This is a genomic window from Candidatus Equadaptatus faecalis, from assembly GCA_018065065.1.
Taxonomy (GTDB): Bacteria; Synergistota; Synergistia; order Synergistales; family Synergistaceae; genus Equadaptatus; species Equadaptatus faecalis.
The window spans coordinates 1-57,671 of record JAGHTZ010000023.1 but is presented as its reverse complement, the minus strand read 5'-3'; the positions used below and the strand labels follow the sequence as shown (position 1 = coordinate 57,671).

General features: G+C 45.3%; 54 protein-coding genes and 1 pseudogene (1 of these 55 running past the window's edge). 5 read left to right on the top strand and 50 right to left on the bottom strand.

The window, feature by feature from the left end; translation table 11 throughout:
• From kdsB to lpxI, 9 genes are all read right to left on the bottom strand, one after another.
• Positions 1-617, bottom strand: partial view of a 3-deoxy-manno-octulosonate cytidylyltransferase gene (kdsB, locus tag KBS54_01870; protein MBQ0054878.1) — the 5' portion only. The gene continues 118 nt to the left of window position 1, outside the view; the window shows 617 of its 735 coding nt (coding positions 1-617); it begins with the start codon at positions 615-617; its stop codon lies off the left edge, out of view.
• Positions 610-1,830: a hypothetical protein gene (locus KBS54_01865; GenBank protein MBQ0054877.1), complete on the bottom strand. Its 1,221-nt coding sequence runs from the start codon at positions 1,828-1,830 to the stop codon at positions 610-612. The genes kdsB and KBS54_01865 overlap by 8 nt, the downstream gene beginning before the upstream one ends.
• A gap of 31 nt (positions 1,831-1,861) precedes the next feature.
• Positions 1,862-3,022 carry a 3-deoxy-D-manno-octulosonic acid transferase gene (locus KBS54_01860; protein MBQ0054876.1) on the bottom strand — a complete coding sequence of 387 codons (1,161 nt, stop codon included), beginning with the start codon at positions 3,020-3,022 and terminating at the stop codon, positions 1,862-1,864.
• 108 nt (positions 3,023-3,130) lie between these two features.
• Complete coding sequence (locus tag KBS54_01855) at positions 3,131-4,138, bottom strand: KpsF/GutQ family sugar-phosphate isomerase (protein ID MBQ0054875.1); 1,008 nt, start codon at positions 4,136-4,138, stop codon at positions 3,131-3,133.
• Between the two features lie 3 nt (positions 4,139-4,141).
• Positions 4,142-4,990 (bottom strand): 3-deoxy-8-phosphooctulonate synthase, encoded by an 849-nt coding sequence (gene kdsA, locus KBS54_01850; GenBank protein ID MBQ0054874.1) that lies wholly within the window; start codon positions 4,988-4,990, stop codon positions 4,142-4,144.
• An 11-nt stretch (positions 4,991-5,001) separates the two neighbouring features.
• Complete coding sequence (gene lpxK, locus KBS54_01845) at positions 5,002-7,281, bottom strand: tetraacyldisaccharide 4'-kinase (GenBank protein MBQ0054873.1); 2,280 nt, start codon at positions 7,279-7,281, stop codon at positions 5,002-5,004.
• A complete protein-coding gene (locus KBS54_01840; protein MBQ0054872.1) occupies positions 7,269-9,038 on the bottom strand; it encodes an ABC transporter ATP-binding protein in 1,770 nt (589 codons plus the stop codon). Before KBS54_01840 ends, lpxK begins: the two co-directional genes overlap by 13 nt.
• Positions 9,032-10,174 (bottom strand): lipid-A-disaccharide synthase, encoded by a 1,143-nt coding sequence (locus tag KBS54_01835; GenBank protein MBQ0054871.1) that lies wholly within the window; start codon positions 10,172-10,174, stop codon positions 9,032-9,034. Before KBS54_01835 ends, KBS54_01840 begins: the two co-directional genes overlap by 7 nt.
• Positions 10,171-10,938, bottom strand: a complete 768-nt coding sequence (lpxI, locus tag KBS54_01830) for a UDP-2,3-diacylglucosamine diphosphatase LpxI (GenBank protein ID MBQ0054870.1) — start codon at positions 10,936-10,938, stop codon at positions 10,171-10,173. The genes KBS54_01835 and lpxI overlap by 4 nt, the downstream gene beginning before the upstream one ends.
• Positions 10,939-11,208: 270 nt before the next feature.
• On the opposite strand from lpxI, the gene alr reads away from it, so the two are divergent.
• On the top strand, positions 11,209-12,294 hold the full coding sequence (gene alr / locus KBS54_01825) for an alanine racemase (GenBank protein MBQ0054869.1): 1,086 nt from the start codon (positions 11,209-11,211) through the stop codon (positions 12,292-12,294).
• A gap of 410 nt (positions 12,295-12,704) precedes the next feature.
• On the opposite strand, the gene KBS54_01820 is transcribed toward alr, so the two are convergent.
• From KBS54_01820 to KBS54_01785, 8 genes are all read right to left on the bottom strand, one after another.
• Positions 12,705-14,063 (bottom strand): sodium-dependent transporter, encoded by a 1,359-nt coding sequence (locus KBS54_01820; GenBank protein ID MBQ0054868.1) that lies wholly within the window; start codon positions 14,061-14,063, stop codon positions 12,705-12,707.
• A 315-nt stretch (positions 14,064-14,378) separates the two neighbouring features.
• Positions 14,379-15,161, bottom strand: a complete 783-nt coding sequence (locus KBS54_01815) for a TIGR00282 family metallophosphoesterase (GenBank protein MBQ0054867.1) — start codon at positions 15,159-15,161, stop codon at positions 14,379-14,381.
• Positions 15,162-15,170: 9 nt separating this feature from the next.
• The gene (gene rny, locus KBS54_01810; GenBank protein ID MBQ0054866.1) at positions 15,171-16,700 is read right to left on the bottom strand and encodes a ribonuclease Y; all 1,530 of its coding nucleotides are present in this window, start codon (positions 16,698-16,700) and stop codon (positions 15,171-15,173) included.
• Positions 16,701-16,837: 137 nt separating this feature from the next.
• Positions 16,838-18,910: an ATP-dependent DNA helicase RecG gene (gene recG / locus KBS54_01805; protein MBQ0054865.1), complete on the bottom strand. Its 2,073-nt coding sequence runs from the start codon at positions 18,908-18,910 to the stop codon at positions 16,838-16,840.
• On the bottom strand, positions 18,911-19,804 hold the full coding sequence (locus tag KBS54_01800) for a DivIVA domain-containing protein (protein MBQ0054864.1): 894 nt from the start codon (positions 19,802-19,804) through the stop codon (positions 18,911-18,913).
• 108 nt (positions 19,805-19,912) lie between these two features.
• Positions 19,913-20,608 (bottom strand): YggS family pyridoxal phosphate-dependent enzyme, encoded by a 696-nt coding sequence (locus tag KBS54_01795; GenBank protein MBQ0054863.1) that lies wholly within the window; start codon positions 20,606-20,608, stop codon positions 19,913-19,915.
• Entirely contained in the window at positions 20,602-21,552 is a 951-nt protein-coding gene (locus tag KBS54_01790; protein ID MBQ0054862.1) for a hypothetical protein, read from the bottom strand. The genes KBS54_01795 and KBS54_01790 overlap by 7 nt, the downstream gene beginning before the upstream one ends.
• 36 nt (positions 21,553-21,588) lie before the next feature.
• Positions 21,589-22,227 (bottom strand): HAD-IA family hydrolase, encoded by a 639-nt coding sequence (locus KBS54_01785; protein MBQ0054861.1) that lies wholly within the window; start codon positions 22,225-22,227, stop codon positions 21,589-21,591.
• A gap of 319 nt (positions 22,228-22,546) precedes the next feature.
• Here KBS54_01785 and queD point away from each other — a divergent pair, with 319 nt between their 5' ends.
• Both queD and KBS54_01775 read left to right on the top strand, forming a co-directional pair.
• Positions 22,547-22,912 carry a 6-carboxytetrahydropterin synthase QueD gene (gene queD, locus KBS54_01780; GenBank protein MBQ0054860.1) on the top strand — a complete coding sequence of 122 codons (366 nt, stop codon included), beginning with the start codon at positions 22,547-22,549 and terminating at the stop codon, positions 22,910-22,912.
• Positions 22,909-23,679: a GTP cyclohydrolase I FolE2 gene (locus KBS54_01775; protein MBQ0054859.1), complete on the top strand. Its 771-nt coding sequence runs from the start codon at positions 22,909-22,911 to the stop codon at positions 23,677-23,679. The genes queD and KBS54_01775 overlap by 4 nt, the downstream gene beginning before the upstream one ends.
• A gap of 39 nt (positions 23,680-23,718) precedes the next feature.
• On the opposite strand, the gene KBS54_01770 is transcribed toward KBS54_01775, so the two are convergent.
• On the bottom strand, positions 23,719-24,600 hold the full coding sequence (locus tag KBS54_01770) for a hypothetical protein (GenBank protein ID MBQ0054858.1): 882 nt from the start codon (positions 24,598-24,600) through the stop codon (positions 23,719-23,721).
• Positions 24,601-24,750: 150 nt separating this feature from the next.
• Positions 24,751-25,017, bottom strand: a complete 267-nt coding sequence (locus KBS54_01765; protein MBQ0054857.1) for a type II toxin-antitoxin system RelB/DinJ family antitoxin — start codon at positions 25,015-25,017, stop codon at positions 24,751-24,753.
• Between the two features lie 364 nt (positions 25,018-25,381).
• Here KBS54_01765 and KBS54_01760 point away from each other — a divergent pair.
• Positions 25,382-25,522, top strand: a pseudogene (locus KBS54_01760) (glucose-1-phosphate thymidylyltransferase).
• A 175-nt stretch (positions 25,523-25,697) separates the two neighbouring features.
• Positions 25,698-26,528 carry a KilA-N domain-containing protein gene (locus KBS54_01755; protein ID MBQ0054856.1) on the top strand — a complete coding sequence of 277 codons (831 nt, stop codon included), beginning with the start codon at positions 25,698-25,700 and terminating at the stop codon, positions 26,526-26,528.
• Between the two features lie 33 nt (positions 26,529-26,561).
• Here KBS54_01755 and KBS54_01750 read toward each other — a convergent pair whose 3' ends face one another.
• From KBS54_01750 to KBS54_01600, 31 genes are all read right to left on the bottom strand, one after another.
• The gene (locus KBS54_01750; GenBank protein MBQ0054855.1) at positions 26,562-26,768 is read right to left on the bottom strand and encodes a virulence RhuM family protein; all 207 of its coding nucleotides are present in this window, start codon (positions 26,766-26,768) and stop codon (positions 26,562-26,564) included.
• A 180-nt stretch (positions 26,769-26,948) separates the two neighbouring features.
• A complete protein-coding gene (gene rfbB / locus KBS54_01745) occupies positions 26,949-27,968 on the bottom strand; it encodes a dTDP-glucose 4,6-dehydratase (protein MBQ0054854.1) in 1,020 nt (339 codons plus the stop codon).
• Between the two features lie 4 nt (positions 27,969-27,972).
• Positions 27,973-28,839: a glucose-1-phosphate thymidylyltransferase RfbA gene (rfbA, locus tag KBS54_01740; GenBank protein ID MBQ0054853.1), complete on the bottom strand. Its 867-nt coding sequence runs from the start codon at positions 28,837-28,839 to the stop codon at positions 27,973-27,975.
• 15 nt (positions 28,840-28,854) lie between these two features.
• Positions 28,855-29,958, bottom strand: a complete 1,104-nt coding sequence (locus KBS54_01735) for a DegT/DnrJ/EryC1/StrS family aminotransferase (protein MBQ0054852.1) — start codon at positions 29,956-29,958, stop codon at positions 28,855-28,857.
• Positions 29,951-30,526, bottom strand: coding sequence for an acyltransferase (locus KBS54_01730; GenBank protein MBQ0054851.1), 576 nt, complete (start codon positions 30,524-30,526; stop codon positions 29,951-29,953). The genes KBS54_01735 and KBS54_01730 overlap by 8 nt, the downstream gene beginning before the upstream one ends.
• Positions 30,523-31,965 (bottom strand): lipopolysaccharide biosynthesis protein, encoded by a 1,443-nt coding sequence (locus KBS54_01725; protein MBQ0054850.1) that lies wholly within the window; start codon positions 31,963-31,965, stop codon positions 30,523-30,525. Before KBS54_01725 ends, KBS54_01730 begins: the two co-directional genes overlap by 4 nt.
• A gap of 1 nt (position 31,966) precedes the next feature.
• Positions 31,967-33,148 carry a TDP-N-acetylfucosamine:lipid II N-acetylfucosaminyltransferase gene (locus tag KBS54_01720; GenBank protein MBQ0054849.1) on the bottom strand — a complete coding sequence of 394 codons (1,182 nt, stop codon included), beginning with the start codon at positions 33,146-33,148 and terminating at the stop codon, positions 31,967-31,969.
• 9 nt (positions 33,149-33,157) lie between these two features.
• Positions 33,158-34,531, bottom strand: coding sequence for a hypothetical protein (locus KBS54_01715; protein ID MBQ0054848.1), 1,374 nt, complete (start codon positions 34,529-34,531; stop codon positions 33,158-33,160).
• Positions 34,518-34,817, bottom strand: a complete 300-nt coding sequence (locus KBS54_01710) for a hypothetical protein (GenBank protein MBQ0054847.1) — start codon at positions 34,815-34,817, stop codon at positions 34,518-34,520. The genes KBS54_01715 and KBS54_01710 overlap by 14 nt, the downstream gene beginning before the upstream one ends.
• 4 nt (positions 34,818-34,821) lie before the next feature.
• Positions 34,822-35,832, bottom strand: a complete 1,011-nt coding sequence (locus KBS54_01705; GenBank protein MBQ0054846.1) for a glycosyltransferase — start codon at positions 35,830-35,832, stop codon at positions 34,822-34,824.
• 104 nt (positions 35,833-35,936) lie between these two features.
• Positions 35,937-37,010: a Gfo/Idh/MocA family oxidoreductase gene (locus KBS54_01700; GenBank protein ID MBQ0054845.1), complete on the bottom strand. Its 1,074-nt coding sequence runs from the start codon at positions 37,008-37,010 to the stop codon at positions 35,937-35,939.
• Positions 37,011-37,046: 36 nt separating this feature from the next.
• Positions 37,047-37,607 carry a hypothetical protein gene (locus KBS54_01695; protein ID MBQ0054844.1) on the bottom strand — a complete coding sequence of 187 codons (561 nt, stop codon included), beginning with the start codon at positions 37,605-37,607 and terminating at the stop codon, positions 37,047-37,049.
• On the bottom strand, positions 37,591-37,917 hold the full coding sequence (locus KBS54_01690; protein ID MBQ0054843.1) for an STAS-like domain-containing protein: 327 nt from the start codon (positions 37,915-37,917) through the stop codon (positions 37,591-37,593). The genes KBS54_01695 and KBS54_01690 overlap by 17 nt, the downstream gene beginning before the upstream one ends.
• 14 nt (positions 37,918-37,931) lie before the next feature.
• Positions 37,932-39,008, bottom strand: a complete 1,077-nt coding sequence (locus tag KBS54_01685; GenBank protein ID MBQ0054842.1) for a hypothetical protein — start codon at positions 39,006-39,008, stop codon at positions 37,932-37,934.
• Positions 39,009-39,046: 38 nt separating this feature from the next.
• Positions 39,047-39,673, bottom strand: a complete 627-nt coding sequence (locus KBS54_01680; protein MBQ0054841.1) for a hypothetical protein — start codon at positions 39,671-39,673, stop codon at positions 39,047-39,049.
• A 72-nt stretch (positions 39,674-39,745) separates the two neighbouring features.
• Positions 39,746-40,639 carry a hypothetical protein gene (locus KBS54_01675; protein ID MBQ0054840.1) on the bottom strand — a complete coding sequence of 298 codons (894 nt, stop codon included), beginning with the start codon at positions 40,637-40,639 and terminating at the stop codon, positions 39,746-39,748.
• A 58-nt stretch (positions 40,640-40,697) separates the two neighbouring features.
• Positions 40,698-41,246 carry an N-acetyltransferase gene (locus KBS54_01670; protein MBQ0054839.1) on the bottom strand — a complete coding sequence of 183 codons (549 nt, stop codon included), beginning with the start codon at positions 41,244-41,246 and terminating at the stop codon, positions 40,698-40,700.
• Between the two features lie 18 nt (positions 41,247-41,264).
• A complete protein-coding gene (locus tag KBS54_01665; GenBank protein MBQ0054838.1) occupies positions 41,265-42,398 on the bottom strand; it encodes a DegT/DnrJ/EryC1/StrS family aminotransferase in 1,134 nt (377 codons plus the stop codon).
• A gap of 4 nt (positions 42,399-42,402) precedes the next feature.
• Positions 42,403-43,485 carry a UDP-N-acetylglucosamine 2-epimerase (non-hydrolyzing) gene (gene wecB / locus KBS54_01660; protein ID MBQ0054837.1) on the bottom strand — a complete coding sequence of 361 codons (1,083 nt, stop codon included), beginning with the start codon at positions 43,483-43,485 and terminating at the stop codon, positions 42,403-42,405.
• Between the two features lie 19 nt (positions 43,486-43,504).
• Entirely contained in the window at positions 43,505-44,827 is a 1,323-nt protein-coding gene (locus KBS54_01655) for a nucleotide sugar dehydrogenase (protein ID MBQ0054836.1), read from the bottom strand.
• 17 nt (positions 44,828-44,844) lie between these two features.
• Positions 44,845-45,633 carry a glycosyltransferase family 2 protein gene (locus KBS54_01650; protein MBQ0054835.1) on the bottom strand — a complete coding sequence of 263 codons (789 nt, stop codon included), beginning with the start codon at positions 45,631-45,633 and terminating at the stop codon, positions 44,845-44,847.
• A gap of 1 nt (position 45,634) precedes the next feature.
• A complete protein-coding gene (locus KBS54_01645; GenBank protein ID MBQ0054834.1) occupies positions 45,635-46,348 on the bottom strand; it encodes a sugar transferase in 714 nt (237 codons plus the stop codon).
• 64 nt (positions 46,349-46,412) lie between these two features.
• A complete protein-coding gene (locus tag KBS54_01640; protein MBQ0054833.1) occupies positions 46,413-47,270 on the bottom strand; it encodes an RES family NAD+ phosphorylase in 858 nt (285 codons plus the stop codon).
• A gap of 38 nt (positions 47,271-47,308) precedes the next feature.
• Positions 47,309-48,217: a DNA adenine methylase gene (locus KBS54_01635; protein ID MBQ0054832.1), complete on the bottom strand. Its 909-nt coding sequence runs from the start codon at positions 48,215-48,217 to the stop codon at positions 47,309-47,311.
• Positions 48,214-49,842 carry an AAA family ATPase gene (locus tag KBS54_01630; protein MBQ0054831.1) on the bottom strand — a complete coding sequence of 543 codons (1,629 nt, stop codon included), beginning with the start codon at positions 49,840-49,842 and terminating at the stop codon, positions 48,214-48,216. Before KBS54_01630 ends, KBS54_01635 begins: the two co-directional genes overlap by 4 nt.
• Before the next feature lie 404 nt (positions 49,843-50,246).
• Entirely contained in the window at positions 50,247-51,629 is a 1,383-nt protein-coding gene (locus tag KBS54_01625) for a hypothetical protein (protein MBQ0054830.1), read from the bottom strand.
• Between the two features lie 60 nt (positions 51,630-51,689).
• Complete coding sequence (locus KBS54_01620) at positions 51,690-52,193, bottom strand: hypothetical protein (GenBank protein MBQ0054829.1); 504 nt, start codon at positions 52,191-52,193, stop codon at positions 51,690-51,692.
• Positions 52,190-53,215 (bottom strand): ATP-binding protein, encoded by a 1,026-nt coding sequence (locus KBS54_01615; GenBank protein MBQ0054828.1) that lies wholly within the window; start codon positions 53,213-53,215, stop codon positions 52,190-52,192. The genes KBS54_01620 and KBS54_01615 overlap by 4 nt, the downstream gene beginning before the upstream one ends.
• Before the next feature lie 107 nt (positions 53,216-53,322).
• Positions 53,323-54,570, bottom strand: a complete 1,248-nt coding sequence (locus KBS54_01610) for a DegT/DnrJ/EryC1/StrS family aminotransferase (protein MBQ0054827.1) — start codon at positions 54,568-54,570, stop codon at positions 53,323-53,325.
• Between the two features lie 84 nt (positions 54,571-54,654).
• Complete coding sequence (locus KBS54_01605; protein MBQ0054826.1) at positions 54,655-56,619, bottom strand: polysaccharide biosynthesis protein; 1,965 nt, start codon at positions 56,617-56,619, stop codon at positions 54,655-54,657.
• A 383-nt stretch (positions 56,620-57,002) separates the two neighbouring features.
• Positions 57,003-57,485 (bottom strand): hypothetical protein, encoded by a 483-nt coding sequence (locus tag KBS54_01600; protein ID MBQ0054825.1) that lies wholly within the window; start codon positions 57,483-57,485, stop codon positions 57,003-57,005.
• Positions 57,486-57,671: the final 186 nt, after the last annotated feature.

The following is a 57,671-nucleotide window of genomic DNA, read 5'->3' as shown; positions in this document are numbered from 1 at the left end:
TTGAGCTGTTCAAGGCTTTCCGTCTGCTGCAGAGGTGTGTCGGGCAGCGTTATGAGTTTCATCAGAAAGTCTTTCTTGTAGGCGTAGATTCCTATGTGTTCGTATATTTTGCAGCCTGTTGCTTCGCGCCTGTAGGGCAGCGGCGAGCGGCTGAAGTAGAGCGCCCTGCCGTTGAGCGCACGGGCAACCTTTACGATGTTCGGGTTGTTTATGTCTTCTTCGTCCGTAATTTCCATGCAGGCAGTAGCAGAGTCTGCGCTTTCGTCAGCAGCTATGCCGTCGGCAAGCTCGCGAAGAAGACGGGGGTCAAGCATAGGTTCGTCTCCCTGAATGTTGATTACGTAGTCGGTGTCTATCGCCGAGGCTATTTCCGCCGCGCGGCTGGTGCCGTTCGGATGGTCTTCGCGCGTCATTGCGGCTTCCGCACCGAATTTTTCAGCCGCTTCGTATATGCGTTTGTCGTCGGTGGCAATTATTATACGAAAGAAAACGTCTGATATCAGGGCACGGCGGTACACATGTTCAAGCATCGTTTTTCCGTTTATGTCCGCCAGAGGTTTGCCGGGCAGTCTTGACGACGCGTAACGCGCCGGAATTATTCCGAGAAATTTAGGCATTGCTTACTTTTCCTTTCCATTTTGAGAACTTTTCGAGCATTTTGTTACGGTCAAGCGGTCTGACGTTTTCAACTATCCATTCACGCATTGCTTTGCCGTCTTCCGTTTCCTGTTTATAGCTCATGAAGTCAAGCGTTATGCCGAGTTCATCGGCAACCTTGAGCGCAAATACCGGCCATATCATTCCAATGTCGCCGATTACCGGAAGACTCCCCTCGTGTCGCGCAAAAGCAGACATTTCCATGCGGAACGGTATTTTGGATATTTTTGTTTTAGGAAGTCCTTTGCTTATCGCTTCCTGTATCATCGCGCTGTTTTTCTGCAGATCCTGTGCTTTGCGCAGATTTTCGTCGAGATCGAAACGGATGAGCGTTTTTTCACGCAGGCTGTAGACAGATTCCTTCTGCCACCAGCTCCATATCCCGTGTCCCGTATAGGTTTCAAAGGGACCATCGTGGATTTCCTGCGTTAAAGCAACTGCGGATTCGATTATGATGTCGGAGTCGCGAAGCATTGAGGCTATGCGACGCGAGCGTTCGGCAACGGGAATACTGTCGCCGACTGCCATTCCTACGTGTCCTCCGCCTACAAGCTGCGGTATTGTGACAAGCACGGGAACGTTGTTTTCGGCACCTGCACCGAGCATCGTGCGTTTGTCGCAGCCCCAGCCTGCCACCTGTTCAAAAGGAAGTCCGCACTGGCGGCAGAGCGAATGGATTTCTTCCGCAAGCATTTCCGTGCGAAGTCCCATCGGATACGCCATGTTTGCCGCTGCTTTCGTTACGAAATGACCTTCCGCGTCATGCCGTTTTGCAAGCAGTTCACGGTCAAGCAGCATTTCTTTTCCGAGTTCGTCAAGCTGTTCGTCAGTCATGTCGGTAAATTCAAATACGTTGCCCCGCGGCATGACTTTTTCGTCAAAGCCGAGCTGGGCAGCGCCGCACATTTTGACTCTGTCAAGCACTCCGCCCATCTCATGGTTGATAACGGCAGAGCTTGTGGTTACGCCGTCAACTATGCCTTTGCTGATGAGTTCGGCGACAAGCGTTGTGACGCCTTCGTGAAGATTGGGGCCTGAACCTGTTACGACTGCGATTTTGCCGCCGCGTTTTTTTGCTTCAACTGCTTTTTTTACGGAAGCGTCGAGCGTTTCTTTTGAACGTTCGTCAAGTTCGTCGTAAAATTTTCCGATGAGTTCCCTGTTTATGTTCATAAATGCAGCCTCCCTGCTGTTTTTTGCCCTTTTATTCCATGCTTTTGGCAGCAGCGTCGCATATTTTGCAGGCAGCGCCCGCCTTTTCGGCAAAGTATTGCCTGCATTGCCCACGCACCGCTTCAACATCTGTTTTTCCTTCCGCTATTGCGCACCACGTTTCAGCAAGCTCTTCCGCGCTGTTCAGCTGAGATGAGATTCCGCGCGACAGAAATTCCTGCGACGCCTCCGCAAAGTCTTCCATGTGAGGTCCGTACTGCACCGGAGTTCCCCAGGCAACAGGCTCCAGTATGTTTTGTCCGCCGTTGTCCGTAAAGCTGCCGCCTATGAATGCCGCTTCGGAAACGCCGTAAAACTCGAAAAGTACGCCTATTTTGTCTATTACAACTATTTCAAAATCTTCCGTCAGCTCCGAGAGTCTGCAGATTTTGAAGCTGTTCTTAAACTGCGTGCAGAGCGCTTCCGCGCGTTCGGGATGACGCGGGGCAAGGATAAGCCTTGCATTCGGCGACGTTTCCTTAAGCTTTTCAAACGCGGACACAACGATTTCGTCTTCACCGGTGTGTGTGCTGCCAGCAACGTAAAGCTGCCCTTTTTCCGCGTGAAGCAACGTCTGCCACTTTTCTTTTGCCTCGGGCTGAATTCTGTTCAGCAGGGCGTCGATTTTCAGGTCGCCGGTGACTTTTATTTTTTCTTCGGATATGCCGAGCGCGCGCAGTCTGTCAAAATCCAGCTGCTCCCTGAGGAATATTCCGTCAAAGATGCCGAACAGCTCACTGAAAAGTTTTTTCGCAACGGGATATTTTTGTATATTTTTCCAGGTTCTTTCCGATATTCTGCCGTTTGCGAGAAACGCCGGTATCTTTCTCGCCTGCAGCTCCCAAAGCATGTTCGGCCATATTTCGGTTTCAAGCACAATGAACGCCGCAGGGTTTATCCTGTCAAGCGCCGAACGTATGTATTTTCTGTTGTCCCACGGATAATAGACGTGAAGGTCAAAAAGACCTTCCGAAAGGCGCATCGCCATTGCCTTTCCCGTTTCCGTGGTTGTGGAGAGCACTATCTGACGGCTGAAGCCGCGCGTCCTGATCTCTTTGATAAGCGCCGAAGCCGCCTGCACTTCGCCGACAGACACCGCGTGTATCCAAAGCGGCCGTCCTTTAAGCACGGACAACTTTTCCGCCTGCGGCATTCCCATTCTTTCGTCAATGCCTTCAGTGTACCGGCGGCTGTTTTTTTTCAGCGTTATACGGAATACAAGGTCTGCAAGAGGCCCGTATATCGTTTTGAGAAGAGACGTTTACGCCACCCCTGCTTTCAGAATGTCGTGCACGTGAAGCATGCCGACAGGTTTGTTTTCGTCGTTCACCACAAGCAGCGCCGAAATTTCAAATTTTTCAACAAGGTTGAGAGCTGCGGTAACGTGGTCATTTTCGCGCACAACCTTGGGATTTCTTGTCATGCCTTCGGTAACGGAGCATTTCAGCGCTCCGTCGCCCTTTTTCTCCATTAGGCGGCGTAGGTCGCCGTCCGTAAAAATACCTTCCGTAACGCCGTTTTTGTCAACAACGGCTGTCGCGCCGAAGCCTTTGCTCGTGATTTCAAACAGAGCGTCCGAAACAAGAGCGCTCTCGCTGACTACCGGAAGTTCCGCGTCTTTCGCCATAAGATTGCCGACACGGAGCAGCAGTTTCTTCCCGAGAGAACCGCCAGGATGGAAACGCGCGAAATCTTCCTTTTCAAGTCCGAGCAGAAGCGTCGTCATTCCGGCAACCGCATCCCCCATTGCCATTTGCAGCGTTGTGCTGCTTGTAGGCGCAAGCCCGAGAGGGTCTGCTTCAGCTTCAACGTGAGTGTTGAGAAGGAAATCAGCGTCTTTTGCAAGTGTGGATTCAGGATTGCCGGTAACCGCTATGACAGGAGCTCCTATGCGTTTGAAGTGCGGCAGAAGGTCTATGAGCTCTTTTGTTTCGCCGCTGTTGCTTATGAAATAGCCTACGTCTTCGCGGCAGACCATGCCCAAATCGCCGTGCCACGCTTCCGCAGAGTGCAGGAAGAATGCAGGAACACCGAGAGATGCAAAGGTTGCTGCCGTTTTTCTGCCAACATGTCCCGATTTTCCAAGCCCTGACACTACAAGTCTGCCTTTGCAGCGACTGATTACGCGCGCCGCTTCAACAACGTCTGCGTCTATTTTTTCCGCCGCTTTCTCCAGCTCTTCCGCTTCCTTGGCAAGAATGCCTTTTGCGGTGGCAAGCAGCAGAGAGTCAGGCAGATTTTTCTCTTTGCGTTCGTACGGAAGACTCATTTTTTACACCTCCGCCCAGTCCAGCTGCGCAAAACCTGTCCTGCGCGCTGCTGAATCAAATTCTTTTATCTGCGACAGTACAAAATCCATTTTTTCAAGAGGAATCATGTTTGGTCCGTCGCTTTTGGCGTTTGCGGGGTCAGGATGCACTTCCGCAAACAGCGCGTCTATGCCTATCGCTAGGGCAGCGCGTATCAGCGGTAGGACAAAGCGCCTGTCCCCACCGCTCGAATTTCCGCTTCCGCCTGGTTTCTGAACGCTGTGCGTTGCGTCGAAGCAGACCGGGCAGCCGAAGCTTCTCATAACGGCAAGCGAACGCATGTCAACGGAAAGCTCATGATAGCCGAACTCAGTACCGCGTTCGCAGAGCATTACGTCAGCGTTTCCCGACTCACGGCATTTTTCCGCAACGGATTTCATGTCTTCGGGAGCCATGAACTGCGCCTTTTTTATATTCAGCGCTCTGCCTGTTTTTGCGGCAGAGACAAGCAGGTCTGTCTGCCTGCAGAGAAAGGCTGGTATCTGAAGCAGATCCGCGACTTCGGCAGCCGGCATCGCCTGCCAGGGCTCATGTATGTCGGTTACAACGGGAACACAAAGCTTTTCCTTTATTTCGGCAAGCTGTTCAAGACCTTTGGAAAGCCCCGGGCCCCTGTAGCTTTTTATCGACGTGCGGTTTGCCTTGTCAAAAGAGGCCTTGAATACGTAGCCGAAGCCGTATTTTTCGCAGAGCCGTTTCATTTCGGCGCCGATCTCAAGTCCCAGTTCAAGGCTTTCAAGCGCACATGGACCTGCAAGAACCGCAAGCTTTCCGTTTCCGATTTCAACGTTTCCGGCGTTAATTTTCCTAATTTCCGTCAATTTTATTCGCCCCTTCCAGTTTCAGATGACGCGTCAATGTAATTTCTGAATTTTTCGTAGACTGAGCAGCGATTGTCCCAGCCAAGTTCCGAAGCACAGTACTGCACAACGCTGTCAAGCGCACCCTGTCCGCCGAGATGTCTTATTCCGGCTTCGCTCATGGATTTCCACAGCTCAGGGTCTTCAAGTATTTTCTGCGCGGCGTCGGCAAGAGCGGCAGGATTTGCGTCAACAAGCACTTCCGCTTCCTGAAGCAGTTTTTTCTGACGCAGCTTTCCTGTTTCCATTATTGAAACGACAGGAAGTCCAAGCCCTGCGCAAAGCTGGTTTGCAGTACCTCCGAGCCCTATGAGCAGGTCAGCTCCGGTCGCGGCGGCTGTTACCTGACCGTGCGTGTGGATATATATCGAGGTTTCTTTGCAGGAAAGCTCTGTTCCGTCCGCCGAAAGCGTCCAGCCTTCAAGGCTTCCTGCCATTTTTGTCCAGTTGGTTGTAGGCGCGGGAACCATTACAAACTGGCACTGAACACGCTTTGAAAGCTCCCTCGCCGCCTCTATGACAAGACTTATGTCGTTGTAGGCGCGCGGTCTGCTGCCGGGAAGCAGCACAACTCTCGCTGATTTGTCGTCCTTCCATTCAACGCCTTTGTCGCTGTCGTTGATAAGGTCCATGACAGGATTTCCGCAGAATTCCGCGCTGACACCGTCGGCAGTCAGTTCCTGCGCCGTTTCGGCATCTCTTGTCCAGACTCGTCTGCTGCGTTTTCTGAGCAGGAAGCGTTCAACCCTGTAATGTCCGCTGAGATGCACCGATTTTGCCGTTGCAAGCAGCACGGGGCTTACACCCTGCCCCCAGAGAACGTTGGAGAAAAGATAGACGTCGCCGACACACACCGGCGTGCGGTAATCTTTACCTATTTTTCTCATCGTCGCTATTTGGCGTTTAATTGACGTGCCAAGCCCGTGTCTGAAATCGTTGACAAGCTCGCCTACGTTGTACTTTACAATGCCTCCGCTCGGCATTTCCACAGACGGGGAAACAACCTCTATTCCCTCTTTTTCGTAATGCTTTCCGGAGCCTACAAAGGCAAACGCCGAGATTGCCGCGGACTTAAAGCGCTCGCGCATCTTTTTCGCCAGAATTACTCCTATTGCGTCTTCGCCGTAGCCATTTGAAGCCACCATAAGATGCGGTCTCAGCTTTTCGCAAAGCATTTCGCGGAAACGTTCCTTTTCCGGCATTACTACGGAAATCCGCAGCACGTACACCGGAAGCTTGAGCTTTGCGTCCTTCGGCAGATTCATAGTGTCTTTCTCGGTGCAGATAAAGCCTGAAGCTCCAAGCCTCTCTGCAAGGTCGTTAAGTTTGTCAACGTCCTCTGCCGTAAATTCGTGGTGGTCCTGATAGGTGCGTTCGGCGGCAACAGTTATTCCGCGTCCCGCGACGTAGCGGTAGAAACCCTCAGGATTGCCTATCGCGGAAAACACGACGTAGCTTCCTTTCGGTTTTTCAATTATCGGCTTCGTAACAGGCTCGCTGCCGTTTTCATACACAAGCCAGGAATCGTAATTTATTTCCGCCACAAAAATTTTCTCAGGCGAAACGTATTTTTCAAGTTCTGTCCTTGTATTGCGCACCGATTCTTCCGTAATCTGGTTAGCTTTTGTTATTACAACCATGTCTGCCCTGCCGAACGCGGTTTTGGGCTCGCGCATCAGCCCTGCGGGAATTACCCGGCCGTTGCCGAACGGACAGGTGCCGTCAACAAGCACCACGTCAACGTCGCGTGCCATGCGTCTGTGCTGGAAAGTATCGTCCGTAACGGCAATTTCCGCACCTAAATCTGACAGCAGTTCAACGCCCTTTACACGGTTCTTGGCAACAACAATGCTGACTCCGGGCAGGCGCTTTGCAAGCATAAGAGGCTCGTCACCCGCTATATCCCTGCGGAAGCTGTCTTCGTCCTGCCCTATCCATATCGGTTCCGGATGCTTTGTTTTGTAGCCGCGGCTGACAAGACCGGCGTTTATTCCGGCTTCGTGGAACATACGGACAATATACTCGCACATCGGGGTTTTGTTGGTGCCGCCGAACGAGTTGTTTCCAATGCTGACAACTGGAAGCTTCGGCTCAACGGTCGTAAAAATTCCGCGTTCGAAAAGGAAAATGCGCAGCCTCATCCAGGCACGCGTCACAAACTGCGTCGGATAAAGCAGATTCCATGGCGACGCCGGCGATTCTCCTCTCGTGTAGCTTAAATAACTCCGTACTATTCTTGACATGTTTCAGTTCCTTCCGCGCTGCTTGCCGCGTAAAGTTTGCTGTAATGCCCGTTTGCGGCAAGCAGTTCGTCGTGGGTGCCCTGCTCGACAATTTTGCCGCCGCTGAGAACGATAATCCTGTCGGCGCTGCGTATTGTCGAAAGCCTGTGCGCGATAACTATCGAGGTGCGCCCTTCCATTGCGTTGTTCATTGCCTGCTGCACCTGTTTTTCAACGAGAGCGTCAAGCGACGACGTTGCTTCATCCATAATAAGTATCTTCGGATCCCTGACAACTGCGCGGGCTATTGCAACGCGCTGCCTTTGTCCGCCTGAAAGCGTTACGCCGCGTTCTCCGACCTCTGTTTCAAATTTCTCCGGCAGAGCGTCGATAAAATCGTAAATGTCAGCAATTTTCGCGGCGCGGACAAGGTCGTCCTGCGTCGCCGCAGGGAAGCCGTAGGCTATGTTGTGAGCGAGAGTGCCCTTCATAAGCACAGGATCCTGCTGTACAACGCCTGTTCTGCGGCGGTAGCTTTTCAAATCAAGCTGTCTGAGATCTGTTCCGTCTATGTAAATCGCGCCCTGCTGCGGGTCATAAAAACGCATTACTAGGTCGCCGAGCGTAGATTTTCCGGCGCCCGTAGCCCCGACTACCGCCACCGTTTCGCCCGCTTTAATTTCAAGATTTATGCCCTTCAGCACAGGATTTTCCGCATCGTAGCCGAACCACACGTTTTCAAACTTTATGCTGCCGTGCATGGGTGAAAGCGTAACGGGATTTTCCGCGATTTCAACCTCGTTGTCCATATCTATTATCTCAAAAACCCTGTCAGCCGATGCGGCGCCCTGCTGTATGCTGCTGAAGGAATTGCTGAGCGCCTGAAGCGGGTGACCGAGAAGCCCGATGTAGGTTACAAAGGCAACAAGCTCGCCCGCCGTAAGGTCTCCTGAGATGACAGAGTAACCGCCCATCCAGAGTACGAAGGCAAGAGCGGTAATCAGAATTACCTCAACGGCGCCCTGCAGCACGCCCTTGTACTGCGTGCCTCTCATAACCGCGCGGAAGTGGCTGTACGATTCCTCTTTGAAACGCCGGTATTCTTCCTCTTCCGTAACGAAAGAGCGGACTATTTTGATTGAGGAAATTGCTTCCTGGGCAATGGCGGCAACCGTCGCCAGCCTTGACTGAATTGTTTTGCCGACCTGGCGCAGCTTTGCGGACGTTTTGTCAATCGCGAAAGCCACTACGGGGCAGGCGGCAAAGGTGATAAGCGTCAGCTTCCAGTTGAGATAGAAGATGAAGCCTACAATTCCGATGAAGGTCGAACCCTGAACTATAAGGTCAACAAGCGAAGACGCCAGAATATTCTGAAGCGTGCCAACGTCGTTTGTGATGCGCGACAAAAATTCTCCGCTTCTGTGACTGTACAGGGTGCCGAGAGAAAGCCTCTGCGTGCGGTCGTAAAGCTCAAGGCGCAGGTCTATAAGCACGCGCTGGCCTACCCACGTCATAAGATAAAGCTGAGCGTAGTTGAAAACCGCCTTGCCGACGTAAAGCAGAATGACCGCAAGCACGATAAGATTAAGCATGCCGATCTGTTTTTTGATAAGCACGTCGTCAATAACGTTTTTAAGGAGCCACGGCGGAAGAATACTGAAAACAGCAGCCAGAACCATTGAAATTATGGCAAGCACAAGCCGTTTTTTGTAGGGCGCACAGTATTTCAGAAGCCGTATGTAAGAGCTCCAGGACTCTTTGTTTGCCAGTTTCAGCATGCTATCCTCTCCATAATGCGTTTTGCCCAGCGCTCATAAACTCCGGTGGTGCCAAGCTTCGCCTTTGTTTGTTTCAGTTTGTCAAGCACCTCCGCGCGGAATTCCGCGCTTCCCTCAAGCCACGCAAGAGCCTTGTCCGCAACGGCTTCCTGGGTGCACTCGTTTTGGAAAAGCTCAGGGAAAATTTCTTCCTGCGCTATGATGTTCGTCATTGAAAAACAGCCTGCAGGCAGTCCCGGCTTTACAATAAGATTTGCGATAAAGCCTGACAGCGCGTTCATTTTGTAAACAGAAACCATATACTTTTCAAGCAGCAGCGACTCAACGGTAATTGTCCCGCTTGCGCTTACGGAGCACTGCGCCGCTGCAAGCAGCTCCCGTCCGGAACCGTCAAAATGCCTCAGCCGTTTTTCGTCCAAAGTCTTTACAAGCTGCGCCTTTGCCTCTGGGTTAAGCCCCTGCGCAACGGAAAAAACCGGCTGCCAGCCGCGCGCTGACAAAATTTCCGCAGCCTGTTCCATAACGGGAACCAGCTTTGTAACCTCGCTGCGGCGTGAACCCGGCATAAACGCGACTATCCTGTCGTTGCCGGCGAACTCGCCGGGGATTTTCGTCTCCCCGCGCTTTACAAACTCCTCAAGCAGCGGAGCACCGTCCCAATATGAACTGCAGCCGTGCGACGCGAAATAATCATGCTCAAATTTGTACAGCGGAAAACATTCCGTCACGTATTTTTTCAGATATTTGACGCGTCCGCTTCTCCATGCCCACACCGTAGGCGGCGAAACGTAGAATACAGGCCCTGTGTAGCCGTATTTGCGCAGCTTCGCAAGCAGCCGCAGATGATAATCGGGACTGTCAACGACAACCACCGCGTCCGGATTGCGGCGCACTATCGTATCCGCCGTTTCCTTAAGCAGTCTTAAAACCCGCGGCACCGAAGAAAAAACCTCGGTAAGCCCGAACAGCTGAAGCTGTTCGCCGCGCCACAGCACGTCAACGTCTGCCGCGCGCGATTCTGCGGCTCCCATGCCCCACAGCTCGCCGTCAAAGCCGCCGAAGCGCAGCGCTTTGACGATCTCCGCCATGTAATGGTCGCCTGAAGCTTCCGCAGAACTCAAAAAAACTGACTTCATCCTACAACCCCGATAACGGAAATCTTTTCGCGTTTGGCAATTTCCTCAAACTTGTCAAAATCCATAATCATCGTATGCCCCGCGTGAACTGCAAGACAGGTGAGACCAGCGCCCGCCATGTTTTCAAGCGTTTGGGGACCAACCGTAGGAATATCGTATCTCTCGTCCTGGTCAAGGCGCATCAGCTTTGCGACAACGCCGCCCTTTGTCAGCTCTCCCGCGCGGAGAATCATTTTATCCGTACCCTCTATAGCCTCAACGGCAATAACCGCCCCTTTGTTCACAACAACAGACTGCCCGAATGAAAGAGGAACAAGGCTGCTGCATATTTCAACGCCGTATTTGACGTCCTCAAGTTCGCTCTCCGAAGGCTCGCGCCCTGCAATAAAACCCTCATGCGCAACCAGCTGCGGAACAATGTCCTTGTAGCTTATTACCTTGAAACCCTGCTTCTCAAAGAAATCGACAATAGCGCCGAGCAGGGAATGGTCATCGCGGAACAGAAGACCGGCAAGAAATTTCTGCGAAGTGAAATCAAGCAGGGCTGGTTTGAACATAAGCGACTTCGGCACGCGCCCCGCCATAATTATCCTGTCAACGCCCAGTTTTTTCATGCTCTTTATCGCGGCGCCGAGATTAGGCTTCTGAATGTCAACGACCTCACAGACAAACGCCCTGAGCTCTTCAAAATCATGCCTCAGATTGTAAAGCACAGGGGCATCACCCTGTTCCGAAAGCTGTTTTGCGATGGAAACAGGAAGCATACCCTCACCGGCTATAAGCGCGATTCTGCCCAAAACGTTCACCCCTCTCAGACTTCCGCGGCGACGCGTCTGCACAACAAAAACTGCACCCGTACGCGTGCTGGCTCTGCCGTTAAGTATACCATTAAACGGCGCAATTTGACAAAAAAACAGCAGGAGCCAATAATAAAACTAACCTGCATAATTCACGCAGTTTTGCTCTCTATCCCATTTGTGTTGTTTTGGGTATATAATTTCTTTCGGCAAAACCTGCGGACAGGGGGAAACGCTGTGAGACGCTGTTGGACTGAGATAAATCTCGATACTGTTGTCAGCAATTACAAAATTTACAAAAAGGAAATTAAAAAACTTTCTGACGGCTATGAAATTATGGCAGTCGTCAAGGCTGACGCGTACGGACACGGCGACGCGCAGACAGCTTCGGCTTTGCAGGCTGCAGGCTGCCGCAATTTCGCCGTTTCAAATCTTAACGAAGCGCTTAATCTGCGCAATGCCGGAATTTCCGGGCAGCTTCTTATTCTCGGCTATACTCCGCCGGAGGAGGCCGACCGTCTTGTAAATTACAATATCACACAGGCGCTGCTTGACGAAGATTATGCAGAGGCTCTTGCGGACAAGGGCATTACCGCGCATTTCGCGCTTGATACCGGCATGAACCGCATAGGTCTTGACGCAGACAACCCTGAGCTTTGCGGCGAAATAATCAGAAAATACGCGAAGCGTTTTAATCTGACGGGACTTTTTACCCATCTTTGCGTCGCAGATACACCTTCGGAACAGAGCTTCACCGAGGGACAGCTGGCAAAATTCCGCGCAGTTTGCGAACAGGCCGCTGATTTGAAGCTGCCTTACGTCCACTGTATGAATTCCGCGGGCGCATTGCGGCAGAAGCCGTACGGCAGTCTTGCGAGGCTCGGCATAATTCTTTACGGGCTGAAGCCGGATTACGCAAATATTCTGCCTGAGGGAATACGCCCCGCGCTTGAATGGAAATCTGTAGTTTCGATGGTTAAGACCGTGCATGAGGGAGAAACTATCGGCTACGGAAGAACTTTCAAGGCAGAGAAAGAAACGCGGATAGCGACAATTCCGACAGGCTATGCGGACGGTTACAGCCGCGCGCTTTCAAACAAGGGCTGCGTCATTATCCGCGGCAGAAAAGCTCCTCTTGCCGGACGCGTCTGCATGGATCAGCTGACTGTTGACGTTTCTGATATTCCGGGCGTTCAGCGCGGCGATGAGGTTATATTGCTGGGCAAAGGATATACGGCGGACGATATGGCGCATGAAATAGGCACAATCGGGTATGAAATTGTGTGCAATATATCAAAGCGGGTGGAAAGAAAGTACGTGTAGTAACGCTGTATGCTGTAAGCTATATGCTGCAAGCAAAAGCAAAATCTAAATGAAGTGTAAAGTGCAAAGTGAAGAATAAGCAGTAAGCATTAAGCCGACAGCTGAAAACCGTAAGCAAAAAATCTTTGTCTCGCGTGCCCCGGAGGGGTATCCTGCGGGCTCCGTCAGGAGCAGCGCAGGATCCAGTGACTTTTTAAGGCTTTGAAAGAAGAACCAACGACGCTGGGTTCGGCGCTAAGTCCTTCGGACTTCCGCAGAATGACGGATTAGAGAAGCAATGACTAATGAAAAATGAAGAACGCACTGCAAGTTTAGCTCAACTCTGCGGTTTTTTACAAATTAAAACGGTTTGGAGCAATTCCAAACCGTTTTGATTTTGCATTTTGAATTTTTTAACTTTGCGCTGTCCGCTATTTCTTAAAGAATTTTCCGTAGATGTCCGCGGCAAGGATTACGAATATCGCTATCGGCGCTACTATGCGGCAGATAAAGAGCCACACCTTGTACAGCTTGAAGTCGTATTTGCCGTGGTTGGTGAGTTCTGCTTTGGCGCCTTCCGTCCATACCCAGCCGGCAAAGATTGTGAGGAGTATGCCGCCTATCGGCATTATCAGGTTGTTTGTAACGTAGTCAAAGAAATCAAGGCAGTCCATGCCGCAGATTTTCGGGAAATGTCCGCCGACGGAAAGGGCTGAGGGTATTCCGAGCAGCGTGATGAGGATTGCCATAACGACTGTTGATTTTTTGCGTTCAAAGCCGAGATGGTCTATGCCGAAAGCGACGGCAACTTCAAAGAGCGAAATGCACGAGGTAAGAGCCGCAATAAACAGAAGCATAAAGAAGCCCGCCGAGAAAAGCATTCCTGCCGGCATCTGCGCAAATACGCTGGGAAGCGTGATGAAGGTGAGGGCAACTCCCGCGTTCGGCTCTATGCCGAAAGCAAGGGCGCTCGGAAATATTACAAGTCCGGCGAGGAACGCCACCGAGGTGTCGAGCAGCGATATTGTGCATGCCGAATGCGGTATGCTTGTGTCTTTCGTAAAATAGCTGCCGTAGACGATCATTATTCCCATCGCAAGCGAGAGTGAATAGAATGCCTGTCCGATTGCGGCAAGTATGCCCTCTGCCGTGAGTTTTGTGAAGTCGGGCTTGAGGTAGAAGCTGATGCCTTTTGAAGCTCCCGGAAGGGTGACTGCGCGGACAACAAGCAGAAGAAGTATGACAAAGAGTGTCGGCATGAGAATTTTGCAGCTTGCTTCAACGCCTTCCGCAATGCCTCTGTAAACTATTGACGAGGTGACAAACATTACCACAAGGAAAAATGCTATGCAGTAGTACTGGTTAGCTACAAAGCTGCCGAACAAATCAGCCGCTCTGCCTTGCGCCGCACCCTGCAAAAGGCTGCCGAACACGTCAACTGACGCGCAGAAATAGGCGAGTGTCCAACCGGCAATAACCGCATAGTAGGAAAGTATGACAAAGGCAACGATAAAGCCCATCCAGCCGACTATCGACCATTTTTTTCCGCCGAGCTTGAGTAGGCTGCCTACAGCGTCTGATTTTCCGGCGCGACCTATCGCCTGTTCCGCCATCATAAGCGAAAGCCCGATTAAGCATACAACGATGAGGTACGTTAAAACAAATACCGCGCCCCCGTACTTGCCTGTTATGTAGGGGAAGCGCCATATATTGCCAAGACCTATGGCTGACCCTGCCGCCGCCATAAGCATTCCGAATTTACTGCCCCACTGTTCTCTCTTTTCCGACATGAGTGCACGTCCTTTCAGCATTCAAAATAACGAAGAGAGTTTATACCACATTTTCTGTTTTACGGCAAGTTTAACAATTCTATGTTATTAAGCTGTTTTTGCCGAAAATGTTTGATTGTGATAAGTTAATATTTAATATTGCTTGCGTTTAGAAAGTTTTTGTCTGTTTTGCTAAAGAGATAAAAATAACGGTTGTTATGGTACCGGCAAGTTAAACAATAATTTATCACCCAATTTATCACCCAATTTAAGCAGGTGATAAATATACTGAATCAAAAAATGACCGGACGATTGTCCGGTCATTAATGGTTCTGCTTATTCAGCTTCGCACGGCAGGTCAACGCGCGTTATATTCATTGCCCTGCCCGTTTCGCCGTCGATGTCTATGACAACTGCCTGAAAACGGACGTTTGTGTCACAGACTTCGAATTTGCAGGGAATCCCGTAAAGGAATTTCGGCAGTACCGATTCATAGCTCATGCCTATTATTCCTCCGTGTCCGCCTGTCATTCCTGCGTCCGTAATGTAAGCCGTGCCTCCGGCAAATACCTGTTCGTCTGCCGTCTGCACGTGCGTGTGAGTTCCTGCAACTGCCGAAACGCGCCCGTCAACGTAGCGTCCGAACGCGTATTTTTCCGACGTTGCTTCGCCGTGGAAATCAACGAAAACCGCAGAAACGCCGTTTTTGGCAAGCAGTTCGTCCGCGCATTTGAACGGGCAGTCAAGCGGCGGCATGAAGGCTCTGCCGAGCAGGCACATTACCGCCAGCTTTTCGCCGTTTTTTTCATACACCGCAAAGCCTCTGCCGGGGGTGCCTTCAGGATGGTTTGCGGGTCGCAGTATACGCGGCTCACCGTCAAGCACGGGGACAAAGTCTTTTTTGTCCCACACGTGGTTGCCGTTAGTCAGGACATCTATTCCGGCGTCAAAGAGCTCGTTCATGACTTTTTCAGTCAGTCCGAAGCCTCCTGCCGCGTTTTCGCCGTCGGCGATTACAAAGTCAAAGCCGCCGAACTGTTCGCGAAGCTTGGGAATCGCCTGTTTGCAGGCTTCTCTTCCCGGACGTCCGTCAATGTCGCCGATAAAAAGTATTCTCAACCGGCTCACCTACTTGGCGTAGTCAACAGCTCTCGTTTCGCGGACAAGCGTTACCTTGATCTGCCCCGGATAACGCATTTCCGCTTCTATGCGGCGCGCTATGTCGTATGCAAGTTTCTGCATTGCGCCGTCATCGGTTACGGAAGGTTCGACAACGACTCTGACTTCGCGCCCTGCCTGAATTGCAAACGCCTTGCCGACACCTTCAAAGCCTTTCGCGATTTCTTCAAGCTGTTCAAGTCTCTTGACGTAGGCTTCAAGGCTTTCCCTGCGGGCGCCAGGACGCGCGGCGCTTATAGCGTCAGCCGCCGCGACTATTACGGCATAGATTGTCTTTGCTTCTTCTTCCTCATGGTGCGCTGCTATGGCGTTGATAACAACAGGGTCTTCGCCGTAGCGTTTCGCAAGGTTTGCGCCGATCTGCGCATGGGGACCTTCAATTTTGAAATCCACAGCTTTGCCGATGTCGTGAAGCAGGCCTGCGCGTGCTGCAAGTGCCTGATCAACTCCGAGTTCTGCGGCAAGTATGCCCGACAGATGGGCAACTTCAAGGCTGTGGTGAAGCGCGTTCTGTCCGTAGCTCGTGCGGAAACGAAGCTGTCCGAGTATTTCGGCAAGGTTGTCGTTCATGTTTTTGACGCCCACTTCCATAAGGGCGGCGTCGGCTGTTTCAAGCACCTGTTCCTGAACGTCTTTTTCTGCCTTGGCTATGATTTCTTCAATACGCGTGGGATGAATGCGCCCGTCAGCAATAAGTCTTTCAAGCGAGACTCTCGCCACTTCGCGGCGCACAGGATCGAAGCTGCTGAGCGTAACAACTTCGGGGCTGTCGTCAACTATGAGGTCAACTCCGGTAAGCGTTTCAAACGTTCTTATGTTGCGCCCTTCGCGGCCTATTATGCGCCCCTTCATTTCGTCAGAGGGAATGGCAACGGCGGTTACAACCGCGTCTGATGTAAATTCAACACCGCAGCGCTGGATGGCTGTGGCAATTATGTCCTGTGCTTTTTTATCCGCTTCGCGCTTTGCTTTTTCTTCAAGAACCTTAAGGCGAATACCTATCTGGTGCTGTGCTTCGGTTTCAACCTGTGCCAGCAGCTGCGCCTTGGCTTCTTCCCTTGTAAGCCTCGCAATCTGTTCAAGCTTGTCAACCAGCTCGTTTTCGCGGGCTGAGAGTTTGTTAGCCTTTTCCTGAATCTGTATTTCGCGGTTTCTGAGTTCATCTTCCTTGCGGCTCACGTTGTCAAGTTTTTTGTCAAGGTTCTCTTCCTTCTGGTCAAGCCTTTTTTCCGCGCGCTGAATTTCCGCTCTGCGATCTTTCGTGTCGCGCTCAAACTCCTGACGCATTCTGTGAACCTCTTCCTTGCCTTCCGCCACAATTTCGCGTTTTGTCTGTTCCGCTTTGCGTTTCGTTTCAACAAGTACCGTCTCGGCGCTTGTCCTTGCGTTCTTGTATTTCTTTTTTTCTGCCGCCCGATGTGCGGCAAATCCAATCAGCGCACCTGCTGCGAGGCACGCCAATCCTATTGCAAATATCATTTCTTTCACCTCATTTAATTGTCATGGTTCAGAGTTATGCTGCTCGTAGTCTGTTTGAATCTAGGATTAAAGCACATATGCTGTGCTGCACGCACCGACTATTTTAAGCCTTTATCGCCATATTTGCAAATCTGTCGTCAGCCGTTCTGCAGGAAGCGTTTCTCTACCGCCTCAAGCAGGGAGGGATATTTTTCGATTTCGCAGCTTTCCGCAAGCTCCGCGGCGTCTTCCCTCGTTTCGCGGATAAGCGTAAGGTCTTTTTTCAAATCGGCAAATTTAAATTCCGTCAGCCCGTGCTGGGCAAAACCTGAAATTTCGCCGCTGCCGCGAAGCTCGAGGTCGGCTTCCGCTATTTTGAAGCCGTCGTCCGTATCAAGCATCGTCTGAAGCCTGTCAGGTATGCCGTTTTCAAGATTTTCAACAAGCAGTATGCAGACGCCGCGTCTGTTTCCCCTGCCTGTTCTTCCCCTCAGCTGGTGAAGCTGCGAAAGTCCGAAACGTTCTGCGCCTTCCACCACCATTACGGAAGCTTCGGGAACGTCTATTCCAACCTCCACAACGGTTGTCCCCGCAAGAATTTTTGTCTCTCCGCCGCGGAATTTTTTCAGCTCCTCTTCTTTTTCATCGCCGCTCATTCCGCCGTAGACAAGCCCTACGCCGAGTCTTCCCAGGTGTTTTTTGAGAAACGCGAAGCGTTTTTTCGCGGAAGCCGCTGTTGAAGCTTCGCTTTCTTCAACTCTCGGGCACACCCAGTACACGCGCCCGCCTTTTGCGGCTTCGTCAATCAGGAACTGCAGCAGAACTGCCATCTGTTTCAGGTCGGTCACACGCGTTTCAATTTTCTTCCTGCCTTCAGGCCTGTCTGTCAGCAGCGATATGTCAAGGTCGGCAAACAGCGTCATCGCAAGGCTGCGGGGAATCGGGGTGGCGGACATCATCAGCAGATGCGGCGCTTTGCCCTGACGGACGAGCGCTTTTCTCTGCTCCACGCCGAAACGCTGCTGCTCGTCAATGACAACCGCGCCGAGATTTTTAAATTTCACCCTGTCAAACAGCAGAGCCTGTGTGCCGACAATAACGTTTATTTCGCCGTTTCCCGCGCCTTTGATTATCGCATTGCGTTCCGAAAGTCTCTGTCCGCCCTTTACAAATGCCGTTTTTACGCCGAGAGGCGAAAGCCGTTTTTCCATTTCCGCGTACAGCTGCGCCGCAAGAATTTCTGTTGGAGCCATAACCGCGCACTGCACACCCGAATCACAGCAGGCAGCGGCAAGACCGACAGCAACAAGAGTTTTTCCGCTGCCCACGTCGCCTTGCAGAAGCCTTGACATCGGCTCTTCCGAAGACGTGTCGGCAAATATTTCTTTCAGCGCCTGCTGCTGAGAGCCTGTCAGGCTGAAAGGAAGCGAAGCGGAAAACGCTTCGTAAATTTTTCCGGGAATGATTTTTGCTGCCGAACGGCAGCTTTTGAGCGCGTGTCTGCGAAGCGCAAGCCCTGCCTGAACTATAAAAAGCTCTTCGTAGGCAAATCTGCGGCGGGCTTCGCGCCAGCCTGCTTCGTCAAGAGGTCTGTGCAGCTGCATTACGGCATTCGCGCGCGGCATAAGTGAACGTTTTTTTGCAAATTTTTCGGGGATAATTTCTTCCGTAAGCGGCAGAGCTTTTTCCAGCACCTCGGACATAAGCTTTTTGAACCAGTGCGCTTTGAGCCCTTCCGTTGACGGATAAATCGGAATTATGCCTGTTAAGACAGATTTTTTCGGATTTTTTGTAACCTCAAATTCAGGGTTGGAAAGCTGCAGACGGCTGCCGTAGCTCACGATTTCGCCGCAGAAAACGGCGGTGTCGCCTTCCCTGAGCAAATATTCAAGCCCCTTGCGGTTAAACCAGAAAGCGCGTATCTCCGCGCTGCTGTCCTGCAGCACCGCTGTAACCATATCCAGCTTTTTTCCGGGGATTCTGTGTCTTTCGATTGACGAAACGTAAGCGAAAATTACGGCTTTTGTACCTTCCTGCAGCGCAGAAACGGCTGTAAAGTTTCTGCGGTCTTCATATTTTCTCGGGAAAAATTCTATGAGGTCGCTGACCGTGCGCAAACCGAGCTTTTCCAGCAGCAGGCTGCGTTTTTCGCCTACGCCGGAAAGCGTGTCAAGCCGCGCGGCAAGAAAGCCGCCGTCAGATTTTTTTTCGGCAGTTTCTGTTTTCTTCACCTAATCATCCAAATCGTCAGTCTTTGCGTAGTTTATATTTCTGCGCAGACGCAGCGGTTCTGCGTCCCTGCCGAACAGATTTGACTGATTATCGTCGGCAAACGAAGTCTGTTCAGCGCCGGCAAGCTGCTCGGCAGAAATTTCTTCCTCGCTTTTTTCCGCCGCTTCTTCACTGCGCGAATCCGCCATAATAAGCTCTTCGGAATCAAACAGCCTGAATTCTTCTTCCTCCGGCTGCGTGGCCTCTGCTTCTTTTTCCGGCGCTTCCAGCTGAAACGCTTTTTCAATTTCAAAACTTGTTTCCCTGATTTCTTCAGGTTCAGCAGGCTGAATTTCCCCGGCAGCCGTTTCCTCCGCCGGTTCTTCCTGCACCGCTTCTTCTTCAGACGTAATTTCAGCGTTCTGCTTTATAAAACTCTCTGCTTCTTCGGAAACAGGCGTCGGAGAAGCACAGCGGCAGAGCAACTCGTCAAAACGCGCCACAAAGCCTCTTGCCTCCGACATGTAAAGTTTTCTGACTTCTTTTATTCTTTCAAGCTCCTCGCAGAGCTCCTTTTTCTCGCTGTATGCGCCGCTGCGTATTTCTTCGGCGCGCTTTTCTGCTTCCGCGATTATCTTTTCAGCTTCCACGCGGGCAGCAGCGGTTTTTTCTTCCGCGCTTTTCTGCGCCATCAGGAGAGTGTCGTGCATAACCGAACGCACGTGCTCAAACTCGGCAAGCTTTTCCCTGCTCTTTTCGCATTCGCGCTCAAGCCGGCTGATTTTTTCGGCATACTGCCGCAGCGCGTCAACAACGTCGTCAAGGAAACGGTCAACCTCGTTTGTGTCGTAACCGCGTATTGCTTTTTTGAACCCTGCGTGCAAAACGTCCTGAGAAGTAAGCAGATTATCCATTCAAAATCCCTCCAGTTTATAAGTGTTGCGAAACAAAAGTGACTGTTCTCAAGTGCCACGAAGCGAAAGTTAATCTTTTCTAAGTATCGCGAAGCGAAAGTGAGTAAATTAATACTCCCTCTCGCCGAAAATAGCGGTTCCGACGCGCACCAGCGTGCTTCCCTCTTCAATGGCGTATTCAAAATCTCCGCTCATTCCCATTGAAAGCACGGGAAGCTGAAGTCCGCTTCGTATCCTGAGCTCTTCTGCAAGCGTGCGGAGCCCCGAAAAAGCGCGGCGCACCGCCCTTTCGTCACCGTTCAGCGGCGCCATGGTCATAAGCCCTTCCACCGAAAGACGGGGACAGTTTTCCATGATTTTTTCAAGCATTTCCGGCGCGTTTTCCGCTTCCGCACCGCTTTTGTTTTCATCGTGCGACATGTTTATCTCAAGATAAACGGGGAATTTCCTGCCCGTTTCTTCCAGAATTCTGTTCAGCAGCGAGGCAAGCTCAAAACTGTCAACGGATTCAATGAGGTCAAAAGTCTCCAATGCGCGCCTTGCCTTGTTTTTTTGAAGCTGTCCGATGAGGTGCCACGGCGCGTCAAAAGGCGATTCCTTCCAAAGCAGCCGCTTTGAAACAGCCTCCTGCACGCGGTTTTCTCCGAGCAGGTCAACATACTGCGCCGCTTCGCGCATGGCTTCAAACGGATGGAATTTTGAAACACCCATCAGCTTTATTTCCGAAGCGCAGCGCCCTGCTTTCTTTGCGGCTTCCTCTATTTTCGCGCGTACTGCGTCTGTATTCTCTTTAATGTTTACCAAATCTGGATTCTTCCTTCCTTGGTCTTTTCCGCGTCTTCAACTATGGCGTCTCCTGCGAATACTCCCTCTGTCACTATAAACTTGCCGTCCTCCGTCAGTTCACCCTTAATTTCTTTAAAGAAAACCCTGGTGCCGCGCACCAGATAAACCCCCTGCACGTTTCTTCTCTCGGTAACGGCTGAGCGCGGAATTACAGCGCCTTCAAGCCTTCCCGATTCCGCAGTGACAAAACCCCTGCGGTTAAGCACAACACTGGGTTCAAACCATGGAACGGTTACAAGAAATTTAACTTTTTTTCCGCTGTCAACCGAAATGCTTACGTCGGTCAAAAGCGGAGTATCTTCGCTGTCCATCATAAGGCGCAGGTGCTGTTTTTCAAGCTGTTTGTTCAGCACGGAGCCTTTGTCAATCAGCCCTATGAAGCGCAGATTTTGCGGCTGGGGAATCATTTTGCCTATCGCCGCTCCCTCTTCAACCGCGTCTCCGTCATGGTGAAGCGTAACGGGAGATATTTCGGGCAGGTCTTCTTTAAGCTCAGGCCACAGCAGCGAATAACGCCACTTGCCTTCGCTGCCGTCAGTACCCGCGACAAAATAACCCTGCTGAAAAGCGCGGACGTATTTCTCAGCACCGGAAGCACTCACAATTTTCGCGACTGTCTGTCCTGAACTCACACGCACGGGACCTTCTCCATGCGGATAATAGACCTTGCCGGCGACAGGAGCACTCAACACCATTTCATCCCAAAGGAACAGCCCTTCAGCCTGCTCCGTGCGCCTGTTGCTTCCCGGCGCCGCCCACGCGATATCCGGATGCTGGTTTTCATAGCTGCGGAAGTAGCACTTGAACGCGAGCAGCCAGCAGGCAACTATAAGAATTAAGGCAAGCCAGTAGGCAATGCTGTTTCCCCTGTTTGCTTCCTCAACGTCGTATTTTCTTACCATCAGTCAGACTCCGTATTCTGCTGTATAAATTGCACACTATTTATTGTCTTTTTCAATTATTTCAAGAATTTCCGCGAGGTCGCCGCACACAAAATCCGCGCCTGCTTCAAACAGCTGCCCGCGCGTAAAATTTCCGGTCGTCATGCCTATTGCGCGTACTCCGGCGTTTTTTGCCGTTTTCATATCCGTATCGGTATCTCCGACATAGACAGCCTCTTCTTTGAGAGTACGCAGTTCCGCAAGCGATTTCAGAATAATGTCGGGGGCAGGCTTTGGATTCGCCGCTTCCCTGATACCAACAATACTGTCCAAATATTTTTCAAGCCCGAGGTTTTTTATCGGACGCAGGGCATAATGCCTGTTGGAAGCCACGCCGGTTTTTATGCCCATGCTTCTGAGTTTTTCAAGTGTCGGAACCGTGCTGTCAAAAACCCGTATGAGCGCGTCCTCTTTAACGCCGAAATTCGCCCTGTAATAATCCAGCCATTCCTGCTTGAAATCGCCCCAGACGTTTGCCCACGCTTTTTCTATGTGGATACCGATTATGGCAAGCGTTTCCTCTCGCGAAAGCCTGCGAAGCCCAAAATGCTCCGCGAGCAGATTGGTGCAGTGCGCTATCGCGTAACTGCTGTCAACGAGCGTCATGTCAAAATCAAAAAGCACCGTTCTTATCATCTGCTTCCCTCCGCCACGAGTCTTAAATTTCTTTTTTAATTATACTATCTATTCAGCATTTTTATAATATAATAAAAACAAGCGGCGGACTGTGAATTATTGGCTGCAAGTTGCTAGCTGAAAGCTATAAGCTGTAAGCAGTAAGCTGAACGCAGTAAGAAAAAACTTAATACTTATAGCTTGGCGCTTATGGTCTTAATGCTTGTAGCTTATAGCTTATTGCTTAACGCTTATAGCTTAAGGCTTAGCGCTTATAGCTTATTGCTCGTATTATAGCTTACAGCTTAATGCTTGTGCTGCATTGAAAAGAGGCTGAATTATGTTTTTAACAAAGGAATTTAAATTCGACGCGGCGCACAACCTCGTCAACTATCACGGTAAATGCGAAAAACTGCACGGACATACCTACCGCCTTGCAGTAACGCTTCAGGGCACGCCGGACAACGAAGACATGGTGACCGACTTTGCCGAAGTGAAACGCACGGTAAAAGAACTCGTGCTTTCAAAGCTCGACCATGCTTATATAAACGACATACTTGAACAGCCGACGACAGAAAACATAGCGCTCTGGATATTCAAAACGCTTGACAAGCCTCTCGAAAAACCGAACTGCCGGCTGTTTGAAATAAAAATATGGGAAACGGAAACCTCATCCGTCGCATGCAGGAGAGAAGATTTGAAATGAAAGACGTACAGAGCGAACGTGATGCAAGAAACATAGAAATAGACAAGGTCGGGGTAAGCGGCATTTCCTGGCCGGTTACCGTTATGGACAGGGAAAACGGCACGCAGGAAACAGTTGCCGAAGTTTCGCTCTCCGTGCTGCTTCCGCACGACTACCGCGGAACGCACATGAGCCGCTTTATCGAGCTGCTTGCCGCGCAGGAAAAAAACATAACGCTGCACAACATGCGCTCCCTGCTTGCCGCGCTTAAAGAAAAACTCAGCGCAGACGAAGCTCACGCCGTATTCGCGTTTCCGTATTTCATAACAAAAACGGCGCCTGTCAGCGGCGCAAAAGGGCGCGTGCGCTACGATGCGATAGTTGAAACCTCGCTGAAAGGCAGCAGCTTTGACATAGCAACGACACTTATCGCGCCTGTTCAGACGCTGTGCCCCTGCTCGAAGGAAATATCTGAATTCGGCGCGCACAATCAAAGGGCTCACGCAAAAATCTCTGTCCGCATGGAAGGACTGCTCTGGCTTGAAGAGCTTGCCGAAATCGCGGACGACTGCGCTTCCGCTCCTGTTTACTCCCTGCTCAAACGCGAGGACGAAAAATTCGTCACGGAACACGCCTACGAAACGCCTCGCTTCGTTGAAGACTTCGTACGCGAAACCGCGCTCAGGCTGCAGTCTGACGGCAGGGTAAAATGGTTCCGCGTGGAAATAACAAGCCACGAAAGCATTCACAACCACAACGCCTTCGCGGCAATCGAAAGAACAAAATAAAAACGGCGCTTTCGCGCCGCTTATTTTTTGCGGTACTGACTATTTCTTCCCGAATGCCGCCTTCAACTCCGCTTTCTTTTCAGGCTCCACAGTGCTCCATACGTACTTCATAAAAGCTCCGGCAATTCCGAGGAAAAAGCCGAGCATTGTGGACAAAACAAGCGTTTTTCCCCTTCCGCGGGGTGCAGGTTCATCGGGAAGCGACGCAGGTGAAAGAAGCTGCAGCGTAATAGGCTGCTTGCCCTTAAGCCTGTAGCTCTCGTCGCGCGCCATAAGCACCGAATACATGCCGAGCAGCTCGCTGATCTTCTGCGGCGCTTTGGTTTGCGCCTCCGAAACCTCCGCTATTTTCGCCTGAATTTCCTTCTCCAGCTTCTCGTCGTTGGCGTTGTTTGCGGTATCAACGGCAGACAGCGCCATTTCTTTCAGAATTTCGTCAGCTTTTTTGTACGCCGCTTCTGCCATTGCCTGAGCTTCTTCAGGCTTCTCGGCGGTAACGTTAAGCGTAACAACGCCCGTGTTCTGGTCGCCTCGGCAGCTGTAATTTTCCGTTTTTCCGTCAAAATAACCGCCGTTTTCATACAATCTGTCACGCGGGGTTGTCTTGCCGCTCTTCTTGTCAACGTCAAGTTTGAAACGGTCAATAAGCATATCGGTAACCGAACGGCTTCTGATAATTCCCACAATCATATCGGTGCGTACGTTCAGTGACATACTCTCGTTGTCAATAACGTAGGGCGACACCACAAGCATCTGAATCGTACTCTTGTATTTCAGCTTCGGAGGCTTTACAACAAAAACCCAAAGCGCTCCGGCAAGCATAAAAATCAGCGTAGTCAACGCAATAAACTTTCTGCCCCTCCCAAAAATCGCAAGCAGATCAAGCAGGGATATTTCCTCATACTGTTCGTTGTTCTCCATAACACAACCGCTCCTGTTCTCAGAATGAAAGTATTATACAACATTACAGCGGTTTTGTGCAGCAAAACAGCATTTTCTGTAATTATGCCGCCGTATGGCTAATGTTCTCCGTAGTGTGTACGGCAGCGGTAAATTTCAACGGTGTCGTCATCAGTCAATTTCGATAAGCTCATGCTCTGTCAGCTTTGCGTTCCCGCTTTTGACATCGGAAACAAGCTTTTCAAGAGACTTAATGTTATGCGCAGAATAAAATCTGTCACCGGCAGTGATACTAAACGGAATTTTCTGTTCCCTGACTGCCTGATGGGCAAAAACATTAAAAGCGCCCGACATACTCATACCGATATTCTTGCAAAACTCCTCAAACTGAGGTTTGATATCGCTGTCTATTCTGATATTAATCGTAGTTGTCGCCATAATCATGCACCTCCATCATTTCACTATTGTTATTATATCGTTATTGTATTGTTTGTCAACTTATATATGTTATAATCCTATTGTATGAAAACGGTAACATTACCATAATAATTCAACAGGATTGCTGCCCTTTCTGCTTAACAGCAACAGCCTTGAAATTTGATACGCTTGCCATATGTTTTGCTGCTGTCTCTCATTTCCAACACCACTTACGCAAAAACAGACTATAAACAGCCGGTTCTACACAAACCGGCTGCTGCTTTATCATACAGGCAAAAACATAACAACAACTTACTAAACAAATTCTCATAGTTTGCTTCTTTGTAGTATAATTTCCAAAAGTATATCGCACGGAGGTATCGCAATGAACGGCATAATTCTTGCAGGGGGCGCAGGAACAAGGCTTTACCCGCTTACAATGGTAACGTCAAAACAACTGCTTCCGGTATATGACAAACCGATGATTTATTATCCGCTTTCAACTCTTATGCTTGCCGGTTGGAGGCTGCGAAGAGATTAGAGGGCAGCGGGTAGGAAGTAGAATATAGAAGTTTCCGGAAAATAGTGGGTTGCTTGCGACAGGCAGATGGTAGAATGCAGAGAAAAAGACTAAAATTAAAATATGAAATATGAAGGGCAGAGACCATGAAACGCAAGGTGTTTCAGAACAGGAGGCTGTAATGGGAAAAACAACACAACTTACTGTACAAAAGTTTTTCGTAACGGTAATTGATGATTATATCAGTCTTACTGATATGGCGCGTGCCCGAACAGATTCTTCCAGAGCTGCCGATGTTATAAAAAACTGGATGCGTTCAAGAACTACTCTTGAATTTCTTGGAACTTGGGAGATGATTTACAATACTGATTTTAAAGTGGTCGAATTCGACCACTTTAGAACACAGGCCGGACTGCATACATTTACGTTAAGCGCAAAAGAATGGATTGAACAGACGCACGCAATCGGAATGTATGTGAAAAACGGACGTTACGGCGGAACGTTTGCACACAAGGATATTGCTTTTGAATTTGGCTCTGCAATAAGCCCTGTGTTTAAATTGTACTTGATAAAAGAATATCAGCGATTGAAAGACGCTGAAAACGACAAACTCAAAATTGAGTGGAGCGCTAAAAGACTTCTTTCCAAAAATAACTATCTGATACATACCGATGCAGTCAAAAAATACATTGTACCCGAAAGCAAGCTCAGCCGTAATCTTGAGTGGATAATGTATGCGGACGAAGCGGATCTTTTAAACGTAATCATTTTTAACTGTACTGCTAAAGCATGGAGGGATAGCAATCCAGAACTTGCTAAAAAATCAAATCTTAGGGATTATGCTTCAATATCTGAACTTACCGTCTTGTCAAACCTTGAGACGCACAACGCAGAAATGATAAAAGCAGGGTTGGGCAAGGCAGAAAGGTATCAAGCACTGAAACAGATTGCGGAATATCAGTTGAACGTCCTGGCAGAAGCAGAAAAAATTGCTCTTGCAAAGCCAAGTTGACGCTGTTTAATAAGCAGCAAATTGTCAGGGCAATTACATAGCATTGTCCAAAAGTTTTCTTCCGCCCGATGAAAGCACGGCGTCAAGCTGCGCAATATAATCCCTCATATACATCGGTTTATGCTCTATAGCATTCACTTCAGCTATGTCAAAATAACCTGATACAAGATTATTCAGCAGTTTCAGTTCTGTTTCGTCCAGATAATTCTTAGCAACCTTTGTATCACGCAGTACAGGCATACTGCCGCTAAAAATTCAATAGGATTGCTGCCGTTTCTGCTCAACAGCAACAGCCTTGAAATTTGATACGCTTGCCCTATGTTTTGCTGCTGTCTCTCATTTCCAACACTACTTACGCAAAACAGACTATAAACAGTCGGTTCTACATGAACCGGCTGCTGCTTTATCATACGGACAAAATTACCTGTTCCCGTACATTTTTTCGTAGTAGTTCTGATATTCCCCTGAGATTATCTCTTCCCACCACGGTTTGTTGTCCAGGTACCACTGTATCGTTTTCTTTATGCCGTCGGTAAATTTTGTTTTCGGCAGCCAGCCGAGTTCGCTGTGTATTTTTGCCGGGTCTATAGCGTAGCGGAGGTCGTGGCCTTTTCTGTCAGTTACGTAGGTTATGAGCGTTTCAGGTTTGTTCAGCTCTTTGCAGATAAGTTTCACTATGTCTATGTTTTTCATTTCGTTGTGTCCGCCGATGTTGTAAACTTCGCCGGCTGTTCCTTTGTGTATTATCAGGTCTATTGCTTCGCAGTGGTCTTCAACGTAGAGCCAGTCACGAACGTTTTCTCCTTTGCCGTAGACAGGCAGCGGTTTGTCGTTCAGAGCGTTTGCTATCATAAGCGGTATAAGTTTTTCGGGGAAATGATAAGGTCCGTAGTTGTTTGAGCAGCGCGATATTGTTACAGGCAGCCCGTAGGTTCTGTGATACGCAAGTACAAGCAGGTCTGCGGCGGCTTTTGAGCTGCTGTACGGCGAGCTTGTGTGTATGGGCGTTTTTTCGGTGAAGAAGAGGTCAGGTCTGTCAAGCGGAAGGTCTCCGTACACTTCGTCGGTTGATACCTGATGATAGCGTTTTATGCCGTATTTTCTGCAGGCGTCCATGAGAACTGCCGTTCCCATGATGTTTGTTTCAAGGAATATTCCCGGATTTTCTATTGAGCGGTCAACATGGGACTCCGCCGCAAAGTTGACGACAATATCCGGATTTTCTTCTTCAAATATTTTGTATATTGCCGCCCTGTCGCAGATGTCTGTTTTGAAGAATTTGAAACGGGGATTGTCCATGACCGACGCAAGCGTGGAAAGATTGCCCGCGTAGGTCAGCTTGTCCACGCAGAGGACGTCATATTCGGGGTATTTCTCAAGAATATGGAATATAAAGTTGCTGCCTATAAATCCGGCACCACCGGTAATGAGAAGTTTCATTTTGTTATCCTTTCGCTATTGCCAGCAGATATTTGCCGTAGTCTGTCATTTTTAGTTTGCTGCCAAGTTTAACAAGCTGCTCCGTTGAAATAAAACCGCGGCGCCATGCAATTTCCTCTATGCAGGAAACGTAAAAGCCCTGCCTGTCCTGAACAGCTTCGACAAATTCCGCAGCCTTCAGCATTCCTTCAGGAGTGCCTGTATCAAGCCATGCCATACCCCTGCCAAGAAGCGTAACCTTGAGCTCTCCCATTTCAAGATAGGCATTGTTGACAGCCGTAATTTCTATTTCACCGCGTGCAGACGGTTTCACGTTCTTTGCGATTTCTATAACTCTGTTGTCATAAAAATACAGCCCGGGAACAGCATAATTGCTTTTCGGTTCCTTTGGTTTTTCTTCAATGGAAACAACATTGTGGTCTTTGTCGAATTCCACAACGCCGAACGAGCGAGGGTCTTTAACAGGATAACCGAAAACTGTTGCGCCCGTTTTGTTTTCCATAGCCTGTTTAAGCACCTTAGTCATGTCCTGACCGAAAAAGACATTGTCGCCGAGAATAAGGCAGACGTTGTTGTCGCCTATAAATTCTTCGCCGAGAATGAAAGCGTCTGCAAGGCCGCGCGGTGTTTCCTGAATTTTATATTCAAAATTCATTCCAAGTTCTGTGCCATCGCCAAGCAGTTTTTTGTAACCGTCAATGTCATCAGGGGTGGAAATAATAAGCACTTCGCGAATACCCGCAAGCATCAGAACAGAAAGGGGATAATAAATAAGCGGCTTGTCATAAATAGGCAGCAGCTGTTTTGATACAGCCCTCGTCATCGGATAAAGTCTTGTTCCTTTACCGCCTGCAAGAATAATACCCTTCATCTCATCTCACGTCCCCTAATTCAAAATAATATCGCAGATTTTATCAACAATTTCAAGCGGCAAATCTGCATAAAGCGGCAAAGTCAAAACCCTGTCCGCAACGTGCGCCGCAACAGGCGTTTTCTCAGCTCCGGCTGTCGGAAGTTCCGCGTAGCACTCAAAAGCGTTCGTCAGCGGATAGAAATACTTTCTGGCAACTATATCCTCCGCGGCAAGTTTGTCAAAAATCTCGTCACGCGTATATTTATACCCGTCAAAAACTGCAGGGAAATACGCGTAATTAGGCTGCACTCCGTCCTGCGGCTTGCAAAGCCTTATACCGTCAACCCCCGAAAGTCTTTCCCTGTAGCGTTCCACAACGACTTTTCTCTTGCCTATCTCTCGCTCCAAATGCCTGAGATTGCAGATGCCCATAGCCGCCTGAAACTCGTTCATCTTTGCGTTGCCGCCGACAAACACACAGCGTTCGGGACCTCTTATGCCAAAATTTTTCATATCGTTCATCGTTTCAACAAGCTTTGTGTCCTTCAGGCACACAGCACCGCCCTCAATGGTATTGAAAACTTTTGTGGCGTGGAAACTGAACATCGAGGCATCTCCGAAATTGGCAGTTGATATGCCCTTGTATTTCACCGCAAACGCATGAGCTGCATCGTAAACGATCTTCAAATTATGTCTGTCTGCAATTTCCTGAATTTTCTCAACGTTGCACACGTTGCCGTAAACGTGAACAGGGACTATGGCAACAGTTTTGTCCGTAATCAACGCTTCAATCTTGCCGGCGTCTATCGTGTAATCGTCAGGATTAACGTCGCAGAAAACAGGCGTCAGTCCGTTACGGACAATGGCGTGAGTTGTGGAAACAAACGTGAACGGAGTGGTGATAACCTCTCCATCTTTCGGCAGCTGCAGCGCGGCAAGAACATTCTCAAGCGCAAGATGTCCGTTCGTGTAAAGCACAACATTCGGGCAATCCAAAAACTTCTCAAGCTCCGCCTGAAAAGCCTTATGCTCTGCACCCATATTCGTCAGCCAATGGCTGTCCCAGAGATTCTTAATCTCTTCGCAATACTCCTCAAACTCAGGCATTGAGGAGCGTGTAACAAGGACTTTAGTCATCGTTACGTTCAGCTTTCATCTGTTTTTCAAATTCAAGTAATTTCTTTTCACGTGGTTTTATGTATCTGCACGGAACCCCTGCATAAATGCCCCAAGCATCAAGGTTTTTGTTAACCAACGACATAGCGCCCACCGCAACACCTTCACTAATTGTTACCCCCGGCAACACAGTACAGCCGCTGCCTATAATTGCATGCTTTCGGAATATTACTTTCCCGCTGATTACATTTCTATATGTTGCAGGAATTGTGGGATTTGTCAGACAAAGACCTGAATAATCATCATTTATCGCATATATCATCACACGCGAAGATATCGTTACGAAATCATCTATCTCAATTCCTACATTACCAGCAAAAACAGCAGAATATGCAGAAACATGTATATTATTTCCTAACGCGATTTTACCGGACAAAATACAAAAATCATCTACTCTTACATCATTGCCGATGGAAATATCTTCTGCCCCGTAAATACTTGCCTTTCTACTTATAAGCACATTTTTGCCATAACATTTCAGCCCTAATTTTTTCAACTCCGATTCCGAATAAAAGCTGGTATTTGTCATCTTTTATCTCTCCTGATATACCTCATCGCCATGTTTTTCATTTCAAACAGCGCCGGTATTCTGAACAGCGCTGCAAATAATGTATAAGTAATTATACCTGTAATCGTCTGAATAAACAGCAGAAAAATTAAATTCAATTGCAGTTTTCCCAGTGCAAGAACACAGAAAAACATCAGCATTGCCGCTGAGAAAATCGGAACAATATCTTTTACCTGCTCAAAATATGAATAGCCGATGAGTTTTTTATTCGGTGACGCATTGACAAAGCAGCTTATCATAGTTGTTATCACTCCGGTTAAAGCAATGTAAATAGGCGTGTCAAAGAATAACACGGCAATAGTCAAAGCAACAATTCCGTAGCTTTTCTTGATTATTTCAAGCTTCAAAAACAAATCGCTTCGTCCGACTGCGTTTATTGCCTGCAGATTGCAGGTATGTACCGGCCAGAAAGCAAATATAAAGCAGTAAATTTGCAGATAGGGGACGCACGGCAGCCATTTGTCGGTAAGCAGAAGCTGAACAAGCGGACGCGCAACTCCGGCAAGCCCTGCCATAAGCGGGAAAATGATAAACGCGCTGAAGGTCATTGACTTTCTCGTAAGCGCCTTAACTGCGCTTTTTTCGTCCTGACGTAAGGACATTGCAGGAAGCATAACGCTCATAATCGCGCCGTTTATGGCACCCATAAGAAACTGCGGAAACTGTTTTCCCCTGTTGAAATAGGCAAGAGCTTCTGCGTTGTATTTTTTACCAATCACAAGCCCCTGCAAGTCTTGATAAAGGGTGTCAAGCAAAGCTGAAACAAGCAGCTTCCAGCCATAAGCAAACAATATTTGTATGCGGTGGAAATTGCAGACAAGCACAGGCCGCCATTTGACGGTAAACCACATAACTATACAGGCGACAACGACGTTACCAAGGGACTGCGCAACCAACGCCCACAGTCCGAACCCGCAGTACGCCATTGCAATTCCAAGTGCACCGCTTATAAAAACAGCGGCAACGTTGCTGTAAAAAACCTTCTTGAAATCCATCTCACGGCTGATTTTCGCAAGCTGGACGGAATTTAAGGCACCTGGTATAAGCATTAAAGCCAAAATTCTGAACGGACGTGTCAGTAACGGCATATTGTAAAAATCAGAAATTAACGGGCTAACAGCAAAAAGCAGACCATACAGTACACAGGCTATTCCAAGCGAAACCCAAAACACTGAGGAATAATCCTCGTCAGTAACGTCCTTGTTCTGTATAAGAGCCGTATTAAAACCGCTTTGAACGAAAATATTTGCCAGCGCGGTGAAAATTATCATAATCGCAAGCGCGCCGTAATCCGCAGGGCACAAAAGCCTTGCAAGAACAACCTGCAAAACAAACTGTCCGGCAGATACGCCGAAGCGCTCAAGGAGCTTCCAATAGATACCGCTGGTGATTGAAGGCATTTTATTCCTTTATCTTTTTATTTTCGGACAATCTGTTACGTAAATCATCATACACATTCTGCCAAAGCCTTACGTGTAATTCTTTATCAGAAAGACTATCAATATATTTCATAAAAGCTTCTTCGTCCTTTGTTTTAACCGGTTTTGAAAATTCCGCAAAACTGATATTGTCTAAATCCGATAATTTCTGAACTGGCACTCCGGTTTCTGTAAAATAATTATACATTACGCTATTTTCCGGCATATAAGTTTTGACATTTCTAAACAACAACCTGTTAATATTTCCTAATCCTATTTGACGATATGTATTAAATATTGCTATGTCAACACGTTTTGTGAGAGCGAAATATTCGCGAGCAGGCATAAACTCTTTTAGTATCACTGCTTTGTTGCCAAAAATTTCTTTTGCTTTCTTTTCCACCATGTCTGCATAGTCTTTATCACCGTAAGAAAGGGGTATCAACAACTTGATATTTTCTTCCTTATATCTTGATAATTTTTCCAATACTGCGATATGCTTAAGCTCCGGTGTTGCGCTATGCCCAATCTGCACAAACACGTAATCTTTTTCTTTAATTGTTTGCTCCAAACGTGATACCGACCTATAGGACTTATACTCTTCAGGTATAGCCGCCCCACAATACGGTGCATAAAAAACATGCGCCTGTGAATTTGGAAAAGCTGTCTTATACACGTCACAATCAGGAGGGAAAATACAGACAACAGTATTACATTTCGTGCGAAGACGTCTAAAGGCATTTATCAGTATACTTCTTATTCCGCAAGGTTTCCACGTATCCAAATCTCCGCCCCAGGCAATCCATACCATTTTTCTTAAAAAATCCTTATTTAGCGACAGGAAAAACTGTGTGAAAAGGTTTGGACAAAACAACGAATGCATAACAATATAATCACAATCAAGATTAATAATAAGTTTTGCCAACTGTGTGGCACAATATATCGATGGAGGAAACCGAAATGAACGGTTAAATACTTTAATATACTTCTTAGATTCTACATAAATCTCCTGTTGTCCAATATGTATAGTGCTGTCAATTAAACTTGGAGAACCTTTTTCCGTTAAATACAAAATACCGTGTTCGTACACATCAAAAAAAGCATCATAAAAACTAACGATATCTCTGGTAAATGCCGTGTCTTGCATTATATGAACTACTTTCATGTATTTTTGCTATCCTTTCTTCTTGTTATCTTTATGCTTACATACGACAACGTTAGGTAACATATGCGCAACGTATGCAAAAAAAACGAGACTTAAAATTATTCCAGTATTCAGTAATGGGATATTTGTCAGTTGTATAGCTAAAAAAATACCAAATAGCACCTCAATTCCGTTCCCATATTCTTTAAATATTTTTCCTGCCCATTTAAATATCAAACGATACAAAATAGGGTATATTAATACACCCAGTACCCCACACTGCATATATGCATCAGCAAACATTCCTGTATTTGGAGTTCGGACTGCGCCATGAAAATATTCTCTGCTGATTATGTCAAGAATACTTTCTTTATACGGAGATGTTATTAACCTCTGAAGCAAAAAAGTGCGGTCAGACCATAATAATTTTGCATTTGTTGAGAAAAAATCATAATACATGCCATTAATCCACGCAGGCATATACATTTCTCGACGGATAATGTATATATACGGCAAAAAATTTTCACACACTTTATATATAAGCAAGCATAATACCATAAAAAGCAATAAACCAATATCTGCCATTTTATCAAAGCGATTTAACATACCATTTCTGTCACACCAATACACAAAATACACAACAACGACGAAAAATATGACAGCCTTGCTGCCATCAATAGAAAACATCGCAAGCACGCATAACAGCGTGACCAACAAGGCTACTTTTTTCTTGTATTTCAACGCACAATACATACCAAAGTAAACCGCATATATTATGGTATTTTGCCACACCGTTATCATATATGGCAGTATTCCTCCTGCCATCGCTAATACACGCTGGTGATTCGCTTCTCTTAAGATATATACATCCGATAAGGATACTGTAAAAGACATACCGTTATAGATAAATTTAATAAAAACAAATCCTATGCACATACAAACGCAAAACTGTTGTAATTTTTTTCTTTTATTTGGTCTCTGCGCATCAGCAAAATTAAATTCTGGCTCTGTACTATATGAGGCAGTCTTATAAAATGGTATACAAACCACAAACTGTACCAAAAACAAATAAACTGAACTATATACAAAAAATTCCCAACTTAAATTGTTAAGTGCAAACGCACTATTAAGTGGGATAAAATACAACAAAAATAATATATGCACAACAGTATCAGTAAACTTATTATGACTTTTGAGTCTAATATGCAACCATGACAACACAAAAAATACTACACTCGCGACATACTCTTTGTGAATATTAAAATCAATCTGATATCCGGAAGTTCCCGAATACCACAACTTACCTAGTATATCTATTGCAAGATACACGTATAAATATTTTATTGCAAATAGCCGTATTATTTTCAATGCAGTTGTGTCATCAGTAAACTTATGATATAACATGTCTTTCCCTCTGTATAACAATTAGCGCCATAAATTTTCCAAAGAATGACACAATAGTTTTGGTATTCTGAATAAGAGAAATATTTATGGCATAAATTACCACGCCGACTTTAATCAGCCGTTCATAGCCCCATTTGCGCCAACGGCGAAGCGAACGCAAATCAACACAGGCAAAAATGACCTTACAGCCGACTTTTGCCAAAGCCTTTGCCTGGTCAAATTCAAAAATCCCGTGCAGCGAATATTTTTCGCTTGGATAGCCTCTTGAAACCATAAGAACAAACATTATTCTACCCCGCAATTTCCTCATACAGTTTCAGCAGTTTCTTTTCTTCAATATTCCAGTTAAATTCTTCCTTTACAGCCCTGCGCCCGTTCTCTCCCATCTGTTTTGCTTCTTCCGGATGGTCAAGAAGCCGGCGTATTGCATTCGCAATTTCTTCAACATTAGTTGGCGTAACTGTTATGCCGCAATGATATTTATCAATAATCTGTTTCCACAACACAAAATCTGTACAAATTACAGGAAGTCCTGCCTGCATTTGTTCAAACAGTTTATTGTTGCCAAGCGTTCCGGTGTTTCCGGCTGTATTATCTGAAGGAAGCAATACGGAAAATCCGGCGTAACAACAAGGCAACTTTTCTTTAACAGTTTCATGAGGTACACTTCCAAGATATTCTGTCCTGTCCCATGCAGGATATGTTTTTAGTTTTTGCAGATATGATTCTTCCGCCAATCCCATCAGCAGATATTTTACATCAATATTTTCCAGTGCGTTTAAAATCATTTCATGGCACCACTGTTCGGATATACCACCTGCAAATACAAACGTCGGTTTTTCGCATTTACATATTTTTTGAGCAATATTCTCTGTAATAATCGGGTAATTAGTAACCATAACTGTCATTGGGTTAATTGCCTTCAATTTATCCACCAATGACGGCGTAACACCAATTAGGGCATCAAAATTTTTCATCAGTGCTGAGGAATAAACAGAATAGACTACACTCAGCGGTTTTCTTAACGCAGCTGGAATCCATTTTTTTCCAAGAATTTGTCCGGCAACATCCTCATGACTGTCAAAGATTACTTTTTTGCCATGCCGTTTCAAATTTTTACCAAGAGGCAACAATTCAGGGTCATGAAGATGATATATTTCCGCGTCTATTTCCAAAGCTTTGTCAAGAAGTTTGGCTCCGGAATGTAAAATCCTGTCAATGCGGTTCTTCGGCTTGAAATCTATTGCAGTTATCTTTACTCCGTTACGTGTTTCGTCAGCCTTTCCGTCAGCAACAAGCAATGTGACATCGTATCCTGCATTTGCAAGCGACGTACACTCCTTATGGAAAATGCGCGGGTCATACCGATTATGCACTGACGTAACGTGACAGACCTTAGTCATTTCTATTTCAAATCCTCCGTTTTCATTTCCGTGCTTGCAAAATCAACAGGGAATTTTACAGGCTGACCTGTTTTCTGCGATTTGTATATCGCAAGCACCACCTCAAGCGCGTTGCGTCCAGCAACGGCGTCAACGTAAGGCTTGCGGTCGTTTTTTATGGCGTCGATGACGTCCGCAAAGAGCGAGATGTGTCCGTTGCCGTACACGTTGCTCGTTGCTTCTTTCAGCCCTTTGTTGGCTGCGTCCGCTTCCGTTTCGTCGGCAAAGTCCCAAACGTCAATGTTGTTCGTTGAAGTGCCGCCGATTTTTACAGTACCTTTTTCGCCGAAGATGTATAGCGTTTCTTCGAGGTTTTTCGGATAAACGTTGACAGTTCCCTCTATTGTGGCAACTGTACCGTTTTTGAAGGTAACAACCGCTGTTCCGATGTCTTCCGCTTCAAGATAGTCATGGAACTGCTGACGCGTCTGACCGTAGACGGAAACAACCTCGTCGCCGAACATCCAGCGAAGCAGATCAATGCCGTGTATGCACTGGTTCATAAGACAGCCGCCGTCCTGCGCCCATGTTCCGCGCCACTTTGCCTGGTCGTAATATCCGCCGTCACGGTTCCAGCGGACGTAAATTCCGCCGTGCGACAACCTTCCGAAGCGTCCGGCTTCAAGAGCTGCTCTTGTTTTTTGAATCGCCACGTTGAAACGGTTCTGATGGCAGGCTGAAACCTTGACGTGATGTTTTTCCGCAAGTTCTATAATCTTGTCCGCGTCGCGCACGTTCATCGCCATCGGTTTTTCTATAATCAGGTTTATTCCGTGCTCAATGCAGTAGATTGCTATTTCAGCATGGATTCCGCTTTCTGTTGCAATGCTTGCAAGCTCTATATCGTTTTCGGCAATCAACTGCTTATAGTCTATATAATGCTTGGCGCAATTTTTATCAAGTCCGGCGTTTTCCAGAATTGCGTCCATCTTCTCCGAAATAACATCACAGACAGCAGCTATTTCCAGTCCGTTTTCCACCGCCGCTTTGATATGATTTCTTGCTATTCTTCCGCAGCCGATTAATGCGTATTTCATTTGAAACACCTCATTTAAAAATTATGCGTAAGTATTTTAGAACATATTTAACTTTATAAAATCAACATCATTAATTATATTTACAATATGTTTAACAATTTTGTTATTAATTTCTCTCCGTTTATCATCTTTAATGTCCTCATATATGTCAATGTAATTTCTCAATCCTGTATGATGTTTCTCAACATCGTCCATATATTGTACAATAATATCACTACTTGATTCTTTGCTAATCAACGCAAAAAGACATTGTTTATATATATACGCACTTTTTAATAAGTATACAGCATTTTGTGTTGTTGTTCTGTTAATATTGCTATCGCAACTTTCCTTTAACATCAAGTCCTGAATCTGTAAATACTTAGTTTTAAGGTGTTCAATATTTTGACACATTAACTCTATTCTACGCACAGACATATTATTAATATGCGTAAACCATACCACAAAACCACCTAAAAAGATTATATTCAATATTGTGGAACAGGTGATATCCCAAAAACGACATCCCTCCAAATTGCGCCATGATATAGCCGCACAAATAGTTATAGTTAATAAAGGTAAACCTATGCGTATGTATGTTTTAGCAATTTTTCGCATTTTGAATATATCCTCTGATATCATCAACAAGATACGGTTCCTCAGTAGATATTATTTTAATATGCTCATTAAAATCAATCTCAGTAAATTTTCTAGCTAAGCCACCAAATGCTTCTTCTAAAAATGATATCGCATACCCTTTTACTCCATCTAAATTCACTACTACCAAAGAATCTGGATTTTTTTCAAAAATCGGTTCCAAAAACTTAATTCTGAAATCCTCTCCAGAGTACTCCCCCTGTGATTTAAGTCTAAAGCCAGGTGTTACCGTATAATCTTTAGCAATGTTAATCATTTTTGTTTCAACCATTGTTATCACCTATTTCAATTTAGTATTATTTTCCATGAGAATAATGTCCCATTAAAACTCTCAGTCAAGTTTGTTGGAATAATTGTTCCATCCATTGCAATGTTTAACATTGCCTTATTTGATATAACCGTAAAATCAGTAAATTGACCATTAACAATACTTCTCCTATAAATTGTAGGGAGTCCTTTGCCTCTGTATCTATGTCCACTTTCACTGCGACCAGACTCTACAAACGCTGCTTTGAGCAAATCAGTATCTTGAATCTTGTCAAAATATCTAACAATGCTAAATATTTCTTTTGCCCTTTCGGATGTTTTTCTTTTGATGGTTCTAACTATGCCAAACCCATTATCCAAAACAGTAAATAAAATCGATGAATCTGTTTTATGCACACACAAATACCAATTTTTTTTCAAACCAAATATATTACCACTACTATATGCATGCTCGTTGGCATTACCAATAATTTCCAATAGCGTTGCATATATCATTTTTTTTACAATCATGTATGTTATATTGTCAAGATTAACAAAATCCACTATCTCATCTACAATACCTGAATCAGCCTTCGTCCCAGACTTAATTGAAAATATATTTCTATCCATAGAATGTACATCTAATATAGATTTTGCATGTATTGCATCAAAAAAACCATAATCCTTGATTAACCTGTATGCATTTCTGTCATCCGGATAGTTACCTCTTACATCTCTAATATTCCTGGCATCAAAAATTGCAACTATGGCTAATAAGGTATCCACTGCTACGTTATTAACGTCTTTTAAGTTAAGATAAATTGGTTGCCGCGTATTTATATAATGAATCAGACCACTAAGGAACAACAAGACCTCCGCAGTATTTTCCTTTAATGAAAAATTTGCGGGTGCATCTAGTTTAACACGGTTTTGTTTCTCATCATCACATTTAACTTTTGATGCTTTATATTTAATTTTTGCAGCTAATCTTTGCTTTTCAATATACTGATTGTACTTATTATTAGCTATATGCTTTCTCCTGCTATACAATAACTCATCTTTTTGTCGATTCTTTTGATAAGCTTTATATTTGTCAGTACAATAAATTTTTCTCATATTAGGCAACCATACATTTGTTTCTTAAACTAATAATATCAACTCCATGTTTTTATATTATCTGCAACAAAACATTTCGAAAAATCTGCAAACGCCTCCATAAAGTTAATTGACTCGGCATCAATCCAGTTCATATCCCCATTTATCATTCGTCCAGCATTATTGTGTATTTTTTTCATTATTCTTACAAGATTTGCCGCATTTTCTAAATCATCAAAAGTGCTTAATAAGCTAAAATACAATGCATTTGCTACAAGTTTATTATTTCTTGTAGTATCACTGATATTATGAATATTCTCAACAACGTTTTGATCGTAATGATAATCAGCTATGTGTACAATATATTCACATATATCTCTACGAAGCTTTTCCACTAATATTTTCTTTTCACCCAATTCTCTTTTTTGAATTTCCTCTTTCAGCCTTAAATCTGCTTCTTTGCGATTTCGCTCTTGTATATAGATATTACTATTTACCGTAATATAGACAGCAAGTAATGCACCTATACCACCTAATATCCCACCTATACTACTTCGAAAATATGTATCCCAAGGTGTATAATAAATATTCGCATAACCCCAAACAATAAACGCAATAATACTCACGCACGCTATAACATATATCACAAATATCATATATATGTTATCGTAAAGTTTTTTGTTCAAAATGAATCCTCTCCTCGTTAACCACATAATGTTTTGTGACACTTTTCGTCCTCATTAGTCACTCGTAACTAGTCATTCGTCATTTCTTGATAAGTTCCTTCGCCGGGTTGCCGACAACCGTTTTATTGTCCTCAACGTCACGAATAACAACCGCACCCATGCCATAGCATTTTTACCAACATTTTTACGATTTTTCACCGCCGAATTTATGCCCATATAGGCTTTTTCGGCAAGGTCGGCAAAACCTCCGATTATACAGCCTGCCGTTATTTCAACGTTTTTGTGAAGATGCGCGTCGTGCCCGACGTGAACAAGAACGTCAAGCTTGACAAAATCTTCCAAAATAGTGTTTCCGCAGGTTCCTCGCGAAATGTTGTCGCCGACACCGATTTCAACGTTATTGCCGATAAGCACCTTGCCGAGAGCAGGAATACGTAACTTATTTCCCTGTTCGTCATCTGCCATTGTAAAACTCTGCGTACCTATAACGGCATTCTCGTTGCAATAAAAATTATCCCCGATTACAGCATTCTTGATAATTGCCCCTGCAAATATCCTCGCGCTGTTTCCTATTTTAACGCCGTGACCTATAACGCATCCAGGCTCTATGTATGCATTTTCGCCTATTTCAACGTTTTCGCCGACGTAATAACCGTTAACAAGTTCGTATTTTTTTGCTCTCTCGGCTTCAAATTCTCTTTCCGCAAGAATGTTTGCAAACTTCGCATATTCCAGTGAAGGGTTATCCGTGAAAACAAAACCGTTGTTTCTGCGTATTTCTTCAGAAATTTCTATCCCGTTTTCGGCAAACACAAGACAGTTTTTGTGTCCTTTGAGATTTTCTACAAGATGCCCGACTTTCTTTGACACAAACATTACTGTGTTATCGACAGGGCAGCCTGTATATGACGCTCCGGTAATTTCAAAATCAAACTGCGGATAAATTTCTCCAACGTTGTACTTCATTATGCAGCCATCCTTTCGGCAGCCGCATAATGCAAAATCTTTCCTTTAAAGAGGTTCTTTAACTCTCTCTCTCTCTGGAAATACTGACTTTTTCGGGTTTTACTCTCATTGTAATATTTCCGTATTCGTCAACTTTGCCGATTGCTTTTGCAGGGCAGCCGGCGACAAGCGTATATGCGGGCACGTCTTTTGTAACGACTGCCCCTGCCGCCACCATGCAGTATTCGCCGAGCGTGTGCCCGCAGACTATTGTCGCGTTTGCGCCTATTGTCGCGCCGCGTTTTATGAGCGTTTTTTTATAGCCTTCGTGTCCTTTCGGATATTCTGCACGCGGCGTAAGGTCGTTCGTGAAAACGCAGGAAGGGCCGCAGAAAACACCGTCTTCTATCTCAAGCCCTTCGTAAAGCGAAACGTTATTCTGAACCTTTACCCTGTTTCCGATTTTCACGTTGTTTGAAACGTTGACGTTCTGCCCAAAAGAGCAGTTTTCACCGATTCTCGCGCCTTTCTGAATGTGGCAGAAGTGCCAGATTTTCGTGCCTTTTCCTATTATGACGTCTTCGTCAACGTAGCTTGACTCGTGAACGAAATAATCTTTGTTTTCCATTTGTATCACCGCTTTGTTTTAGTGATGTACTTCGTAAAATTCTTTTAATGCATTAACAACAAACTCAATTTCGCCGTCTTCAAAGTACGGGTGCATAGGCAGGGAAAGAACCTGCGTGCAAAGCTTTTCCGTATTCGGGCAGTCAGTATATTGAGTAAGTCCGTCAAAGGCTTTCTGCTCGTGCATCGGCTTCGGATAGTATACCATAGACGGTATGCCTTTTTCCTTGAGAAACGTCTGCAGCTCGCTGCGTTTTTTGACCTTAACCGTGTACTGCGCCCAGCTTGAAAGATATCCTTCCGGTATTTCAGGCACAGTTACAAATTTTTCAAGCCCTGCAAAAAGCTCGTTATATTTCTTCGCCGCTTCATTGACTTTGTCCAGCTCGTAATCAGCGAATGCCTTGAATTTAGGAAGAAGAATTGCAGCCTGTATCGTGTCAAGGCGCGAGTTCCAGCCTATTCTCACGTTGTCGTATTTCATTGTGCCTTTGCCGTGAACGGCGATGGAGCGGAGATACGCGTTCACCCCGTCGTTGTCCGTGAACACTGCGCCTCCGTCTCCGTAGCAGCCGAGAGGCTTCGCAGGGAAAAACGACGTTGCGGAAATGTCTCCGAACGAGCAGGCTTTTTTGCCTCTGCGCTCTCCGCCGAAACCCTGCGCGGCATCTTCAAGCACAAACATTCCGTATTCCTTTGCGATTGCTTCAAGCGCAGAAAAATCGGCAGGAAGCCCGAACAAATCAACAGGGATAACAAGCTTCGGTTTCAGTTTACCCTCTTTAACGACCGCCTCTACTGCCTTTTTAAGGCTTGCAGCGTCCATATTGAACGTAACGGGATCAACGTCAACAAATACAGGCACTGCACCGAGGAACGAGGCGACTTCGCCGGTTGCAAAAAAAGTGAAATCAGGGACAAAAACAGCGTCACCCTTGCCGATATTCAACGCCATAAGAGCCATTGTCAAAGCGTCTGTTCCGTTTCCGCACGCCACACAGTATTTTCTTCCCGCGTATGCCGCAAGCTGCTCTTCAAACTCGGCTACCTTTTTGCCGGAAATAAACGACGTGTTTTCTATTACCTCGCTTATCCCTGCGTCTATATCATTTTTCAATACCGCGTATTGTCTTTTCAAATCACGAAACTGCATTAGTTTACACCTCTTTCACTATGATATCCGCGATTTTTTCGGCTGCACTGCCGTCACCGAAAATATCACAGGGATATTCAATTTCATTTTGAAGCTCTTCCGCTTTGGCTTCCCAATCAAGAGACACAACACCGTTTTCAAGAAGATGCCAGCCGGTGCTTGTAATTTCTTCCCAGCCCTGCGGCATGAGAAGGATTGCCCTTTTCTTTGCCCAGTAGGTCTCACGCTGAAAACCTCCGCTGTCGGTAACAGCAAACTTTGCGCCCTGCAAAAGCGACATCAGTTCAAGATATCCAAGCGGCTCTGTCACGATTAATTCTTTCAGCAGTTCCTCAAAACCGAACTGCTCCGCCATTTTCCTTGCCCGCGGATGCATAGGGTACACAATTTTTAAATTCTGCGTTCTTCCAATCGTGTTCAAGCCTTTTAATATAGTCTCAAAACGTGCTTTATCATCAGTATTGAAATCCCTGTGAATTGTAGCAAGCACGTAGCCGTTTTCAGCAAGACTATATTTTGACATTTCTGCTTTTGTGTCAAGCTTTGGCTGCACTTTAAGATACAAATCGTACATTACGTCTCCCGTATTGTACACCCCGTTTGTAATTCCCTCTTTTTCAAGGTTTTTAACGTTAAGTTCAGTGCAGGCAAACAGATAATCCGATATATGGTCGGTAAGTACGCGGTTCACTTCTTCGGGAAACAGTTTGTTGTACGTACGGGGACCTGCCTCAACGTGGGCAACAGGAATATGCAGCTTTGCCGCATCCAAAGCACCTGCAAGGGTAGTATTTGTGTCTCCGTACACAAGCACAAGATCCGGTTTCTCTTTTGTCAGCACGTTCTCAAATTTGATTAAAGCGTCTGCCGTCTGTACTGCATGACTTCCGGAGCCTACGCCAAGATAATAATTAGGCTTTGGTATTCCAAGCTCGTCAAAGAATGTGCCTGACATATTGAAATCATAATGCTGTCCTGAATGTACAAGAATATGCTGCCATGCGTTTTTTTCGCGTATGGCTTTGTTCAGCACGGCCTCTTTAATAAACTGCGGACGGGCACCGACTAAAGAAACTACTTTCAACATACTTATTCTCCTAATGCTTCTACAGTCTCCAGAACGTTATTCCTGATTTTCTGAGCTGATCTACGTCGTAAATTCCGCGGACGTCAAGCAGTATTTTCTCGTTATCCGGCAGTTCCGGTTTAAAGTAGCTTTTCAGCTGCTCAACAGGTATTTCCGCAAACTGCCTGTGCGAAACGGCAACGATAATGCAGTCGGCATCTTTTATTTCCGAAAGCGGCTTGAGGTCAACGCCGTATTCGCGTTTCGTTTCCTCAACGTTTGCAATCGGATCTACAACCTCAGGCTCTATGCCGCATTCTTTCAGCCGTTTAATTATATCTTCAACCTTGCTGTTGCGTATGTCCGGGCAGTCGCCCTTGAACGTCATACCGAAAATGACAACTTTTGCCGTTTTCGGTGTTTTTCCAACCTTCGCCATCTGACGGAGAGCGGAATCTGCGACAAAAGCGCCCATGCTGTCGTTTATCTGACGTCCGGCAAGCACGACTTTGCTGTGGTAGCCCATTTTTTCCGCCTTGTAAATGATGTAATACGGGTCAACGCCTATGCAGTGGCCGCCAACAAGACCAGGCGTAAATTCGAGCGCGTTCCATTTCGTTCTCATACCATCGTACACTTCTTTGGTGTCAATTCCCATGATGTCGAAAATCATTGCCATTTCGTTCATAAACGCGATGTTGATGTCGCGCTGTGAGTTCTCGACGACCTTAATTGCCTCTGCCGTTTTGATGTTTGAAACCGGATGAGTCCCGACTTCAATTACCAAATCGTACACGTTCTTGATTTCTTCAAGGCTTTCCGCGTCCATTCCGGAAACAACCTTTTTGATGTTGTTAAGGCGGTGAACAGGGTCTCCCGGATTTATTCTTTCGGGGGAGTAGCCTATTTTGAAATCAACGCCGCATTTAAGCCCCGATTCCTGTTCAAGAATAGGTATGCAGATTTCTTCCGTTGCTCCCGGATAAACCGTTGACTCATAGACAACGATAGAGCCTTTTGTAAGGTTTCTTCCGAGAATGTGGCTTGCGCCCTCAACCGGTGAAAGGTCAGGCTTGTGATCATCGTCAACGGGAGTGGGGACGGCAACGATGTGGAACTTCGCTTCACGGAGACGTTTTTCGTCTGCCGTGAAATCGACCTTGCATTTTTTGATTGCCTCGTCTCCAACCTCTTTCGTCGGGTCAAAGCCCTGTTTGTACAGGTCAATCTTCGCTGCGTTAAGGTCAAAGCCTATTACGTCAACCTTCTCCGCAAACGCGACCGCTATCGGCATACCTACATAGCCGAGCCCTACAAGCGACAATTTCTCTTTTCTGTCCAGCAAATCCTGATAAAGTGACATGTTATATTTCTCTCCTTCTATCTATTGAATAATTCTGGGATTTTACTCTCCGTGGTTTGTTTGTAAGTAATCTTTTTTATAACACCCCAAAATAAATTATTAACAGTAAGCAATGCAGACCATACTTTACCTTTATTGAGGCCTTTTCTAAACAATATGTAATGCCATTTTATTAACTTGTATTTACTTCCGCCTGAGACAGAGTCATTATGTTTGATATAATACGACAAACATTCAGGTAATCTGTAAAATTTGGATTTACTGACTATTTGCAGCCACATGGCGTAATCGTTATTCTTACGTAAATCAGCTATTTGAATTAACCCTATTTTTTCTCTGTCATACATAACTGTAATTGTTGAAAAGTAGCAATAGTTATACAATCTTACCTTACCAACAATATTTGGGGCTGTATTGATATATGGCATCCATTTTCCGTTTAAGCATATCCGGTAATCAGTAAACGAACAGGCATATCCGTTTTCTTCCATAAACCTGATCTGTTTTTCCAGTTTCAGCGGCTCCCAAATGTCATCGCTGTCCAAAAACGCAATCCAACGCCCCTTTGCCTCACGCAAGGCTTTGTTTCTTGAAACCGCCGCACCGCTGTTTTTTTCGTTTTTAAAATAGCGTATCTTGTCGCTGTTAAATCCGGCAACAATTCCGTCCGTGCTGTCTGTCGAACAATCGTCAACAATTATCAGTTCCCAGTTTTCATACGTCTGGGCAAAAACTGACTTTATAGACTCTCCGATATATTCTGCCGTATTGTATGACGGCATGATTACGGAAACGAGATCCTTCAAATTAAACTCTCCCGTTCTCAAATTGCATTAACATCATTTTGGCAACAGACATTTTTTCATCGTATTCCTGCTGCGTAATTTTACCCTCACGAAGCAGGCAGTCGCCAAGGTCTTCCGCCGTGTCCATTCCGTCCGTGTTTATGCCTTCTCTCGCAAACGCCTTTTTGAAAGTGACGCCAATTATTTTCCAGTCACCGCAAAAGGTGATGCCTTTAAGATATTTCAAGTCCCATGCAAGTTTTTCTTCCCAAGTAACGTTGTTTCTTCCGTTTACCTGCGCAAGCCCCGAAAGCCCCGGACGCACACTGTGACGTTTTCTCTGTCCGTCAGTCATAAAGAGCATATCCCTGACAAGCAGGGGACGGGGACCTACAACTGCCATGTCGCCTTTTAGTATGTTTATAAGCTCCGGCAGCTCGTCAAGCGAGGTGGCGCGAAGTTTTTTTCCAAAGTCCGTAAGTCTGACGTCGTCGGGCAGAAGATTGCCGTTTTCATCGCGTTCGTCCGTCATGGTGCGGAATTTGTAAAGGTTGAATATTTTTTCGTTTCTGCCCGGTCTCGGCTGTTTGAACAATACGGGAGAGCCGAGTTTCTTTTTCACCAGATACGCGGTGATAAGCAGAACTGGGCTTAAGCCTATGATTGCACCTAATGCAAGGCAGAAGTCCATCGGCCGCTTCACATATTTTTCGTAAAAAGTAATCTTTCTTTCCATTATTCAAAACAGGCTTTTATAGTTTCAATGATTTTTTTCTGCTGTTCTTCCGTTTCTGCCAATATCATTTGTTTTTTACCAAAGTTGCTAAATAATCTATTTTTCTATCTCTTTCTTCATCTTCTTCACTATTATACGAATTAAGCAATTTCACGTCTATTTTTTCAGTCCAATCTTTATATTCTTCAATAGCATAACTAACCTTTTTTATGTAATACAGTTTTTCACTGTATTTTTCTAACTCGAAAACATCGTTAGCAAAACAAACCACATTCTTTCCAGTATCTGTCTGTACACTGTTAAAATAAAATCCTCTCATTCCGGACTGGACAAATACATCTGTAACAAATTGTGTCAGTTTATATATATGCAATTTCTCTGGATATATAGGTTGTAATATAACATTACACCACAAGTTTATTTTGGGTGATTTCGCTTTATCAGATAAATTAATAAGTGTTATATCTTTTTTACAGCAAAATGTTCCAATGCTACAAATTTCGCCAACCTGTGCATGCACTTCAGCTATAGCCGTATGAACATCAGATGCTATATATAAAAAGGATGTACCAGACCTATTAAATCGCCCACCTGGTGCTAACATAGGCGGTACTTTTTCAATATCGTGCGCATGGTGTGGCATTACAAAAGTCCCATCACAATCATCAATAGCGCCACTTACTGTATCGTGCCCCCTGCGTGCACGATAAAATATCTCATTTTTTTTAACAGAAATAGTAGGAAATGTTTTAGGTTTTATAATATCTATAAAACTTTCAACTATATCATTAGGGTTGTAATTTAACAAAATATGTTCGAGTTCTCTACTGAACAATTCTTCGTGTATTCTGGCAATGTTAACATCTCCTTTATTAATTGCTTCTTCATACATTTTTGCAAACAAATCAAGTTTTTGTATCATCTTATCATACCTTCACTAAATTTAAATTTCAACCCGCTTTATATCATATTATTTAAGTTGCAGAAAATTATATTGCTCATATTAGGGATAGAGATATTTTTCTTTGCCTGTTGTATCTCTTCGGGTATCTTCAAGTCCACTGAAAATGCCATAAATTCTCTTCCTGTTCGCGCAGTTCTTGCTGAATACCCCAAGTCATATGTGATTTGGCGATACCCTGAATAAAGTTTCTCAACAATATTCTCTGCATCATAAGAAACAATCCACTTAGCGTCTAATGTTTTTACTGTTTTTGCAACTTTTATATGGTCTGCATCACCATAAGAGTGTGAATATAATCCAGTGGCCTTCTTTATATATGGCGGGTCTAAATAGTATAACGTGTTCATTGTGCCAGTATTGCCCATATTACGCAAAAATTGCAACGCATCTATGTTACTGATATTAATATACAGCCTATAGTCAGCAATAGCCTTGATACGGCTTATTAAATTTGTCTTGTTAAACCGTGCGTCCAATTTCCACACACCATTTTGCCCTCTGCCACCAATCATTCCACCCTTTATGATACCTGACCTGTTTGTACGATTTAGGAAAAATGTTGAAAAACCTAAATCGAAAATGTCTGCAGTTTCTTTATTTCCCTGTATAAGGTGTTGCTTGTCCCATTCTTCAAGAGATACATTTACTGTCTTTATTTTATCAATAAGCCTGTCCGTTTCATTCAGTAGTGTATACCAAAAAGCATATATAGCTCTGTCAATGTCATTTATATATATCTTCTTGACTTTTCCCGTCATGAGTAACGCCAACGCCAAACCTGCACCACCAGCATAAGGCTCTGCATAGTTTGGTGCATCAGTAAAATTATTTTCAATTAGTCCACAGAAGAATTTGTATAATTTTGCTTTTCCTCCGGGATAGCGCAGCGGCGTATAGTGCATCACTTTATCACTCTAACTCTAAGATTTTTTGCCAACATATTAAAACATTTTGTGAATTTTTCTTTGAATCTAACAACATCGTTTTGATGTGCCTCATACCAAAAATCGAATAGATGGCTATCTTCCATTATCGACTTCGTATTGTTAAACCACTTTTTTAGTATATCCCTCTTAGGATAAATACCTCTTTCTAAGTCATCTCTTATAGCACGAAGATTCTGTTTTATAAAACCAGTTTCTCTTACACAACTTTGTGCAAAGAAATCTGACTCGGGCTCAAGTTCGTCAATCAAAAAATCTAACAACACACTCTCAGGACTCTTACCTTCGATAGGCAAGACCATAAAATGAGGGTTATCGTTATCTATCCCTGCTTTACGCAAATCATCTACACTATCTCCATCCAAAACTGTAATAACATCTGAAAATACTGGTTTATCAACTTTATATAGCGATATGAGGAATGTATTGCCGCAACACATATCGTCAACTATGCGAACGCTACTTGTATACTCCGTCCCAAATTTAGATAAGAGTTTTTTCAACATCCATCTTGCTTCAGCATCCTCAGTATATAATTTAATTTGACGTCCATATGGAGTAATTGATGCATTAAGTTCATTTTTTATCTGAGATATTGTTGGTTGTAAGAAAACTTCAAACATTCCATTAGCGTTTGTCAGATAATTTAACACTATGTTATCATTGACATGTTGTGATTTTTCAATCAAATCTTCTATTACCGAAAGACTATGCACAGTAAAAATAACTTGTATCTCAAAGTGCCTTGCGGCATCTATCAACACACTTAACAATTTTTTCTGCGATGCAGGGTGTAATGTTGCATCTATCTCATCTATCAGCAAAACCCCGCCGTGGTATTCTTCCATCAGCTCATCTCGTAGCGCCTTAAACTTCCATAGAGCGGAAAGGATCTGTCCAACATTATCCTGCCCAGCTGAATTAGTAATATAGTCATAATTTTCCGTGTTAAATCCAATTCCTGTCTTATGCTCAACATCACCAAGGTCTATTTTAGTAACCCCATTTATGTTATCGTTATTGAACATGTACAGTATATCTTTGGCTTTCGACTTTATCCATTCGATACCCTCTTGGTCAATATCTGACAAAGTAATACTATGTGGCGTAACTTTTTGAGATTCTCCTATAGGATATAGTCTTGAGAGTCCTAAATATACAACAGGAATCTCTTTCTTCTTTGAGCTTTTTTTAGCCCCTGTCTCAGTATTAATCTTTACTTCTGGTATAACTCTAAAACGCTTACCGCCAGGAGCTTCCTTATCAGTTTGCCACGTGGTTCTACAAATCCTATAGTCGCCATCGTCAAAACTGACTTTTAACAAATTACTACCGTGTTTGTCATAAGTTAAGGAACCATGGATAATTTCACTAAACTCTGTTCTATAACGCTTAGGTTTGAAATATGTTGTTTTTGAAGAAGTCCGTCTATACTCCATCGTGTTACCCAACAACGCTAGCAACGTAGACTTTCCAGTTCCGTTGCTACCTGCAATTGCCGTTATCATCTTACCAAACTTTATATTTACATCTCTAAAAATTCTAAATTCATTAATCTGCATTTCAGTTACTTTTATTATTCCCATAGTAACAGACCTCCACTCCTACTTATTTTAACGACCACAGATTCAATTAACATTTTTATCCCACAACGTACTCAGCAAATAGGTAGCTTCTATCATTTACAAATCTGTTACGTCGTACAGTTCAAAGTATTGTCCCGTATATCTATTATCCAAGGTTATTATTTTTTAAAGATTTTTTCAATAATCTTCTCCTACTATTCCGCTGTCATTTTGTCGTTTGACAGCAGGCAGAGCATTTGCGCTTTTTCTGACATGTAACACAAAAAGCCATGCCCAAACACAATACCATGATAGCATTAAAACCATTGTATCGTAAATAAAAACTTACGCGCGACAACATTTATGTTCTTTTTTCCTGTATAACATTAAATTTCGTTTGCTACGCGGCTCTTTGCTTGAACGCTCTATTCCAATAACGCAATATTCTTATCAAGAGACAGTCCTGAGATAATATCAAATATACATTCTTTTGTATTTTGCGTAAACACAAAAGAGTTAGTCAGATACTGTTCTTTTATATCTTCATATCTCTCAATAAACACTGCCGAATACACATCACGAACAATATTTTTTAAATCCTCATCGCTGTCATTTCCCATACTGCCTGCACAAAATATTGTACGCGCACGTGATTTAAGTTTTTTAGAGCAGATAAGCTTTTCAAAATACTCCGCAGATTTGCCGTTTATAAAGTCATTATATGCACTATTATCCGTCATACGCAGAACAAACAATATCGGCAAAAAGACCGAAACAGCCATACGCACAGTTTTCTTTTCTGCCCACGGTTTTAATCCCGTTTTTAATTGAGCAGGATCAAAAGCAAATTTTAACATTCTGTAATATTGAGCAACATCTCTCAATGTCAAATTATACATCTTCATTATCTCACTGCCGATAAAATCATAATCATACTTTACTTCTCTTTGCAGTGTATAAAGATAGTTTTCCATATCTGCTTCCGGCAATTCAAAAACATAATCAAAAAATCTGTTTAAATAGCGAGTTGCATCAAAATCAATGCCGTAGAATTTTTTGACTGTATGCTGAAGTTGCTCAAGATTTGTGGAAAAAACAAAAATTACTCTTTCATTATCAAAATAGTGTTTCACTCTTTCAAGCAGTTTCACGGCAAAACTTGGTTTACATCTGTCCAGTTCATCTATAAATATAACTATCTTCTCGCCCCGTTCATTTGTAATTATTCCCAAAAATTCATTAATTCGTTCCTCTAAACTTTTTTGACTTTTTATTGCAGACAAGGGGTCTTCTGTATTAAAAACATTGAGCAGTTCACCGACACTCCACCCTTGAACGCATTTAATTATATCGGCAGCAGATCTGAGATAATTAACCTGAGTTGTTTTCAGACAGTTTTCTTCATTGATGCCTTTTGCTATGCAATAAATTATTGATATCAGAGGATCTATATCGTTATCATTTGTCCAAGCGTCGTAATATACTGAAAACATTGGCTTCCATTCTGCGTCAACTATACCTGGATTGGGGTGGCAATGCTTATATATTACTCCATTAAGGTCAAACAAGATATTTTCCGACAACTCAACTTTGCTTACCTGTTTGTTGCAAATGTCAAGCAACAATTTCGTCTGCTTAACAAAGAAGGTTTTGCCGCTTCCCCATCGTCCGTCTACTGCAATTGAGTGCTTTGACGTAGCATCCAACACATCAACAAAACCAAGGACTGCTTCCTGTCTTCTAACTATATCTTTTACAAAGCACTCCGCGATATTCTCCGTGGTTGGTTTTAATTCATTTATAGACATTCTTCATTTCACTTCTCATCGTCATATTTTTGTATCTGTATATGCAGACACTCGCTTATATTATACAATCAAACCTTTCTGCCTTGCTTTCACGTCATCTATTGCTATCGGATGGCTTTCAAACTTTGCAATTTGCTGTACAGGATACATTGATGTCCGAAGAGCATCTTCAACATTTAACAATATATTAGGACTGGCGCCATTCACAACAAGGACAAATTTGCACTGAACAGTGCTTAAATCAACTTGCTTTAAACTATCCGGTAATTCCCATTCTCCTGTAACTTTTCTTCTCTTCAACAATACAGCAACGTACATTCCAAGGGAATGTATAAATTTTTCTGTCACTGCAGCAATATATTCCTGAAACCCTTCTCCGTCTGTTCCGGGAATACTGCTTTTGGCTTCAATAAACAACACTGCGCCATTGCGCTTCAACAAAAATTCTACCGAGCGCACGTGGTGAACTTTTGACGTTTGTGTATATTTTTCAATTTCGAAACTACCATTTTCAGGGCATATAAAATGCATTCCCGATTCTTCTATTGTACGCACACCTCTCATAGCACAAGGTCGACCTCTTGTTCGTACAATTTGATTGACTCAGCTACAATTGGATTATCCGGCAAACTGTCTTTCAAATCATACGTATCATGTCTTTCTCTGCCTAAAGAAAGAACCGGAATACTGCACTGATGTTCTGTCGCCAGCAGATAAAGTTTTTTAAGGACAAAATAGGAATGTGTTGCCATAATAAACTGCATGCCGGTGAGCGACAACTCGTAAATTATATCCATAAACTTTGAAATCGCCGCAGGGTGCAACGCTGACTCTGGCTCGTCTATAAAAACGACAGATTCAGGAGATAAATATCTGTTACCAAGCAATATATCTAAAATCGAAACTTTTTTTACTCCTTCGGCAACAACACCGATTAAAAACTTTTTGGCGTTTTGATCCTTAAAATACCAACTCTGTGTATCCTCATCTTTTTCAAGTCTGCCGCCAAGCATATCCTCAAGGTGGCTCCTGGCATCTGCTACTCTGTCAGACGAGCGCCCGCGCATCGTCGGATTATTCAAAGCACGGGCTAAATCATAATAGGTGTTGTCAAAACCGAACAGTCTGTCCTGTTCCCGTGATTTTATTATGACTTTTTGTAAAGAAACAACTTCTTTTGCAGGGAGAAAAATCGATTCTGCAGATCTATTTACAGACGGAATGCCCGAAATGTTTTTAATTTGTTTTTCTGTATCACGGCCAAAAGAATATGATAACTTTGTACTTTCGTCTATCGCTGCGCAAAAATTCAGGCTGTCTTTTTTATCTTTACTCTTTGTTGCTATATCCCCAATCTTCTCTGCCTGAAATGTCCAATACAACTTATCTGACAGTATGTCGCCAAAATCTCTTTTGTCATTGCCGCGTTTATATGCCTCACACGTGCGTAAAGCAACATACATAGCTTTCAGCAAAAAACTCTTGCCTGTACCGTTTTCTCCCAAAACAAGATTTATGCTGCTTAATCTTCTCCAAGATACCTCTTTTAACGCTCCAAAATTTTTCACGCTTACGCTCTTAAACATACAGTCTCACTCCTGTCGATAAGAATCATCTGTAACACGAGACTATTATAACAAGTTTTATCGCGTTCATGCAGTATAATATTACACACCTGCTATCATTCAATTTGTCAATCAAAACATTTTTTGATTACTTCAATGATTTTTTCCTGCTGTTCTTCCGTCATTTTGTTGTCGCTTGGCATGCAGAGTCCGCGGCTGAATATGTCTTCCCCTGCGCTTTCCGCTGCTCCGCTGCGCATGACAAACGGATGTGTTTTGTACACAGGCTGCATGTGCATGGGTTTCCATATCGGACGCCCTTCGGCGTTTATGCCGCTGATTGCGTCAAGTATTTCATGCGGGCAGCTTTTTCCGCTTTCAGGCACGAAGCATACGTCCGTTTCCCCGCGTGTCTGTCTGCACATTGCTTCCGGCTTTATGAGCAGACATGAAAGCCAGTAGTTCGGCACACAGTTTTCAGGTACCGGGTTCATTTCAACAGGGAGATTTTTCAGCCCTTCCTTGTAGCGTTCGTATATCGCCTTTTTCTGCGCTATGTGTTCGTTAAGGTGCGGGAATTGTCCGCGCACAACTCCGGCTATAACGTTGCTCATTCTGTAATTGCAGCCGAGCTCCTCGTGCTGATACCACGGAGCGTTTTCTCTCGCCTGTGTTGACCATTTGCGGACTTTGTCCACCGCTTCTTTGTCGTTCGTCAGGAAGCAGCCGCCGGAAGAACCTGTTATGATTTTGTTGCCGTTGAACGATATGGTGTTGTATTCGCCGAAGGTTCCGGTCTGTTTTCCTTTGTACGTGGCACCAAGAGATTCAGCAGCGTCTTCAACGAGTATCGCGCCGTGAGCATCGATTATTTTTTTCAGTTCGCCTATTTTGCCCGGCGTGCCGTATAAATGCGCAATGACAACTATTTTTACTTCCGGATATATTTCAAACGCGCGTTCAAGCGCCTGAGGATCCATGTTCCATGAGTCGCGCTCTGTGTCTATGAACACGGGTATTCCGCCTTCGTAAGCAACGGGGTTGACCGTTGCGGCAAAGGTCATGTCGGAGCAGAATACGCGTTTTCCTTCAAGCGCGCCGTGTCCGGCAGCAGGCTTGCCGTACGCTTTTTCCCCTGCAAGCCTCATTGAGAGGTGAAGGCTTGCCGTTCCCGCAGAAAGCCCTACGGCGTATTTTGCGCCTGTGTATTCGCAGGCAAGGCGCTCGACCTCGTTGATGTTTTCGCCGACCGTTGACATCCAGTTTGTTTCGTACGCTTCCGTTACGTATTTAATCTCTTCCCCGTGCATTGTGGGGCTTGAGAGCCATACTTTCTTTTCAAACGGCTGAATTTTCGTTCCCTTAAACATTTTCATTCCCTCTTCAATTTAAATCAATGCATAATGCAGAATGAATAATAATTGTACTTTGCACTTTGCTTTTCGCTTGCAGCTTATAGCTTACTGCTTATTGCTGATTTTATACGTATCAACTACTTCCGCGACTGCCTGTTTTATTCTTTCGCTTTCGTTGGCGCTTGCGGCATCAAGTTCGGCAATCTGCGCTTCGAGTTTTGCTTCGTCAAATTGTATCGGTTTGCCGACGTAGATGAGGTTGTTGCGCGTTTTGCGCATTCCTTCTTCGCTCATGAGAAGTTCTTCGAAGAGTTTTTCGCCCGGGCGGAGCCCTGTGTAGACGATTTTTATGTCTTTGTCGGGCGTGTAGCCGGAGAGCTTTATGAGGTCACGCGCCATGTCGTCGATGCGCACCGGTTTTCCCATGTCAAGGACAAATATTTCCCCGCCTTCGGCGTAGTGCGAAGCCTGAAGTATGAGTGACACTGCTTCCGGTATGGTCATGAAGTAGCGGATGATGTTCTTGTCCGTTACGGTAACAGGTCCCCCTTCGGCTATCTGTCTCTTAAAGAGCGGTATTACGCTTCCGTTGCTGCCAAGCACGTTGCCAAAGCGAACGGCGGAGAATACAGTACCGCCTGCGGCGGTACTGTCGCTGTAAGCTGCAGGCTGCACGCTGTCGGCTGTATTGCTCGCTTCGCCCGCGCTGTCTGCTGTCTGCTGTCTGCTGTCTGCCAAATTTTTCTTCGCAAATGACTGTATAATCATTTCGCAGAGTCTTTTGCTTGCTCCCATGACATTCGTCGGGTTGACCGCTTTGTCTGTGGAGATGAGGAGGAAGCGTTTTACCCCGGCGTTTATTGCCGCTTTTGCCGTTTTGTAGGTGCCGAGGACGTTGTTTTTTACAGCTTCGCACGGGCTGTCCTCCATGAGAGGCACGTGCTTGTGCGCCGCGGCGTGGAAGACGACGTCAGGCCTGTACTGCTGCATGACGGTGTTTATTCTCTTTTCGTCGCGGACGGAGCCTATGAGAACCTTGACGTTAAGCCCGGGATTTGCGATTTTCAGCTCCTGCTGCACGTCATAGGCGCCGTTTTCGTATATGTCGAATATTATGAGAAGCTTCGGGTTTGTTTTCGCTATCTGGCGGCACAGTTCGCTGCCTATGCTGCCTCCGCCTCCGGTGACGAGTACGGTTTTTCCTGAGAATTCCTGAAGTATTTCCTCGTTGTCAACCTGAATTTCATCCCTGCCGAGCAGGTCTTCTATCCGCACCTCGCGCAGTTTGGTGACGCTGAGTTCGCCGGTATAAAGTCTGAACAGGCTTGGGACTACCTGTATTTTGCAGCCTGTTTCTTTGCAGATGTTGAGTATTTCGCTTTTGTCCTGCGGCGTCGCGTCGGATATCGCGTAGATGATGGTGTTTATGTGATAAGCTTTGACAAGGCGCGGAATGTCCCTGCGGCTTCCGGCGATTTTTATTCCTTCAAGGTAGCGCCCTATTTTGTACGGGTTGTCGTCTATGATGACTTTAAGCTTGTATTCCGCGCGCCGCGCGAGCAGAATGTCTTTTATTATTTCGCGAGCTGCCTGGCCGCCGCCGATTATCATTGTCTGATACGGCGCTTCGTGCGCTTCGCTGCGCAGAACGTAGCGCATGAAGCGGTAGCCGAAGCGTATCATCACGCAGAATATGCCGCAGAGTATGTAGGCTACAAACAGGCTTGAACGCGGGATACGCAGCTGTTCGACCTTGTTGCCGAGCAGAAAGAGCAGCGCAAGCACCATGTAGGCAAGCACTATGCGGTATGCCTCCGTCACCGAGGCGTAGCGCCATATTGACTGATACAGGCGGAATGCACGGTAGACAAGCACTACAATGATGCAGGCGTATATTATGAAGTACGTTACCGCTTCAAGGTAGCCGTGCGGAATTTTGTCCGCCATAAAGTCATAGCGTATCCAAAGACCGAACATAAAAGACACGGCGACAGAAAGTATGTCACCGAACATTATCAGGCAGGCACGAAAAACGTAACCCGCACGCGTACGCTCTGTCAGATTTATCATCTGCCCCGCCGTCCTTTGAAAAATATCCTCTCGCGTGTCTATTATACTACATTACGCGGCGTTGTGCACAAATGTTTTGGGCAGAATTTTTCCGGAACAGGCTGATTTTTGAAATTTTTGGTATGCACTTACCTTGACTGCCTGTTATTTTCGGCTACAATACGATTGCATCGCGGATTAGCCGGAGGTCTTCGGAATAAAATATTTGCAAGTCCTTGCTTGGTTTGTAAATATAAACAATTCTGCGACACAAAATTACAAATTTTCTAAAATTGTGTCGCAGAATTGTTTGCGGATTGCAGGATTTTGAAAAATCACGGCCTGTGTACAACGCTGAAATTCCGTACTGCCTTAAGTAAAAATATGTACAAATGACATACAGACTACTGTTTATTTTCTGCTAAAAGTTTCTTTTCAAGTGCTTCAATATCCGTTAAAGTATTTTTAATACCTTTTATACGCCATAAGGCAAGGATTTTTTTAACCTTCTTGGTGATTACTTTTTGTTGTGCTTCTTTAATATGCACAGGCGCTTCGCCTTTCTTATGCACGCACAAAACATATTCTTCCGTTATGGGGAACATATCTTGTACCAAGAATACTGACTGTGTACCAAAAACGTCTGCTATAACTATGCCGTCATAATACCTGTACTGTCTCAGCTTTTCGTTAAGAATTGTTCTGTATTTTTCAACATTGGAACTCAACGGAACCATCCAAAGAAGCCCTGTTTTTTCATCCTTAAAGCAATAAAAATGCGGGCGAAAATTACTGTTGTCATGGTTTCGCATTAAGCCGAAATTAGAGAATTTGTCAAAAAACTCATCTTTAATATCGTATACATACCCCGGTATGACAAAAAACATACTGTTTCGCATATCATCACTTCCAAACGATGCCCCGCAAAAGCGGGGCATTTACTGTCCAAGAACTTCTTAGTCGCCCTCGGTGGCGAACAATACGGGAAATCCAAGTACTTATAAGCCGCCCTCGGTGGCGAACAATATTTACATGTTGATTATATCTAAAATCACTTCATTGTCAATCTTGCT

Bases quoted from the DNA above. Each gene is read 5' to 3' on its own strand.
- KBS54_01865 (MBQ0054877.1), bottom strand. From the start codon at position 1,830: ATGAACATAAACAGGGAACTCATCGGAAAATTTTACGACGAACTTGAC.
- KBS54_01860 (MBQ0054876.1), bottom strand. From the start codon at position 3,022: ATGCCGCAGGCGGAAAAGTTGTCCGTGCTTAAAGGACGGCCGCTTTGG.
- KBS54_01855 (MBQ0054875.1), bottom strand. From the start codon at position 4,138: ATGAGTCTTCCGTACGAACGCAAAGAGAAAAATCTGCCTGACTCTCTG.
- lpxK (MBQ0054873.1), bottom strand. From the start codon at position 7,281: ATGTCAAGAATAGTACGGAGTTATTTAAGCTACACGAGAGGAGAATCG.
- KBS54_01840 (MBQ0054872.1), bottom strand. From the start codon at position 9,038: ATGCTGAAACTGGCAAACAAAGAGTCCTGGAGCTCTTACATACGGCTT.
- KBS54_01835 (MBQ0054871.1), bottom strand. From the start codon at position 10,174: ATGAAGTCAGTTTTTTTGAGTTCTGCGGAAGCTTCAGGCGACCATTAC.
- lpxI (MBQ0054870.1), bottom strand. From the start codon at position 10,938: ATGCTTCCTGTTTCCATCGCAAAACAGCTTTCGGAACAGGGTGATGCC.
- KBS54_01820 (MBQ0054868.1), bottom strand. From the start codon at position 14,063: ATGTCGGAAAAGAGAGAACAGTGGGGCAGTAAATTCGGAATGCTTATG.
- rny (MBQ0054866.1), bottom strand. From the start codon at position 16,700: ATGATATTTGCAATAGGATTGGCGTGCCTCGCAGCAGGTGCGCTGATT.
- KBS54_01800 (MBQ0054864.1), bottom strand. From the start codon at position 19,804: ATGGATAATCTGCTTACTTCTCAGGACGTTTTGCACGCAGGGTTCAAA.
- KBS54_01790 (MBQ0054862.1), bottom strand. From the start codon at position 21,552: ATGGTAAGAAAATACGACGTTGAGGAAGCAAACAGGGGAAACAGCATT.
- KBS54_01785 (MBQ0054861.1), bottom strand. From the start codon at position 22,227: ATGATAAGAACGGTGCTTTTTGATTTTGACATGACGCTCGTTGACAGC.
- queD (MBQ0054860.1), top strand. From the start codon at position 22,547: ATGTTTTTAACAAAGGAATTTAAATTCGACGCGGCGCACAACCTCGTC.
- KBS54_01775 (MBQ0054859.1), top strand. From the start codon at position 22,909: ATGAAAGACGTACAGAGCGAACGTGATGCAAGAAACATAGAAATAGAC.
- KBS54_01770 (MBQ0054858.1), bottom strand. From the start codon at position 24,600: ATGGAGAACAACGAACAGTATGAGGAAATATCCCTGCTTGATCTGCTT.
- KBS54_01765 (MBQ0054857.1), bottom strand. From the start codon at position 25,017: ATGGCGACAACTACGATTAATATCAGAATAGACAGCGATATCAAACCT.
- KBS54_01755 (MBQ0054856.1), top strand. From the start codon at position 25,698: ATGGGAAAAACAACACAACTTACTGTACAAAAGTTTTTCGTAACGGTA.
- KBS54_01750 (MBQ0054855.1), bottom strand. From the start codon at position 26,768: ATGCCTGTACTGCGTGATACAAAGGTTGCTAAGAATTATCTGGACGAA.
- rfbB (MBQ0054854.1), bottom strand. From the start codon at position 27,968: ATGAAACTTCTCATTACCGGTGGTGCCGGATTTATAGGCAGCAACTTT.
- rfbA (MBQ0054853.1), bottom strand. From the start codon at position 28,839: ATGAAGGGTATTATTCTTGCAGGCGGTAAAGGAACAAGACTTTATCCG.
- KBS54_01735 (MBQ0054852.1), bottom strand. From the start codon at position 29,958: ATGACTAAAGTCCTTGTTACACGCTCCTCAATGCCTGAGTTTGAGGAG.
- KBS54_01730 (MBQ0054851.1), bottom strand. From the start codon at position 30,526: ATGACAAATACCAGCTTTTATTCGGAATCGGAGTTGAAAAAATTAGGG.
- KBS54_01725 (MBQ0054850.1), bottom strand. From the start codon at position 31,965: ATGCCTTCAATCACCAGCGGTATCTATTGGAAGCTCCTTGAGCGCTTC.
- KBS54_01720 (MBQ0054849.1), bottom strand. From the start codon at position 33,148: ATGAAAGTAGTTCATATAATGCAAGACACGGCATTTACCAGAGATATC.
- KBS54_01715 (MBQ0054848.1), bottom strand. From the start codon at position 34,531: ATGTTATATCATAAGTTTACTGATGACACAACTGCATTGAAAATAATA.
- KBS54_01710 (MBQ0054847.1), bottom strand. From the start codon at position 34,817: ATGTTTGTTCTTATGGTTTCAAGAGGCTATCCAAGCGAAAAATATTCG.
- KBS54_01700 (MBQ0054845.1), bottom strand. From the start codon at position 37,010: ATGAAATACGCATTAATCGGCTGCGGAAGAATAGCAAGAAATCATATC.
- KBS54_01695 (MBQ0054844.1), bottom strand. From the start codon at position 37,607: ATGCGAAAAATTGCTAAAACATACATACGCATAGGTTTACCTTTATTA.
- KBS54_01690 (MBQ0054843.1), bottom strand. From the start codon at position 37,917: ATGGTTGAAACAAAAATGATTAACATTGCTAAAGATTATACGGTAACA.
- KBS54_01685 (MBQ0054842.1), bottom strand. From the start codon at position 39,008: ATGAGAAAAATTTATTGTACTGACAAATATAAAGCTTATCAAAAGAAT.
- KBS54_01675 (MBQ0054840.1), bottom strand. From the start codon at position 40,639: ATGAAGTACAACGTTGGAGAAATTTATCCGCAGTTTGATTTTGAAATT.
- KBS54_01670 (MBQ0054839.1), bottom strand. From the start codon at position 41,246: ATGGAAAACAAAGATTATTTCGTTCACGAGTCAAGCTACGTTGACGAA.
- KBS54_01665 (MBQ0054838.1), bottom strand. From the start codon at position 42,398: ATGCAGTTTCGTGATTTGAAAAGACAATACGCGGTATTGAAAAATGAT.
- wecB (MBQ0054837.1), bottom strand. From the start codon at position 43,485: ATGTTGAAAGTAGTTTCTTTAGTCGGTGCCCGTCCGCAGTTTATTAAA.
- KBS54_01655 (MBQ0054836.1), bottom strand. From the start codon at position 44,827: ATGTCACTTTATCAGGATTTGCTGGACAGAAAAGAGAAATTGTCGCTT.
- KBS54_01645 (MBQ0054834.1), bottom strand. From the start codon at position 46,348: ATGGAAAGAAAGATTACTTTTTACGAAAAATATGTGAAGCGGCCGATG.
- KBS54_01640 (MBQ0054833.1), bottom strand. From the start codon at position 47,270: ATGATACAAAAACTTGATTTGTTTGCAAAAATGTATGAAGAAGCAATT.
- KBS54_01630 (MBQ0054831.1), bottom strand. From the start codon at position 49,842: ATGGGAATAATAAAAGTAACTGAAATGCAGATTAATGAATTTAGAATT.
- KBS54_01625 (MBQ0054830.1), bottom strand. From the start codon at position 51,629: ATGTCTATAAATGAATTAAAACCAACCACGGAGAATATCGCGGAGTGC.
- KBS54_01620 (MBQ0054829.1), bottom strand. From the start codon at position 52,193: ATGAGAGGTGTGCGTACAATAGAAGAATCGGGAATGCATTTTATATGC.
- KBS54_01615 (MBQ0054828.1), bottom strand. From the start codon at position 53,215: ATGTTTAAGAGCGTAAGCGTGAAAAATTTTGGAGCGTTAAAAGAGGTA.
- KBS54_01610 (MBQ0054827.1), bottom strand. From the start codon at position 54,570: ATGAAAATGTTTAAGGGAACGAAAATTCAGCCGTTTGAAAAGAAAGTA.
- KBS54_01605 (MBQ0054826.1), bottom strand. From the start codon at position 56,619: ATGATAAATCTGACAGAGCGTACGCGTGCGGGTTACGTTTTTCGTGCC.
- KBS54_01600 (MBQ0054825.1), bottom strand. From the start codon at position 57,485: ATGTTTTTTGTCATACCGGGGTATGTATACGATATTAAAGATGAGTTT.